The following is a 56,716-nucleotide window of genomic DNA, read 5'->3' as shown; positions in this document are numbered from 1 at the left end:
TGATCGCGGCGGCGTCGGCCGGCGGGGCCAGGCGCACTCCCGCCAGCAGATCCGCGCCGAGCTTCCGCATGGTCCGTGTCGTCCTCATGGCAGTCCCCCCTCGGCAGCCTCTTCGCGGCCCCGCACCGTGCGGGCCGGGCCTTCCCCGCGTGCGCCCGGGATCCCGAGCCGGCCCTCGCGGGCCAGCAGGTCGTCCAGGTGGTCGCGCAGCGACTGCCGGCCCGCGGCGGAGAGCCGGCCGGCCCGCACGGCGATGCCCCGGACGTCGTGCGCCCGCAGGGCCCCCAGCATCGGGCCGGCCGCGTCCCCGCCGGCGGTCAGCAGCCCGTACTCGATCTCGGTGAGCGCGGCCGCCAGCGCCTCGGTGTCGTCCGCGAGGAGGAAGCCGCTGTCCACCCCGTAGAACCGCTGGATACCGGCGGCCGCGGCCAGGCTCGGCAGCCCCTCGCCGCGGGCGAGGCGGGTCAGCGACTGCCCCGACGCGTCGAAGGAGCGGGCGATCGCGTCGAGCGAGTGCGGCTGGCCGTCGGACCGCAGGCGGGTCCGCCGCAGGTGGGCGAAGCGCTGGTGGACCTGCTCCGGCAGCGGGAGCCGCGGCGGCCTGCCGTCGAGGGTCTGCGCGACGGCGTGCGGCGGCATGCCCGTCAGGTGGGAGAGGAGGTCCAGGTCGTCCGCTGCGCCGCCCGGCCCGACGAGGCCCACGGCCGACCCCGGGGGAGCGGCGGCGGTGGCGGCACCGGGGCAGGTGGACGACGCCACGGCCGCGACGGCCCGCTCCACCGCGCTCCGGCTGTCGGCGAGGAGAAAGCCCGCGTACACCCCGAAGAAGCGCTGCACCCCCGCCGCATGCCGTAATCGGGGCAGCCCGGTTCCGGCGTTCAGCGGGCCCAGAGACGCGCCGGGGGCGTCGAAGTCCTCGGCGATCGCGGCGAGCGGCCACTCCCGGCCCTGCCTGTCCCGCCGGGTGGCCCGCAGCCACCGGAACCGCCGGTGCACCCGCACGCACAGCGGCACCGCCGGCGCGGCACCCGCCAACACTGCCGGGATCACAGCCGGTTCGACCCCGCTCAGATGCCCGAGCCGCTCCACGTCGAGCACCTCGGCCGGATCCGCCCCCCGCTGCTCCGCCAGCACCGCGACGCGCTCCCAGGTCGCGGCGAGGTCGGGTCGGACAGCGGCATCCACCGTGTGGTTCTCCCTGCGTCGACAGGACGTTCGAGGGTCGATCGGTTGCAAGCAGCGTAGCCCGCGGGCCGCAAGAGGGGGATAAGAACCCAACGTTTCCTGCGCTCCACGTCAAAGAACGTTGGCCCCCGGCACCACCCCCCCCCCGGCCGCCCATGACTCGGGAGGTAATCGACCCCGCACCCGCCCGGCGGCACAGTGGGGGCATCGGACGGCGCGGGACGCGGGATGCGGCCGGGCCAGCCCGGTGCAGCGTCGGACGCCCCCGACGCCGGTCCGTTCCGCCCCACATCCCGCCGCCCCCTCGGAGGTTGATCCGCCGTGTCCGCAACCCTGGTCGCCGGAGTCGCCCGTACCGCGGTGCCGCAGACCGCCCTGCGCCGCTTCCTCGCCCTCGACGCCGCCGTAACCGGCGCCAACGGCCTCGCCTACGCCGCCTTCAGCGTCCCCCTCGGCCGGCTGCTCGGCGTGGGCGCGGACACGCTGTTCGGCCTCGGCCTCTTCCTCACCGCCTACGCCGCCGGCGTCGCCTGGCCGGCATCGCGGCGCCGGCCCCCGGCCGGGCCCGTCGTCCTCGTCATCGAGGCCAACTGCGCCTGGGCGGCGCTCAGCCTCGTCTCCCTGTTCCTGTGGGACGCCCCCACCGCCGCCGGGCTGGTGTGGGTCCCGGCGCAGGCGCTGACCGTCGCCGGCTTCGCCCTCCTCCAGCACCTGGCGCTGCGGGCCTGCGCCGCGTCAGAACGCCAGTGAACGCAGGTAGTCCGCCGTCGCCGGGTCGGCCGGGAGCATCGTCTCGATGGCCAGCTCGGCGACCGTCACGTCCATCGGCGTGTTGAACGTCGCGATCGACGACACGAAGGACAGCACCCGCCCCCCGTGCTCGATCACCAGCGGCAACGCGATGTTCGGGACCGGCACGCCGCCCCCCGCCGGCCCGGCGGCCCGCCCCTCCGGCACGGGATAGGCCGCGACCTCCTCGTACAGGGCCCGCAGCACCGGCGAGCGGGACAGCGCGATCTGCCGCTCCATCTGCGCCAGCAGGTGGCCCCGCCACTCCGGCAGGTTGCGGATCCGCGGCGCCAGCCCCTGCGGGTGCAGCGTGATCCGCATGGCGTTCAGCGGCGGCGCCAGGAGGTGCTCCGGCAGCCCCTCCAGCAGCATCAGCACGCCCCGGTTCGCCGCGACCACGCCGTACACCGCGTCCACGACGAGCGCCGGATACGGCTCGTACCCGGTCAGCAGCCGCTCCAGCCCCTCGCGCAGCGTCCCCATCGCCGGGTCCTCCAGCGGGGTCCGCGCGTACTGCGGCGCGTAACCTGCCGCCAGCAGCAGCGCGTTCCGCTCGCGGACGGGCACGTCGAGGCGGTCGGCGAGCCGGAGCACCATCTCCCGGCTGGGCGCGGACCGGCCCGTCTCGATGAAGCTGATGTGCCGCGCCGAAGAGTCCGCCCGGCCGGCGAGCTCCAGCTGGCTGATGCCGCGCAGCCGCCGCCAGGTGCGCAGCAGCTCCCCGACGGTACCGCCGCCCGCACGTGTCATGGTCGCCATGCACACGACGCTACCCCAGCGGCCCGGCGGGCGGCCCGGCCGAGGCGGCTCGCGCACCGGGGCGGCGCGGAGCCTTCCCTCCCGGCCGCCTTGTGGGAACCTTGACCCCACGTCAGGAGTTCGTCCCGGCAGGGGAAGGAGCACGCCGATGGCAGCAGAACCGCTTTCGCAGAAGGAGATCGAGGACCGGCTGCGGGAACTGCCCGGCTGGGCCTTCGAGGGCGACCGCCTCCACCGCACCTACCGGCTCGGCTCGCACGTCGCGGCGAGCGCCCTCGTCGTGCACATCGCCGCCGTGCAGGACGAACTCGACCACCACTCGGACCTCACCCTCGGCTACAACACCGTCCGCCTCTCGGTGAACACGCACAGCGCGGGCGACGCGGTCACCGAGTCCGACTTCGCGCTCGCCGAGCGCGTCGAGGCCCTGGCCCCGGCCCACGGCGCGCACTGACAGCCGGACCGCCGCCGCCCGGCCGGGCCCTCACGGGGACCCGGCACGCCCCGGAGGCTCGACCGGCTCCATACGCCACCACTGCGCTGGCGAGTCCGTGTCCTCGCCCTGCCGGGCGCGTCCCTCCCCGTCCGCCTCAAGCGACAGCCCGCTGATGCACGCCACGAGCGACACCACCCCCGGATCGTCGAGGTGCTCCTCGACGATCCACTCCTGCGCGCCGAACGCGTTCGGCCGCCACACCTGCACCCGCGCGCCGCTCTCCGTCGACGCGTTCGCCACGTCCAGCCGCCTGCCGTTGTGCACGCTCACCACATGGACGATCCCGCCGCCCCTGTGCACCGGCGACAGCCGCCACTGCCCGGCCGCCGCCGGCGCGGACGGGCCCTCCGGCCCCACCCCCACCGCCGTCCCGCCCTCCAGCCGCAGCAGCATCCCGCTCGCCACGTTGCGCACCCGGTACACCCCGTCCGGAACGGACAAGCGAGCCCCCCCTGCTCAGATGTCGAAGACCGCCGGATCAGGCCCGATGCGCCCGGCCCGCGGCCCACTGCCGAGCGCCTCCAGCCGCGCCATGTCCGCGGCGTCCAGCTCGAAGCCGAACACGTCCAGGTTCTCCCTGATCCGCGACGGCGTCACCGACTTCGGGATCGCGACGTTCCCCAGCTGGAGGTGCCAGCGCAACACTACCTGCGCGGGGGTGCGCCCGTACCGGCCGGCGATCTCCGTGACCTCGGGCAGCTCCAGCAGCTCCCCGCCCTGCCCCAGCGGCGACCACGCCTCCGTGGCGATGCCCAGCCGCCCGTGCAGGGCCCGCAGCTCCGCCTGCGGGAACAGCGGATGCAGCTCGACCTGGTTCACCGCCGGCACCAGCGCGCTGCGCTCGCCGAGCCGCTCCAGGTCCTCCGGCCGGAAGTTCGACACCCCGACGGCCCGGGCCCGCCCGCCCGCCGCGATCTCCTCGAACGCCTCCCAGATGTACAGGAAGTCGTCGCGCATCGGGCGCGGCCAGTGGATCAGGTACAGGTCGACGTGGTCGAGGCCCAGCCGGTCCAGCGACCTCTCGAACGCCTCCAGCACCTCCGCCCGCCGCCAGGTCCGCTGCCGGCCGTTCCACAGCTTCGTCGTGACGAACACCTCCTCACGCGGCACCCCGGCCGCCGCCAGCCCCTTCCCGGTGCCCGCCTCGTTGTCGTACGCCGCCGCCGTGTCGATGCTGCGGTAGCCGGCCTCCAGCGCCGTCCGCACGGCGCGCTCGGCCTCCTCGTCGGGGACCTGCCAGACGCCGTAGCCCAGCCGGGGCATGGGCACGCCGTTGTTGAGGGTGATCGCGGGGATGTCGTTCACGCTGCCGTTCCTCGGGGTGGCGGGGCCGCGCCGGGAGCCGTACGGGCACGCCCCGGCCCGGGGGCGCCCGTACGGCCGCCCGCCCCGACGTATTCCCGCCGCCGCGCCCGACCGTCCCGGCACCACCCGTACGGCCCAGCACGGGCCGCGGTGCCGCCCCCGTTCACGGCCGGTACAGGGCCGCGACCTCCTGCGCGTACGCCGTCTCGATCGCCCGCCGCCGCAGTTTCAGCGACGGCGTCAGCAGCCCCCGCTCCTCCGTGAACTGCTCGGGCAGCACCCGGAACGCCCGGATCGCCTCGGCCTGCGACACCAGCGTGTTCGCCGCGACCACGGCCCGCCGCACCTCCGCCGCCAGGTCCGCGTCGTGCACCAGCTCGGCCGCCCGCAGCTGCGGCCGCCTCCGCATCGACAGCCAGTGCGCCACCCCGTCGTCGTCCAGGGTGATCAGCGCGGCCACGTACGGCCGGTCGTTGCCGACCAGCACGCACTGCGCGACCAGCGGATGCGAGCGCACCCGCTCCTCCAGAGCGGCCGGCGCGACGCTCTTGCCGTTGGAGGTCACCAGGATCTCCTTCTTCCGCCCGGTGATCACCAGGTAGCCGTCCTCGTCGAGCCGCCCGATGTCCCCGGTCGCCAGCCAGCCGCCGCGCAGCACCGCCCCCGTGGCCCGGGCGTCGCCCAGGTAGCCGGAGAACACGTGCCGCCCGTGCAGCCACACCTCCCCGTCGTCGGCGATGTGCACCGCCCCGCCCGGGATCGGCCGGCCCACCGTGCCGTACTTCGTCGCGCCCGGCTGGTTGGCGGTGGCCGCCGCGCACGACTCGGTCAGCCCGTACCCCTCGAACACGGTGATCCCGGCGCCCTCGAAGAACAGCCCGAGCCGCCGCGACATCGCCGACCCGCCCGACATCGCGTACCGCACCCGTCCGCCCACCGCGGCGCGGACCCGCCCGTACACCAGCCGCTCGTAGAGCCGGTGCTCCACGCGCAGCGCCGCCGACGGCCCCGGCCCCGCCCCGAACGCCTGCCGCTCGCCCGCCTCCGCATACCGCACGGCCGCCTCGACGGCCCGGTCGAAGACACCGGCCCGCCCCTCCGCCTCCGCCGCGCGGCGGGCCGCAGCGAACACCTTCTCGAACACGTACGGCACACCCAGCAGGAACGTCGGCCGGAACGCCGCCAGCTCCGGCACCAGCTCCGCCGCCGCGAGCACCGGCTGGTGCCCGAGCTTGACCCGCGCCCGGACGGCCGCCACCTCCACCACCCGCCCGAAGACGTGCGCGAGCGGCAGGAACAGCAGCGTGGACGGCACCTCCCCGGGCCCCTCCCGGAACACCGGCTCCCACCGCCTGGCCAGCGTGTCCGCCTCGAACATGAAGTTCGCGTGGGTCAGCACGCACCCCTTGGGGCGCCCGGTCGTCCCCGAGGTGTAGATGACGGTGGCGACGGCGTCGGGCGTCACCGCGGCCCGCCGCCCGTGCACGACGTCCTCCGGTACGCCCCGCCCGTCGGCGAGGAGCCCGGCGAGGGCCCCGGCGTCGAGCTGCCACAGCCGCCGCAGCAGCGGCAGCCCCCCGACGACCGACCCTACGGTCATGGCCTGGTCCTCGTCCTCGACGACGCAGGCGGTGCACCCGGAGTCGGACAGGATCCAGTGCACCTGCTCGGCGGACGAACTGGGGTACACGGGCACAGGCTGGGCGCCGACCGCCCACAGCGCGAAGTCGAACAGCGTCCACTCGTACCGGGTCCGGGACATCACCGCCACCCGGTCCCCGAACCGCACCCCCTGCGCGACCAGCCCGCGCGCCAGCGCCAGCACCTCGGCGGCGAACTCCCCGGCCGTCACGTCCCGCCAGACCCCGCCCCGCTTGCGGCCCATGACCACCCGGCCCGGCTCCTCCCGGGCGTGCCGGAACACGCAGTCGGCAAGCCCCCCGACGGCCGCCTCCACCACCACGGGCGGGACCACAACCTCCCGCACACCCGCTCCTTCCCCCGCACCCCGCCCCCGCCGCCCCCGATGGGCGTCCCCGCACGTGCAGCAGGGGCGGGGCGACGACGAAGCGGCGGAAAGCATGCCCACGGCCCCGGCCCTGAACCCACCCCACGTGGCGGGAACACGCCGCAGGCGAAGTCCCACCCCGCATACGCCGGCGCCGACCGGCCCCGCCGGGATGCGGACGTCAGGCCAGCCAGTGCGCCGCGGCCTTCTCTGTCTCCTCGACGCCTGGCGGCGGGCCGCCGCCCCAGTGGGGGACGGCGGCGAGCAGCTTGGCCTGAAGCTCCCGGGCGAGGATCCGGCGCTCACGCCCGTCCGCGGCCCCGGCGATCCTCCGCCCCCACCGGACCGTGTCCACGACGGCCGACTTCACCTGCTGGTGGGCGAGGTAGAAAGCCAACGAGGCCTGCCATGCGGCGCAGCATTCGACGGGCGCGGCGCGCTCCCACGCCGCGACGACACGGCTCCGGTCCGATGCCGTGTAGGACATCTTGTGCAGGTGGTCGGCGAGGTCGTAAACGGGGTCGCCCCACAGGGCCAGCTCCCAGTCGAGCACGGCCAGTCGCCCCTGGTCGGTCACGATGACGTTCTTGCGGTGCAGGTCGGCGTGGAGCAGCCGGAAGGGGCGGCTGTGGAGGTCCCCGCCCGCCCTGTCGGCGAGCCGTCCGCACGGGTCGGCCGGCACACCCAGCGCCGTGTAGAGCCCCTCCTCGGCGGCGCCCGCGCGGGCCCGGATGGAGCGGACGAGGCCGAGCAGACGCCCCGCGAACGCCTCGGTGTCGCCGTCGGCCGGCCAGTCGGCCGGTATGGGCGGCAGCACCGCGGACGGCACCCGAAGTACCTCCCCGAAGAACTGCCCGATACCGCCGAGCACCGCCTCCGGGACGGGGTTCCCGTCGGGAGCGAGCTCGTCGAGCCGACGGCCCTGGATGAACTCGTGAACCTGGAAGGCGGGGTGGGCCTGGGCGTGCAGCAGCCGCGGCGCCGTGGACACATGGGGGCGGATGGCCGCGAGCAGATCCGGTTCGGACCACAGCCGCGGGTCCATCTGCTCCGCGCCCCTGCCGGGAATCCGCACGAGGACAGGGCCCTCGGCCGTATCGACCCGCACGTTGCGGTTGTAGTAGCCGGACAGCGCACCCGGGTCGGCACAAGCCTCGCGGTACAACCCCATGGTGTCCATGGCTAGTTCCCCACCCACGCTGCGAGGGCCCGAGTCACGAGCCCGGGAGTGATGTCCGGTGGCAGCCCCCACACCTCCCGCGCCGCGTTCACCTTGCAGGCCAGCCGCCCCATCAGGAAGTCACGTCCGGCCTGGCCGACGCCTGCGAGCTGCTTCGAGTAGCGGATCGTGTCCACGATGGCGGACTTGATCCGCTCGTGCGCCACGTACAGGTCCAGATCCGCGTCCGACCCGCGGGTGTAGGGACGGGGCAGCCGGCTGTGCCACTGCCGGAGCACCTCCGCCTGTTGAGCGGCGGGGTAGTCCATCTTGTGGAAGTGGATGCCGATCTCGTACACCGGGTCCCCCCACAGCGCCAGCTCCCAGTCCAGGAACCAGGTCGCCCCCTGAGCGACGATCATGTTCTTTCGGTGCAGGTCGGAGTGGAGCACGGCGAAGGGGCGGGAGGCCAGCCCCTCCCACCGCGGCTCGATGACGGCCAGCGGTTCGTCGGGGATGCCGAAGTCGGCGAACACCGCTCCGTACGCCTCCTTGTGCGCGTCGTAGACCTCCTGGGTGAGCCTCGTGAGGAGGCGCCCGAAGCCTGGGCCGTCACCGGACTCCGGCCAGTCGTCGGGAAGGGCGGGGGCCTGCTCGCCCGGGATGCGGGCCAACTGCTCCATCAGTCCCACGACATCCCCCAGCACGTGGTCGGGGACCGCGCTGCCCCGGGGCGAGAACCTGTCCAGCACCCGGCCCTCGATGAAACGGTGAACCTGGAAACGCGGGTTGCCGCAGGTGTGGCGAAGCTCCGGCGCGTGGCCCACGTACGGACCGATGCAGGCCAGCACCTCCTCCTCCCGCCACACGCGGACATCCATGATGTCCGCCGCCTCGATCGGGATCCGGACGTTGACCCGCCCTTCGGCGGCACGCACCCCGATGTTGCGGTTGTAGTAGCCGGCAGCAGCGTCGCCCGACCGCAGTGCCTTCCCGTAGAGGTCCATCCAGTTCATCCGGCCACCTCGAGGAAAGCAGACAGTACCGCCTCTGTTCGCCGCTGCAGCGCGGCCAGGCCTCCCGGCGGCCGAACAGCGGGGCGCGCCCGGTCCGCTGCCGCGGCGAGTTCCGGGTCGGAGACGCCGATCAGGCCGGCGGCGCGGTCGATCGCCAGGATCAGCGAGGGATACACCTGGCACTCCTCGAACTCCCGTGCCGCATGCACCAGGAGGCGCTCCGTACCCTCCCGGTCCCCCCGCCGCCAATGCAGGAAGGCCCGGAACATGGCCGCCCTGGCCCGGCCGGAGCGGTAGCCTGCTCTGTCCAGCGCCGCTTCGGCGCTGTCGAACGACGAAGCGGCCCTCTCGTACTGACCCAGTCGCGTCTGGGCCATGGCCATGGCCGTGTAGGCCTTCCCGATCTCGTGCTGGGCCCCGAGGTCCCTCTGCACGGTGAGGGCCGCAGCCGCTTCGGCCACGGCATCGCCGGGGGAGGTGAACGCCCACAGCTCGGCCCGGTTGGTCCGGACGTTGGCCAGCCCCACCACGGCCTCGGCCTGCCGGTACTCCGCCTCCGCCTCGGCCAGCAGCCGCGTCGCGCTCTCGAAGTCCATCAGGAAGCGGTGCCCCAGGTGCATCAGCCGCTTCAAGTCTCCTCGGACGACTGCGTCTCCTGCCGCGCACAGCCCGTACACCTCGTCGGCGAGCGCGAAGGCTCCCTGGAAGTCGCCCTGCCACATGCGGAGGTCCGCGACGCAGAAGCCGGCAGTCGCGCGCGCTTCGCCGCCGTGCTCGGTCCAGACCCGCTCGAAGATCGTCGCGGCGAGGCTGCTCTCCCCGGCGATCCGCCGGGCATTGGCACCCGCGAGGGCGAGCCGCGCGCCGACGAGCGTCCGAACCGGGCGGTCCAGGCCCGGGGTGAGTGCGATGGCTCCCGCGGTGTCGCCGAGTTCGAGCCTAGACTCCGCGTCCAGGCAGTCGGCGACATCGCGGAGCGCGGCATGCCGGTCGTCCCTGTCGCCGGGGCCGACCGGCACGGCCAGGTACTCGCGCAGGTCCTTGACGATGCCGTCGACCGCCTGCCGGCCGTTCAGGGCGACCGCCCTGTCGGCGTGCCGGGGGATGTCGTCCGGGGTGATGCCCCCGCCGTGCAGACCGTGGTAGACGGCCTCCCGGAGCGGCGAGATACGGGCCGTGCTGGCAGTCCGCAGATCCCCGCCCTCCATCTCACGGGCGAGTGCCTCCCAGTGGAGCCGCAGTTCCCGGTGGACCTTGCGCTGCACGGTCGGCGACAAGTGGCGCTGCAGTGCGCCGATCATCAGCTGGTGGAGCCGGTACCAGCCGTCCGGGAGCGGGTAGGCGAAGGAGTACGCGGTCAGCGACTCCCAGGTCAGCAGGTTCGCCGGCAGGTCGAAGGCCCGTCCCACGGCCTGGAACACGTTCAGGTCGAACGTCCTCGCCGTGCTGAGCAGCTCGAGAATGCGCACCTCGTCCGCCGCCACGTGCTGGAGGAACCGCTGGACGATCTCCTCCGATGTGCCCGCGTGCCCCGACCGCGTCGGGTTCTGAAGGTGGGTGTCGACGGCCAGGTGGAGGTAGAACGGGACACCCGCGCTCGCCTCCGCGATGGACCGCTGGCGGGGGATCTCGGTGATGCCCGCCTGTGCGAGCAGGTCCAGCCGCGCGGACATGGGCAGCCCGTCGAGTTCGGCGCGCCGGATCACCGTCGCCCAGTCCTCGTCGTACGCCGCCCAGCGCAGCGGCTCCCGGCTGGCCAGCACGGTCAGGCCGCCGTGGAGCTGGCCGAGCAGGTCCCGCAGCCACGCGTCGGCCACGAAGTTGCGACCGCCGGGCAGCGGGGCCGGCACGAGGGCCTCGTACGCGTCGACGTACACCACGTAGGGCCGCTCCGAGGCCGAGTTCCGCAGCTCCTCGGCGAACAGGTAGCAGACGGCGTGTCCCAGTTCGGCGTTGCTCAGATCGTCCAGTTCGTGGAGGGTCGGGTCCGCCTGGATCTGCTGCCTGCGCTGCCGGTTCTTGATCGCCCGGCCGGTCAGCCGTACGAGGCCGGCCGCCGTTCCGAACACCGGCAGGCCCATCGCGTCGTCGAGGATCTTCGAGAGGACGTCGCTCTCCTCGGCGAACGGAGTGTTCCTCCGGTTCATCTGCAATTGCGGGTGCACCCGCTGCCAGAGCACCGCGTACGCGATGTCGAAGCGGTCGAACCGCACTCCCTGCGCCCCGAACTCCATGCGGAGCACGGCGAGCGCGTCCTCCTGCTGCCGCATCGTCGGCAGCTGCAGGTCGAGGCGCGCGGTGCGGTGGCTGTCGGGGGTGCGGTTGCGGAGTTCCTGGAGGAGTCGGGACTTGCCGATGCCACCGACTCCGACCACGTTGAGGATCCGCGGACCTGCGCCGATGCCGCGTAATTCCTCTTCGTAGGCGGCGAGGAGTCCCTCGCGGTCGAAGAAGTCGCGCTGCAGGGCGGACACCCGCCTGTACTGCGGCCTGATGGGCATGGTGGCTCCCCCCGAGAATCACCGTCCGTGAACGGCGCCAGGCTATCCGTACCCGCCCGCCCGTTGCAGGAACTTCCATCGGCAGGACATGTGGATGGGATGACGACGCCGCAGTCTTCTCGAAAAACGAAGAAGACCCCTGCCGAAACAGGGGTCTTCTTGTCGGTGTCCGAGGGGGGACTTGAACCCCCACGCCCGATAAAGGGCACTAGCACCTCAAGCTAGCGCGTCTGCCATTCCGCCACCCGGACCAGGTGACCGCCCCGGTTTCCCGCGGCGACATGGACAACAATAGCAGCAGTTCGGCGTGGTTCCGACCAGGTATTCGGCGGTGGGGTGCTCGCTGACCTGCGGGCATGCCGCCGGGGCGGGGGTGTCAGGGGCAGGCGATGACCTGGCCCGCGTACGAGAGGTTGCCGCCGAAGCCGAAGAGGAGGACCGGGGCGCCCGACGGGATCTCGCCGCGCTGCACCAGCTTCGACAGCGCCATCGGGATGCTGGCCGCCGAGGTGTTCCCCGAGTCGACGACGTCCCGGGCGACGACCGCGTTCACCGCGCCGATCTTCCGGGCCAGGGGCTCGATGATCCGCAGGTTGGCCTGGTGGAGCACCACGCCCGCCAGGTCCTCCGGGGTGATCCCCGACTTCTCGCACACCTCGCGGGCCAGCGCGGGCAGTCGGCCCGTCGTCCAGCGGTACACCGCCTGGCCCTCCTGCGCGAAGACCGGGGGAGTGCCCTCGATGCGGACCGCGTGGCCCATCTCCGGGACGGAGCCCCACAGCACCGGGCCGATGCCGGGCTCCGGGCTCGCCTCGACGACGGCGGCGCCCGCCCCGTCGCCCGTCAGGACGCAGGTGGTGCGGTCGGTCCAGTCGGTGATCGCGGTCATCTTGTCGGCGCCGATCACGAGGGCGCGCCTCGCGGATCCGGCGCGGATCGCGTGGTCCGCCGTCGCCAGGGCGTGTGTGAAGCCCGAGCAGACCACGTTGATGTCCATCAGCGCGGGAGCGCCGCTCATCCCCAGCTTGGCCGCGACCCGCGCGGCCGTGTTCGGGGAGCGGTCGATCGCCGTGGACGTGGCGACCAGGACGAGGTCGATGTCGTCCGGGACGAGGCCGGCGCCGGCGAGGGCCTTGCCCGCGGCGTGGAAGGCCAGCTCGTCCACCGGCTCGTCGTCCCCCGCTATGTGCCGGGTCGTGATGCCGACGCGCGAGCGGATCCACTCGTCGCTGGTGTCGACCATGGCCGCCAGGTCCTCATTCGTGAGCACTCCGGCAGGCTGGTAGTGCCCCAGCGCCACTACGCGTGAACCGGTCATGGGCGCTAATCCCCCTCGTACGGCAGTCAGGATCACCCAGCTTGACCGGCTACCGGTCGGTACGGGTGCGAGGGTTCCGACAGGATTACCGCCCGGGAATTTGGAGATTCCGCAGCCTCCGCCCGATCCGGGACAATGGGCCCGACAGGTGTGCGACGGAGTGCACGGACGCGGCGAGGACGGGCGGGCTGAACACCATGGGACGGGTCACCGAGCGCCGCCGCGTCGTCAGGGTCCGGGGCGGAGTCGCCGGCACCCGGCCCGACACGCTCGTCGCGGAGGAGCCGCTGGAGATCCGCCTGAACGGCAAGCCGCTCGCGATCACCATGCGCACCCCGGGCGACGACTTCGCCCTCGCCGTCGGCTTCCTCGTCAGCGAGGCAGTCGTGGGCTCCGCGGACGACGTGCGGGCCGTCACGTACTGCGAGGGCGCCGCCGAGGACGGCTCCAACACCTACAACGTCGTCAACGTGCAGCTCGCCCCGGGCGTCGCCCTGCCGGACATCACGCTCGAACGGAACGTGTACACGACGTCCTCCTGCGGCCTGTGCGGCAAGGCCAGTCTCGACGCCGTCCGCACCGCGACCCGCTTCCCGCCCGCCGCCGACCCCGTACGCCTCCCCGTCGGCCTCGTCGGCGAGCTGCCCGACCGGCTGCGCGCCGCCCAGAAGGTCTTCGACCGCACCGGCGGGCTCCATGCCGCCGGCCTGTTCTCCGCGACCGGCGAGCTGCTCGACATCCGCGAGGACGTCGGCCGGCACAACGCCGTCGACAAGATCATCGGCCGGGCCGTGCAGGCCGGGCGGCTGCCGCTTGCGGGATCGGTGCTGCTCGTTTCCGGCCGGGCCTCCTTCGAACTCGCCCAGAAGGCCGTCATGGCCGGCATCCCCGTCCTCGCGGCCGTCTCGGCGCCCTCCTCGCTGGCCGTCGACCTCGCCCAGGAGGCGGGGCTCACCCTGATCGGCTTCCTGCGCGGAGGGGACATGAACATCTACGCGGGTGAGGAGCGCATCGAGCTTCCCGCCGAGGTCGGCTAGTAGGGGGTGTTGGGAACGTCCTGTGCGGTGCCCGCGGTGCTTGCGGTGCACGGTGCGTGCTGTCGGCGTGCCGGGCGAAGGCCCTCGTACCGGGCGTACTCGGGGCTTCGGCCGGTACGGCGGGAGTGCGTGCCGGGCGCAGCGGGCGCCGTGCGGGACTGTTGCCACACCCCCTAGCGGCCCCGCCGCGCCCTGCCGCCCCTGGCTTTGGAGGCGCCGGCCCGGCCGCCGTCCGGCGCCTTCGGCTCGGGCGGCTCGATGCGGTGCAGGTCCAGCGTCGCGGGCAGCGGGGCCACGCCGGGACCGCCCGCCTCCGCCCAGGCGATGACCTCGTCCGTCGCGGTGTCGTCCAGCGCCCACCCGAACCACGCCGCGCGGGCGCCCCGCCGCCGCGCCTCGGTCGTCGGCTGGACCACGACCACGTTGGCCTGCGCGCACGGGCCCAGGCAGTCGCTGGTCCGTACGGCGATACGGCCGTCCGAGGCCGCGGCCGCCTCCTGGAGCCGCGCCAGCTGGCCGGCGTGGTCGGTTCCCGGGTTCTTGCGCGGGTCCCCACAGCAGCAGCCGCGGCAGACGACGAGGGTGCAGGGGCGTTCGGCGCGGGCGCCGAGCGGGCGTATCCAGGTCACCACCGAACGTTAACGGGCCCTGCCCGCAAGGGCGTCCGCAGCCGGGGGAGACCTCCGCCACACCCCCGGCGGCCCCTTCACGGGCGCGCACCGGCGGCCGCACCCGCGGCGGTGGCGCCGACCTCCGCCGCCTCCGGGTCCCCGGCGCGGCGGCGCGCCAGCACCGCGCACACCATCAGCTGCATCTGATGGAACAGCATCAACGGCAGCACCGCCAGGCTCGCCTGCGCCCCGAACAGCACGCTTGCCATGGGCAGCCCCGCCGCCAGGCTCTTCTTCGACCCGGCGAACTGGATCGCGATCCGGTCGGCCCGGCCGAACCCGAGCCGCTTCGCCCCGTACCAGGTCACCAGCAGCATGACCGCCAGCAGTACCGCCTCCACCCCGAGCAGCGCCCCCAGCCGCGCGACCCCCACGCGCTGCCAGATCCCCGCGGCGACGCCTGCGCTGAACGCCGCGTACACCACCAGCAGTATCGACCCGCGGTCCACGAGCCCGAGGGCCGCCCGGTGGCGGGTGGCGAAGCCGCCGATCCGCGGGCGCAGGGCCTGCCCGAGCAGGAATGGCACGAGCAGCTGCAGCGCGATCCGCACCAGCGCGTCCGCGGAGAACCCGCCCACGGCGCCGCCGACCAGCACGGCGGCCAGCAGCGGCGTGACGACCATCCCGGCGAGGCTGGAGAAGGAGCCCGCGCAGATCGCCGCGGGCACGTTCCCCCGGGCGATCGACGTGAACGCGATCGACGACTGGATGGTGGACGGCACCGCGCACAGGAACAGCAGCCCCCCGTACAGCGGCGGCGTCAGCACCCCCGGCACCAGCCCGCGGGCGGCCAGCCCCAGCACCGGGAACAACACGAAGGTGCAGGCCAGCACGGTCAGATGGAGCCGCCAGTGGCGCAGCCCGTCCAGGGCCTCCCGGGTGGACAGCCGCGCCCCGTAGAGGAAGAACAGCAGCGCGACGGCGGCCGTCGCCGCACCCTCTGCGAGCGCCGCGGCCGTACCGCGGGCGGGGAACAGGGCGGCCAGGGCGACGGTGGCCAGCAGGGCCGGTACGAACGGGTCCAGCGGCAGCCGGGCGGGCAGTCCGAGGCGGCGGGGCATGGGCGGGGGCTCACTTGCGGTAGGCGGGGCGGCCGGGGGCGCCGGCAGCTTCCCCCACATCGTGGCCGCGCGGCGCTCATCGGGAAACCCGTACACCGCACTGACTGCCATCGCGGAACGCGATGGCAGTGGGACGATGGGCGCCATGTACGACCCGTCGCACCTGCGCACCTTCCTCACGGTGGCCCAGACGCTGAGCTTCACCCAGGCGGCCGGCCGGCTGGGCGTGCGGCAGTCCACGGTGAGCCAGCACGTGCGGCGGCTCGAGGTGGCGACGGGCCGGCCGCTGTTCCTGCGGGACACGCACCGCGTGGAGCTGACCGAGGACGGCGAGGCGATGCTCGGCTTCGCGCGGACCATCCTGGAGGCGCACGAGCGGGCGGCGGCCTGGTTCACCGGCACCCGGCTGCGGGGCCGGCTGCGGTTCGGGGCGTCGGAGGACTTCGTCCTGACCCGGCTGCCGGAGATCCTGGAGGCGTTCCGGCACCAGCACCCCGAGGTCGATTTGGAGCTGTCGGTGGAGTTGTCGGGGACGCTCCACGAGCGGCTGGACGAGGGCCGCCTGGACCTGGTCCTGGCGAAGCGGCGCGGCCCGGGGGACGAGCGGGGCCGGCTGGTGTGGCGGGACCGGATGGTGTGGATCGGCGCCGAGGGGCTCCGCGTGGACCCCGAGCGGCCGGTGCCGCTGATCGTGTTCCCGCCGCCGGGGATCACCCGGGCGCGGGCGCTGGAGGTGCTGGAGCGGGACGGCCGGGCCTGGCGCATCGCCTGTACGAGCGGCAGCCTGAGCGGCCTGGTCGCCGCGGCGCGCGCCGGGCTGGGCGTGATGGCGCACGCGCGGGGGCTGGTTCCGCCGGGCCTCGTCCGCGTGCCGGGACTGCCCGACCTGGGCCCGGTGGAGTTTGCCCTGCTCCGCGGGCCGCGGGTGCCGGCGGCCGCGGAGGCCCTGGCCGCGGCGGTGCTGTCCGGCGCGGACCGGCTGACGCGGGCGGGGTGAGGGGCGCGCGGGATCACGTACGCGCCGCGGCATGCGGGTGCGCCCCGCCGGTACGCATCCGCGCGCCGGCTGCGGCCCGGACGAGCGGCCCCGACAGCCGGACCGCGGCGCCGTCCGGCTACACGGACGCCGGACGCCCGGCGGCCCGAGCGCCCGCGGCCCCGGGGCGCCCACGGCCCGGCGGGCCCGCGGCGGGGGCGTCCGCCGGGCCGGCGGACGCGCGCCCCCGCCCCGCAGCCGCGTCTCAGGTGCCCAGTACCACCAACCCGTCGCGCGTCCGCAGGCTGCCCGGGGTCAGCGGGGCGAACGTGCGGGGCAGGGCCAGGCGCGGCGGCCCTCCGTCCGGTCCGGCCTCGAACAGGTAGGCCGCCTCCGCTGCGGGGTCGCTGACCAGGTGGGGTCCGGCAGCCCCGGCCGCGGTGGCCCCGACCAGCGGTGTGCGGAAGAGGCTGCGCAGGTGCCGCAGCGTTTCCGCTGTGACCCGGGTGGGCTGCGGCGCCGCGGCGCGCTCCGGGCCGGGGCCGCCCCGCCCGCCGCCGCAGGCCCGCCCGGGGTGCGCCGTACGCCCGCAGGCCCGGCCGGTGTCCCAGGGCGGGCCGGCCCATCCGGCCCGGCCCGGCTCCGGCACGTCCGCTGGCGGGTCCCCGCCCGCCGGGTCCGCGCCGTCGCCGCCGGCCGGCGCGTCCGGTGGGATGGCGCCGGCCAGCAGCAGGGCCAGCAGGACCGGTACGGCCTTGCGGCGCAGCGCCGCGGTGGCCTCGTGCAGGCGGTGCGCGTGCGCCGCGGGCAGCGACAGCGCGAGGCTGCCCGCGGCGGCCGCGCCGGTCGCGAGGGGCACGGCCGAGCACACCACTCCCGGCGAGTACTCGCGCAGGTCGAAGACGGGCGCCCCGGGCGCGACCGCGTCCAGCGCGGAGAACAGCACCCGGCTGTCGGTGATTGTCCGCGGGGTGAGCCGGGCCGGCCGGTGCCGGGCGACGTGGTCGCGCCGCCCGTCGGAGTCCAGTTGCGTCAGCAGGCATTTGCCGACGGCGCTGGCGTGCGCGGCCGCCGTGAAGTCCACCCACTCCCGCACCGGCGGCGCGGCCGGCCCGTCGGCCATCTGGGTGATCCTGACTTCGCCGTCGGCGTACCGGCTCAGGTAGACGGCCGCTCCGGCGCTGTCCCGCGCCAGCGACAGCGTGCGCTGCAGCTGCCCCGCCAGCCCGCCGGTGCCGGGAGCGGCGAGCCGGTCCAGGGCGGGCCCCCGCGCGTACACGCCCGCGCCCGGCCGGTACGCGTACTCCTCCTCGCAGAGCATCGCGAGCAGCGGGGCGAGCACCGGCTCCGTGAGGGCGGCCTCCCGGGCGAGCTGGGAGGCCCGTACGCCCAGCGGGTGCTTCTCCAGTACCCGTACGACGGCCAGGGCGCGCCGCGCCTCGGCGAGCGCGTCGCCCGTACCCGTACTCCCCGTGCCCGTGCCCGTGGCACCGCTCGCACCGCCGCCCGGGGCGGAGCCGCCCCGGCCCGGGACGGACCCGCCCCCGGCCGGAACCTCCGCCGGACTCGCGGCCGCGCTCCCGCCGCCCCCGCCGCCCCCGGCCGGGCCGTCCGCGCCGTCCGCCGCCGGGAGCGGCGCCCGGAACACCTCCAGCACGCCCGGCAGCCCCGGCCGCGGCAGCGGCACCGGCCCCAGGTCGGGGTCGTCGCGCTGGTCGACGTGGCGCAGCACGGCCGCCTGCGCGCACAGCCTGACCTCGCGCAGGTCCCGCCGGCCGCCGGGCCGGAAGCCGCGCCGGATGAGTTCGCGCGCCCACACCCCGGCGTCGTGGTGCTCGCCGCGCCGGGAGTGGTCGAGGAACAGACAGTACGCGGCGGGCGCCGTCCCCGACCGCCCGGAGCCGGCCGCGTACTGCCACCAGAACCGGGCCCCGTCGCGCAGCCCGGCCAGGTGCAGCAGGCAGCCGAAGACGGCTGCGCCGGCCAGGTCGGTGTGCGCCGTCCGCAGGAACGATGCCAGCTGCGCCCCGGCGTGCGGGGAGCAGACGGCCTCCAGGCAGGCGGCCTTGAGGTCGCGCCGGGCCCGCTCGGCGTCCAGCGGGCGGTCCTTGCCGGGGTCGCTCCAGCCGTACGCATGGCGCCGGGGGGGCGGGGCCGCGCCCTTGCGGCGGGCGGTGCGCAGCAGGCGGGCTTCGGCGGCGCCGAGGTCGTAGTGGGGGTAGCGGTCGCGGACGCCCGCCCGGGCCAGGAAGTCCGCCAGCGGGCGGCGGGCGGTGTCGTCGCCGTACGGCTGCCCCTGCTCGCCCCGCGTCATGATCCGGCGGAGGCGTCGAGCAGGCGGGCGAGCCGCCGGTGCGCCTGGCCGAGCTGCGAGCGGACGGTGGCCTCGTCGACGCCCATCACGGACGCGGCCTCGCGGGGGGTGCACTGGAGGCCGTAGCGCAGCAGTACGGCGTCGCGCTGGCGTTCGGCGAGGCGGGAGACGGCGGAGTAGAAGCGGATGGTGTCGGCCAGGACTTCGTACCGGTCGGCCTGGGCGTCCTTGAGGGCTGCTTCGAAGGCCGTGATGTCCATGGGCTCCGGTCCGGTGCTGCGCGCCCGCCGGCAGTCGACGAGGCGCTGTTTGAGGATCGTCCAGGCGTAGGCGTCGAGCCGGTCCATGTGGAGCATCCGCAGCCACTCGTGCATGATCGAGTCGAACGTCGCGTCCACCGCGTCCTCGGCAGCCGCGTCGGAGCCCAGCTGCAGGTACGCGAAGCGCATGTACGAGGGCCTCCGGTTGGCGTGGAACGCCCAGTACGACAAACGCGCCGTCGGGTTCCACTGGCTCATGGGCGTGGGCCGCCGCCGTCGGCTGGGCAGTCCCACGGCCCCACCGGACTCCTCTGGTCCGCCATCGCTCACCGCTCCACCTCACCTCATGCCGCGTGCGCGGCTCAGACTGGCAGTGCAGGCGTGCGCCGGGGCACGGAACGATGAACCTGGAGCATTACGTTCGGTGATGATCAGTAGCTGACGGTTTTCGACCGCACCCGGCTCCAGCGGGTACGTACGCATATGCCGGACGCCGCCCTGCCCTCCGCTTCCGGCCCGATCCACCCGGCGGCACCCCCGCCGCCGCCCCGCGGACGGCGGTCCGCCGCGCCCCCCTCCGCCTGTAGCATGACCCCATGGCGAGGGCCGTGACGCTGAGGTCACTTCCCTCGCTTTTGCATTAAGCCCACCCGAGAGAAATGCGGGCGCGTGCCCTTTCGGCGGTTCGATACGATGAACCGGATCACAATCCGTCACGGCACGTCGCAACCGCATATATGAAATGGAGCATCCGAGGATGGCTCGACACCTGATCACCAGCGCGCTTCCCTACATCAACGGGATCAAGCACCTGGGCAACATGGTCGGGTCGATGCTTCCCGCGGATGTGTACGCCCGGTACCTCCGCCAGCGCGGCCACGACGTCCTCTACATCTGCGCCACCGACGAGCACGGCACCCCCGCCGAACTCGCCGCCAAGGAGGCGGGCCTGTCCGTCGCCGAGTTCTGCGCCCAGGCCCACGACGCGCAGAAGGCCGTCTACGACGGCTTCGAGCTGTCCTTCGACTACTTCGGGCGCAGCTCCTCCGAGCAGAACCGCGAGATCACCCAGCACTTCGCCCGGCAGCTCCACGCCAACGGCTTCATCGAGGAGCGCGCCATCCGGCAGGTGTACTCCCCGGTGGACGGCCGCTTCCTCCCCGACCGCTACGTCGAGGGCACCTGCCCGCACTGCGGCTACGACAAGGCCCGCGGCGACCAGTGCGAGAACTGCACCCGCGTCCTGGACCCGACCGACCTCATCGGGCCCCGCTCGGCGATCTCCGGCTCCACCGACCTGGAGGTCCGCGAGACCAAGCACCTCTTCCTGCTGCAGTCCAAGCTCCAGCACGAGGTCGAGCAGTGGGTCGCCCAGCACGAGGAGGAGTGGCCGCAGCTGGCGTCCTCCATCGCCCGCAAGTGGCTGACCGAGGGCCTGCACGACCGCGCCATCACCCGCGACCTCGACTGGGGCGTCCCGGTCCCCGCGGACACCTGGCCGGACCTCGCCGCCGAGGGCAAGGTCTTCTACGTCTGGTTCGACGCGCCCGTCGAGTACATCGGCTCCACCAAGGAGTGGGCTGACCTCGACCCGGCCGCCCGCGACTGGAAGTCGTGGTGGTACGAGGCCGCCGACGTCCGCTACACCCAGTTCATGGCCAAGGACAACGTCCCGTTCCACACGGTGATGTTCCCCGCCACCGAGCTCGGCGTCCGCGAGCCCTGGAAGATGGTCGACTACGTCAAGGCCTTCAACTGGCTGACGTACTACGGCGGCAAGTTCTCCACCTCGCAGAAGCGCGGCGTCTTCACCGACCAGGCACTGGAGATCCTCCCCGCCGACTACTGGCGCTACTTCCTGATCGCCAACGCTCCCGAGTCCGACGACTCGTCCTTCACGTGGGAGCACTTCACCGCCACGGTCAACAAGGACCTCGCGGACACCCTCGGCAACTTCGTCAACCGCGTGCTGTCCTTCTCCCGCAAGCGCTTCGGCGACGACGTCCCCGCGGGCAAGGACGCCGGCGAGGCCGAGGCCCGGCTCGGCGCCCAGATCGCCGAACTGCTGGCCGAGTACGAGGGCCACATGGACGCGCTCCAGTTCCGCAAGGCCGCGGCCGCCCTCCGCGCCCTGTGGTCGGCCGGCAACTCCTACCTGGAGGAGAAGGCCCCCTGGCTGGAGATCAAGACCGACCCGGAGGGCGCGGCCCTCACCCTGCGCACCGCGATGAACCTCATCCACCTCTACTCGGTGGTCTCCGAGCCGTTCATCCCGGCGTCGGCGCGCGCCATGCGCACCGCGTTCCGGCTGGCCGACGACAACGCCGCGTGGATCACGCCGGAGCACGCCAAGGCCCTGGACGCGGTCCCGGCCGGCACCCCGTTCACCGTTCCCCCGGTGCTCTTCGCGAAGATCACCGAGGAGGACCTGGAGGCGTACCGGGAGCGGTTCGGCGGCGTAGAGGCGGCCTGACGGCCCGGCGCGCTCGGCTCCCCACGGCCCGGAGCACCCGGCTCCCAACGGCCCGGAGCACCCGGCTCCCAACGGCCCGGCGCGCCCGGCTCCCAACGGCCCGGCGCGCCCGGCTCCCAACGGCCCGGCGCGCCCGGCTCCCAACGGCCCGGCGCGCCCGGCTCCCAACGGCCCGGAGCACCCGGCTTCCACGAGGGCGGCACCCGCACAGGGTGCCGCCCTCGGCGTCTTCCGCGCCCCTCCGCCGCACCGGGCCCGGCGGGGGCCGCGCACCCGCGGCAGTAGGGGAAACCCGACCGCGAAGCCGGGACCTGACCGTGCAGACCGGGCCGGGGCCGCGCCGCTGGAATGGGCCCATGATCCCCTGCCTCGCCGGATGCCCCGGCCCGCGCACCGCGCTCTGGCTCCTCGCGGCCGCCTGGGCGCTGTGCTTTCCGCTCTTCTCCGCCCTCGGACCCCACCGCACCTGGGGCTCGTGCGCCGCGGCCGGCTACCTCGCCGCGGCCGCGCTGACCGCCCGCAGTCCGCGGGCCGCGGTCGCCGCCGCCCTCGTGGGAGCCGTCGCCGTCCCCCTCGCCTGGCTCGTGCTGACGGGGCAGGGGCAGTCGGAGGTCATGGTCGTCGCCCGTTCCGGCCGACTGCTGCTCGACACCGGCCGCCTCTACGTGGACGGGCCCGCCACGGTCGACGCGTACACCCCCTACCTGCCGGGCATGGCCCTCTTCGGCATCCCGCACACGCTGCTGGGCCGGGCCGGTGACCCCCGCATCTGGTGCGCGGCCGCCTTCTTCGCCGCGCTGTGGGGGGCCGCCCGGCTCGCCGGATCCTCCCGCTCCGCATGGCTGCCCGTGCTGACCGCCTCCCCGGTCGTGGCCCTGCCGCTCGCCGTCAGCGGCATCGACCTGCCGCTCGCCGGGCTGTGCTGCCTCGCCCTCGCCGCGGCCGGCGCCGGACGGCCCGCCCTCACCGGGGCCGCCCTCGCCGCCGCCTGCGCCCTGAAGTGGACGGCACTGCCCGCCGTCGCCGTCGCCGCGGCCCTGCTCGCCGCCCGCGCGGGACGGCGTACGGCGGTAGGCGGTGTCCTGGCGGCGGCCGCCGGCACGGCCGCCCTGGTGCTGCCGGCCGCGCTGCTCCAGCCGCGGGAGATGTGGCGGCAGGTGTTCCTCTTCCCGACCGGCCGGGCCGAGGTGCCGACCCCGGCGAGCAGCCCGCTCCCCGGCCGCCTGCTCGCCGAACTCCTCCCCGGCGGCTGGGCCCTGGCCGCCGCCCTGCTCGTCCTGGCCGGCCTCGCCGTCGCCGCCTCGCTCGCGGTCCGCCCTCCGCGCACCGCCGCCGCGGCCGCGGACCGCCTCGCGCTCGGCCTGGCGCTGGCCTTCCTGCTGGCCCCGGCAGGCCGCTTCGGCTACCTGGCCCTGCCCGTGCTCCTCGCGGTGTGGGCCCGTACAGCGGCCCGGCCGGCGCGGGCGCCGCGCATCGCCGCCCGGTCCCGGCACCCGCTCGTGCTCACCCTCCGTACCGGACGGTGAGCGGCTCAGCCGGCGGCGGCCCGCAGATGCGCGAGGACGGCGAGGACGCGCCGGTTGCCCTCCGCCGGGTCCAGATCGAGCTTGGTGAAGATGCTGCTCGCGTGCTTGACGACGGCGGCCTCCGTCACGAACAGCCGCGCCGCCACCGCCTGGTTGGTCAGCCCCTCGGCCATCAGCGCGAGCACCTCCCGCTCGCGCGGAGTCAGCCGGGCCAGCGGATGGCCGCCGGGACGGTGGGCGAGCAGCACGCGCACCACCTCCGGGTCGATCACCGTCTGCCCCGCGGCGACCCGCTCCAGCGCGTCCAGGAACTCGTCGACCTCCCCGACCCGGTCCTTCAGGAGGTAGCCGAGCCCGCCCGCCGACCCCGGAGCCCCGCCGAACAGACGGGCGGCGTACGCGGTCGCCACGTACTGCGACAGCACCAGGACCGGCAGCGACGGGTCCGCGGACCGCAGTTCCAGCGCGGCCCGCAGCCCCTCGTCCCGGTGCTCGGGCGGCATCCGCACGTCGGTGACGACCACGTCCGGCCGCTCCGCCGCGACCGCCCGCAGCAGCCCGTCCGCGTCCCCGACCGCAGCCGCCACCTCGTGCCCGCTGCGGGTCAGGACCTCCGCGAGCCCCGCCCGCAGCAGGACGGAATCCTCGGCCAGGATCAGCCGGAGCACGGCACCTCCACACGCAGTTCCGTCGGCCCGCCCACCGGGCTCGACACCGTCAGTCTCCCCCGCAGCACCGCCAACCGGTCGGCCAGGCCCGCCAGTCCGGCTCCGGCGGCCGGATCGGCGCCACCCCGGCCGTCGTCGCACACCGACAGCGACAGCATCCCGGAGTCCACTCGGCCCCACACCCGGACGTGCGAGGCGCCGCTGTGCTTGGCGGCGTTCGCCAACGCCTCCGCCACCGTGAAGTACGCCGTCGCCTCCACCGGCCCCGGCAGCCGCGGCACCCCCTCCAACTCCACGGCCACCGGCACCGGATGCCGCAGCGCCACTTCCGCGACCGCCGCCGCCAGCCCGTGGTCGGTCAGCACCCGCGGGTGTATCCCCCGGACCAGGTCGCGCAGCTGCGCCAGCGCCTGCTTCGCCTCCTCCCGCCCGCGGCCCACCAGCTCGGCCGCGCGCGCCGCCTCCGGCACATCCCGCAGCTCCCGCTCGGCCAGCCCCAGCGTCATGCTGAGCACCACCAACTGCTGCTGCGCGCCGTCGTGCAGGTCCCGCTCGATGCGCCGCCGCTCGGCCTCGAACGCGTCCACCAGCCTGACCCGGGACCGCGTCAGCTCCACCACCCGCGGGTCCTCCGCGCGCGGCCCGAGCAGCAGCCGCGCAGTCTTCACCTGCACCACCGACAGCAGCCCGCCCGCGTACGCCGCCAACACCAGCCCCACCAGCCCCACGGCGGTACCGGCCAGCCCCTCCCAGGGGCTCGCGACCGCCCGGCCCGGGATCAACATCACCCGGTCCGGGGCGATCGCCCACACGATCACCGGAACTGCCACCAGGATCAGCGAGAACGCCAGCAGCACCAGCACCCCGAACCCGGCCGCCCCGAACACCGGCCCCAGCAGCGCCACATAGGCCAACTCCCGCCGCGTCGCCCGCTCCCGGAGACGCGTCCACAGCCAGGCCGCGGGATTGCCACCGGCGACCGGGGGATGTGGATCGGGCACGGGAACCGGCTCCACCCAGCGCAGCCGCCACCGCTCGAAACGCCCCAAAGGCACCGCGGCAACCACCACACAGACCAGCACCAGCAGCCCCACGCCGGCGACCGCGGTGACCACCCCGAGGAAGACGAGCAGCCCGAGCGCGACGAGTACCGCGTACCCCAGCACGGCGCCGCTGACCGCATGGGCCCAGCAGCGCCACGGCCACCACGACAGCAGGAAGCGCCCCGGCCGCCGCAGCGCCGCCCACACGGCCGTCGGCGGCTCGACGACGGGCGCGGGTACGGGACCGGCGTCCGGCGCGGGGTCGAAACGGGACATGACGCCCACCCTAGGCGAGGGCGTTCACCGCCCGATCGGCCGGGTGGGCGACGGACGGCAGAAGCCGACGCAGCGTCACTTCGGCCAGCCGAAAAGGCCGGTTGGACAGCCGCCCCCGAAGCCCGCCGGCTGCAAGGAACCGGCCGCTCCATCGGCTACCCGCACGCCGGCCGGTAGCCGCCCGCCCGGTAGTCCGCCGCGTACTCCCGCACGAACGCCGCCATCGCCACCACAGTGCCGCGCAATTCCGACAACACCGCGCCTTGTCCGCCAGGTCAAGCCGCTCCACCACCGGCACCCCGACGTCCCGCAGCAGCGCGGCGGCCGGGTGTGCGCCTCCTGCACCGGTTCCGGCGGATGCCCCGGGAAGGCCACGGAGGGGATCGCCGCGAGCCGTACGGGGTCCGCCCGCATCCCGCCCCTGGGGCGTCGACCGCGGCCTCCAGACCGTGCCCGCCCGCCCCGCCGTCCCCCGAACTCCGCTTCCACCGCCACCGTCCCTGCTTGCCGGCCGCTCGCCACCCCGCCGACCTGCGGCAATACGCGGCTCCGATCATCGGGCGGCCCGCCGCGCACCGCCGCGGCGTGCCGGGCCGCCCCGGTGACCCCCGAGGCCGCCGGCCGGCGGCCGGCCGCAGCGGCGCCCGGAGGGGGAGCCGTACCCCATGAGGGGATCTCGGAGCCGCAGGGCGTGTCGCGAAACGGCCGTGATCGTTTCTTCTGCCGAAACCCCACATTCCCAGCGGAACGGAGGCCGCGGTGACCGCTTGGCGGTACCTCGCCGGAGCAGGCCTTGCGGCGGCCCTCAGCCCGCTGCACGCCCACGTCGCGTACGCGTACGACGACCCGGCCGCCGCAGACGGGCCCCCCGCCCTGTCCGCCCCCGAGCAGCCCCCGGCCCCGGCGGCCCCCGCCGCCTGCCAGCCGACCCCGGCCCCGGAACCGCAACCCCCGGCCCCACCCGTCGTCCAGCCGCCCGCCCCCGCCCCCGCCGCGCCCACCGTCCACCACCCCGGGCACCTCCCCGCCCCCGCCGCACCGCCGCCACCCGCGGCGAAGGCCCAGCCCGCGCCTCCGGAGCCCCCGGCACCCGCACCCGATCCCGCGCCGCCTGCCGAGCCCCCGCCGGCCGCAGCCGGCGCCCCGCCCCCGCCCGCAGCGGTGGCCGCGCAGACGACCGCCTTCCGGGTGCGCCCGTACCGCTCACACGCGGCGGCTCCGCGCGAGGCGGGGAACCTGTCCACCGTGATGATCATGGCCGTGGTCACCACCCCGGCGGTACTGGCCGCGGCCGCACTGCGACCGCGCTCGAAGGGGCGCGGCTGACGCGCGGCGTCCGCCCCCAGCAACCGACCCGACTACCCGAACTACCCGACGGGAGAACCCCTCGTGTCCGAATGGCTGGTCCTGGCCACCGCCATGGTGCTCGTCTGCGCCCTCGTCTTCGCCTTCACCGCGCTCCGGCACCGCCGGGTCTCCCCGGACGAGGACACCAGCGAAACGCCCAACGTCATCGAGTACATGACCATGATGGTCGGCGTGGTCTACGCGATCGTCCTGGGCCTCGCCATCGCGGGCGTCTGGGAGGCGCGCGGCGCCGCCGAGGACAGCGTGCGCCGCGAGGCGCAGGCGCTCTACGAGGTCAGCCAGCGCGCCGACGTCTACCCCGCCGCCGTCCGGGACCGCATCCGCGGCGAGGTGGACGCGTACGTCGCCCACACCGTCGCCGTCGACTGGCCGAAGCTGACGGCGGGCGAGACCGCCTCCGCGGAGGGCGGCGAGCTGCTGGCGAAGCTCCGCAGCGACGTCACCCACCAGAGCCCCACGACCGAACTCCAGGCCCAGGCCTACCAGCCGCTGCTGGACCACATCGCGACCGCCGACGACGCCCGCCACTCGCGCGTCCAGAGCGACGAGTCGACCCTGCCGAACGTGGTGTGGTTCGGCCTCCTCACCGGCGGCGTCGTCACGATCGGCCTGATCTTCACCCTCCAGATCCGCCGCTCAAGCCGAGAACTCCTGCTGGCCGGGATGTTCACCGCCCTGATCGTCTTCCTGCTGTTCCTGGTCTGGAGCTTCGACGCCCCCTACGGCCGCGAGGGAATCGATTCGGCCAGCCCGTTCCAGGAACTGTTCCCCCGAGCGGCGGCGCTGGCGGCGAAGGCCTGAGGGGCGGGCGGGGGCACAAGGGCGGGGTCGGGGAGGCGGCGGGGTGGGATGGAGCGGGAGCCGGTGAGTCGGGAGCCGGAAGCGACGGCGCTTTCCGCTTCCGCGCCCGCCCCTCAGCGCGCCCCCGGCCCCGACAGGGTCGACGCCCCGCGGAGGGCCGCCACCACCGGGGAGTCGCGGAGGGCCTGCGAGATGCCGAGGAGGTCGCGGGGGCCCGTCGGGCTGTCCGCGGCGGGTTCCTCGCGGATGTCGATGGTTCTGCCGTCGGGGTCTGCCGAGTGGGCGCGTACCGCCGCCGAGACCATCGCCGCCTCGCCCACCGTGCGGGCCGTGTCCTCGTCGGCTCCGCCCGCTACCGCCAGTTCGTACGCGCGGTCCCGGTGGCGTTCGTCGAAGTACGGGCCCAGGTGGAGGAACGCGTCGTGGATGTCCGACTCGCGCTGGATCACACGCAGCTCGGGCGGTGACCACCAGGACATCTTCACGCACGGTGTTCCGCTGGGCGTGCACGGCTGGACCTCGGCCCACAGGGGGCCGAGGCGGCGGTAGGTGTCCCAGGTCTGCCAGTTGTCGGACATCCGCTGGCACACCAGGGGCAGGACGAATCCGACGGCGCTGATCAGGGCGCCGATGGAGGCGAGCGGAGGAGCGGCGTACGTGCTCAGGTCGTCGAGGTCGTGGCCAAACCAGCGGGCGACCACCGCGGAGATCTTCGTGGCGTCGTAGCTGAGGTTGAACACGTAGCCGGCCACGATGATCATCAGGCCGGTGCGCAGCCACCCGCGTACCTGGAGGGACCAGCGCAGGCACATGGCGACCATCACGACGGCCGCGACCAGGTGGGCGGTGAGGTACAGGGCGATCATGTACCGGATGTACGGGGTGTTGGCGTAGTAGGTGTCGAAGTCGCGCAGCCGCTCGACCGGGGCTTCGCCGAGCAGGAAGAGCACGACCAGGACGACGACGATGGCGCCGTAGCCGACGATCCAGCGGTGGGAGGTGCGGCGGGTCTGTTCCGGCGGTCCGCCGCGCCAGTTCACTATGAGCACCAGGCAGGAGGCGCTGAACATGGTGATGAGGCAGTAGACCAGCGGGGCCGAGAAGTTGGTGACGCCGGTCCACTCGTTGACGGCGGCGATGGTCGGGGGAGCGGCGAAGGTGAACACCGAACCGGCCAGGATCAGCAGGGCGCAGACCGAGCGCAGCAGGGGGTCGCGCCAGTTGTTGCGCAGGGCCGGCAGTTTGAAGGCGAGTGCGACCGCCAGTGCCGCTGCCGGTATGTAGTAGTCCTGGCCGTTCAACGCTCGTTCCTGTGCCCCCGATATCCGAGGGACGCCTCGATGCGGCCGGCGAGCTGGTCGCGTTGGGCGGGTGCCCGGTGGGCGGCGCCCGCGAGCCACGTGCGGCAGCGGCTGCCCAGGAGGAGGCCGAAGGTCTCCGCTTCGGTCTCCTCGCGGACGTCGGCGCGGGTGCGTGCGGCGACGCGGCGGACGGTCTCGCCGAGGTCGGCCTCGTCGGTGAGCAGGCGGGCGGCGACGGCTGCGCCGTCGACGTGGTGGCTGCAGTGGCCGGCCTTCATGTGCCACAGCTCGTGGCCGAGGATGACGAGTTGGTGGTCCGGTGCGGTGCGTTCCTCGATGACGACCAGGTCGCGGTCGGCGAGGTCGAGCCACAGGCCGCTGGCCGTGCCGGGTGGGAAGGAGGCCATCCGGAAGTCGACCCGACGGCCGCGGTGTCTGCTCATGCCCTCGCAGAGCGCGGCGTAGAGGTCCACGGGTTCCACGGGCGCGGGCAGCCGGAGGCCGGCCACCAGTTCGCCGCACAACCGGCGCTGCTCTCTGCCTATGCTCACCGTTCTCCCCGTCGGCGTGGATCCGGATCAGGACTCAAGGATCAGACCCAGACTCTCGACTGGGTCAGGATTCGTTCGGTTTGACGCTTTCGAGGAGCATGTCCAGCCATTCCGTCACCTTGTCGCGGTGCTTGTCGCTGGGCAGTTGGGCGGCGCGCCAGGCGATGCCCCGGACGCCGTGGTTCTGGAGGAGTCTTGCGAGCGGGTCGCCGGCGGACGCGGCCGGGGAGGGGACGGTCTCGCGCGTGCGGCCCGCGTAGTCCTGGAGCAGTTGCTGTTCGGTGCGCAGGAGCGCGTCGAGCAGCGCGTCGGAGTCGTGGGCGGTGAGGAAGCCCGCGTGGACGCCGAAGAAGCGCTGGATGGCGTCGCAGTGCTCCATGGTGGGGCGGCGGTCGCCGTTGATGAGCGCGCCCGCCTGCTGTCGGGACATGCCGGCGCCGTCGGCGATCTCCTGCTGGGTGTAGCGGCGGCCGTTGGGTTTCAGCCGGGTGCGCCGGAGCAGGTCCAGGCGCTGGAGGAACCGGGTCTGCAGGCAGGGCTCTCCGGCAGGTCGGCCGTCCAGCAGGCTCTTCACGACGTCGGTGGGTACGCCGGAGGCCTCGGAGAGGCGGCGCAGGTCGAAGACCTTGTTCGGGTCGCGGCCCATCTTGCCCGCGAGTTCGGCGACGCGCGTGACGGTGGCTGCCAGGGACGGGTTGGCCACCGCGACGGGAGCCGGGAAGCCGTCTGTCACCAGTGGTTCTCCTAGATCGCGGCGAGTCGGTTCGGGCACATGGTCGGCTTTTGGAATCTAGCCGTTCCGCCGCCGCAGGGCCAGAACTTGCCACAGCTGTGGCGCGAATGAGCTGTCAAGAGGCTGGAATTGCCACGATAGTTGACACTCGAATGAAGTCGGTAGCAGGATCGCCACAGGAAATTGAAGATCCAGACCGTGAGGAGGGGGAGCTCTCGGTGCCACATCTCGCAGCGGTGGGCCCGTCCGATGGCCTCGCCCGAGCCGGTGAGGAGCGCCTGGCGGGCGAGGAGTCCGCACGCGGTGCAGTGCGGTCGGAGCGACGCAAGGAGATTTTGCGCCAGCGCCGCGAGGAACTGGGCCTGAGCCAGGAAGACCTCGCCGCCCGGTTGCGGATCAGCGTGCGCGCCTACGGGAACTGGGAACGCGGCCTGGTCAAGGAATGGACGGACCGCAAGCTGCTCGCCTTGGCGGAAGCCCTGGAAATGAGCGAGCGGCAGTGCTTCTGGCTGTTCCGGGTCATGGTGGACCGCGATCCTCCGCCGACCTGGCGGGCCGCCGAGGACAACCGGCTGCCCGACGACCCCGCCCATCGTGACTACCTGGTGGACTACGCCGCCCTCATGGAGGCTGTGCCCCATCCCTCCTTCCTGGTCGACCACCGCTGGGACGTCGCGCTGACCAACTCGGCCTTCGACCGGCTCTTCCAGTCGGTACGCCCCCACCCGACCGCCCTCCCCGACGACAACTTCCTGCGCTTCGTGCTCTTCCACCCCGACGCGGCCGCGGTGCTGGAGGACCACGAACCGGCCTGGTGCGTCCCGCTCATGGCCCAGTTCGCCAACGCCCTGGAGGCCGCCCCCGAGGACGAGGGGCTGCGCAGCATCCGCCAGGAGATCGCCCGGGACCCCTTCATGGAGGCCGCCTACCGGTACGGCGTCCCCCACTGGCTGAAGACCCATGGGCCCGAAGCCGCCGAACGCGACGGCTCCGTCCGCACCGTCCGCCACTGGGACCCCCAGGCAGGCCTCGTGCGGTGCCGGATCGTGGCCGAATCCAGCCGGATGCTCGACGCCATGGGCTTCACCCGGATCACCCTGGTCCTCTCCGCCCCGCAGGGCCCCGCGGCCGGCCCGGCGCGCGGCGGCTCCGCCCCGCACCGGCAGGGCCCGAGGCTGCGCGCCGTCCCCTCGCTCGGCGACTGACCGCCGTACGCCGCCCCGCGCGGGGGACACTGGAGCCCTCACTCGTGCGCCGCCGACCGAATGCCGCGGATCGTGGCATCGGCGGCGGCACTGGCGAAGGGCGGTAGGGGCGTGCGGCTGACCATCCTCGGCGGGGGCGGATTCCGGGTTCCGCTCGTGTACGGCGCGCTGCTCGGCGACGGGGGCGAGGGCCGCGTGACGCACGTGGTGCTCCACGACGAGGACCCGGCGCGGCTCGCCGCCATGGCGCGGGTGCTCGCCGGCCAGGCCGCCGCCGCCGAGGCGGCCCCCGGCACCCCGCCGCCCGGCCCCGCCCCGGTCGTGACGGCGACCACCGACCTCCACGAGGCCCTGGCCGGCGCCGACTTCGTGTTCTCCGCGATCCGCGTCGGCGGTCTGGAGGGGCGCGCCGCGGACGAGCGGGTCGCCCTGGCCGAGGGCGTGCTGGGCCAGGAGACGGTCGGCGCGGGCGGGATCGCGTACGGGCTGCGGACGGTGCCGGTCGCCCGCGCGATCGCCCGGGCCGTGGCGCGGCGGGCCCCCGAGGCGTGGGTCATCAACTTCACCAACCCGGCCGGCCTGGTCACCGAGGCCATGGCGGAGATCCTCGGCGACCGGGTCATCGGCATCTGCGACTCCCCGGTGGGGCTCGGCCGGCGCGTCGCCCGGGTGCTCGGCGCCCGCCCCGAGGACGCCTGGGTCGACTACGTCGGCCTCAACCACCTGGGCTGGCTGCGGGGCCTGCGCGTCGGCGGCCGCGACGAGCTGCCGCGGCTGCTGGACGACGCGAAGGCGCTGGAATCCTTCGAGGAGGGCCGCCTCTTCGGCGCCGAGTGGCTGCGCGCGCTCGGCGCGATCCCGAACGAGTACCTGCACTACTACTACTTCAACCGCGAGACCGTACGGGCCTACCGGGAGGCCCGCCAGACCCGCGGCGCGTTCCTGCGCGACCAGCAGCGCGGCTTCTACGCCGAGGCCGGCCGGCCAGGCCTCGCACCCGAGGCGGCGCTGGCCGCCTGGGAGCGGACCCGGGCCGAGCGCGAGGCCACGTACATGGCGGAGAACCGCGAGGCGGCGGGCGCCGGCGGGCGCGAGGACGGCGACCTGGAGTCCGGCGGGTACGAGAAGGTCGCGCTGGCGCTGATGCGGGCCATCGCCCGCGACGAGCGGACCACGCTGATCCTCAACGTCCGCAACCGGTCGACGCTGTCCGTCCTCGACGCGGAGGCCGTCATCGAGGTGCCCTGCCTGGTCGGTGCGAACGGCGCCCACCCGGTCGCCGTCGACGCGCTGCCGCTCCACGCCACCGGCCTGGTGACCGCGGTGAAGGCCGTCGAGCGGGAGGTGCTGGCGGCGTCGGAGAGCGGCTCCCGGTCGGCCGCGGCGAAGGCATTCGCGCTGCATCCGCTGGTGGACTCGGCGGCCGTGGCCCGGCGGCTGCTCGACGCGTACCGGGCCGTCCACCCGGGACTGGGGTACCTGCGCTGAACCGCGGCGGGCCGGATCACGGCCGCGCCGCCGCTCATGCGGGCCGCTGCGGGGCGTCCGTAGCGGCGGGGGAGGCCGTCGGGTAGGAGTGCGCGGGCAGCCGCGGCACTGCCGGGACCAGCTCCGGCCGCCAGGTGCGCAGGACGAGCGTTGACGGGGCGTACAGGGCCTCCGGGATGTCGGCGGGCGCGAACCACTCCCACGTTGTGATCTTGTGCGGCTCGGTGACCCGCGGCGTTCCCTCGGCCGCCGCGGCGACCGCCGCGGCCGTCAGCCGGGTCACGCCCCCCTGCGAGTCGATGTGCACCCCGAGGATCCGGATGCCCGCCGGGTCCGCCCGCAGGGCCGTCTCCTCGGCCAGCTCCCGGGCCGCAGCCTGCTCGAAGCCCTCCCCGGGGTCGACCTTCCCGCCGGGCAGCTCCCACCGGCCGTCGTGCGCCCGGCCGAGGAGCACCCGCCCGGCCGGGTCGCGGACGACGAGCCCGACGCCGACGACGGCGTTGGGCTGCGGGGCGGCGCGCTGGGGGCGTTCGGGGCGCGTGGTCATGGGACTGTCCCTCCTGGTGGCGTGCGGGTCCGACCAGTTTGCCGGTCCGGCAAACGTGTGTGACACGGCGCCGGCTGCGGGCGCACCCTCGCCCGCAGGGTACGTCCGGCCGGCACGGGCGGCCGCGGAAGCGACGCGAGGAGGAACGCATGGGCACCGGTGGCGGTCGGGTGTACGACGTGGCGGTGGTGGGCGGCGGCGCCGCCGGGCTCGCGGGAGCGCTGACCCTGGCGAGGGCGCGGCGCACGGTGGTGGTGCTCGACGCGGGCAGTCCGCGCAACGCGTCCGCGGAGCACCTGCACGGCTACCTCGGACGCGACGGGGCCGCCCCCGCCGAGCTGTCGGCGACCGGGCGCGCCGAGGCGGCCGCGTACGGCGCCGAGATCCGGTCGGCCGCGGCGGGGACGGTGCTCGCGGCGGACCGGCTCGCGGAGGGCGGCTTCGCGCTGCGGTGCGCGGACGGGTCGGCCGTCCGGGCCGGGCGGCTGCTGCTGGCGACGGGCCTGGTCGACGAGCTGCCGGACGTGCCCGGGCTGCGGGAGCGGTGGGGGCTGGATGTGCTGCACTGCCCGTACTGCCACGGCTGGGAGGTCCGCGACCTGCCGATCGCCGTGCTGGCCGGGGGGCCGCTCGCCGTGCACCAGGCGCAGACGTGGCGGAACTGGAGCGACCGGGTGATGCTGCTGGCGCACGCCTGGCGGCCTGGGGCGCAGCAGCGGGAGCTGCTCGCGGCGCTGGACGTGCCGGTGGTGGAGGGCGAGGCCACCGGCCTGGCCGTCGGCGCCGGCGGCCTGTCCGGGGTGACCCTGGCCGGCGGCGGGAGCGTGGAGTGCCGGGCGCTGGTGGTGGCGCCGCGGTTCACGGCGCGCGCCGGGGTGGCCCGGTCGCTCGGCCTGCCGGTGACCGGCGTGGAGCGGGACGGGGTGCAGATCGGCACCTGCCTGGAGGCGGACCCGGCGACCGGGGCGACCGCCCTGCGGGGCGTCTGGGCCGCCGGGAACCTCACCAGCCCGATGGGCCAGCTGGCTGCGGCGGCCGCGGCGGGGGTGCGCGCGGCCGTCGCGATCAACGCGGACCTGATCGAGGAGGCGACGCAGCGGGCCCTCGCGGCCCACCGGTCCCGGCAGGCGCACGGGGCGCGGTAGGCGAGGAGGCGCGGGGCGGGTGGGGCGCCGGCCGGAGGATCGGCCGGACTACGGCGCCGCACGCGGCCGGGCCGGGGCCGGGGGAGGGGGAGAAGCCGCCCGGCGGGTGGGCCGGGTCGGCGTTCAGGCGGCGGGGCCGGTGCCGAGGACTTCGGCGAGGTCGTAGCCGACGACCTCGTCGAGCTGGGCGTACGTACAGCTCTCGGGGGCTCGGTCGGGGCGCCAGCGGCGGAACTGGGCCGTGTGGCGGAAGCGGTCGCCCTCCATGTGGTCGTAGGCGACCTCGCACACGCGCTCGGGGCGCAGCGGCACCCAGGAGAGGTCCTTCTTGCCGGTCCAGCGGCTCTGCGCGCCGGGCAGTCGGGCGCTCTCGTGCGCGGACTCCTCGGCCCATGCGGCCCACGGGTGGCCGGAGGCGTCCTCCATGCGCAGCGGCGCGAGTTCCTCGACGAGTTCGGCCCGGCGCTTCATGGGGAAGGCGGCGCAGACGCCGACGTGCTGGAGGGCGCCGCGGTCGTCGTGGAGGCCCAGCAGCAGCGATCCGACAACCGGACCGGTCTTGTGGAAACGGAAACCGGCGACGACGACGTCGGCCGTACGCTCGTGCTTGATTTTGAACATGAGGCGCGCATCGGGCCGGTAGGGCAGGTCGAGCGGTTTGGCGACCACTCCGTCGAGCCCGGCGCCTTCGAACTGCTCGAACCACTGCTGCGCGAGCGCGGGGTCGGTGGTGGCGGGCGCGAGGTGGACGGGGGGCCGAGTGGTGGCGAGGGCGGAGCACAGGGCGCTGCGGCGGACGGTGAGGGGGGCGTCGAGGAGGGACTCGTCGCCGAGGGCGAGCAGGTCGAAGGCGACGAAGCTGGCGGGGGTGGTGGCGGCCAGGAGGTCGACGCGGGATTTGGCGGGGTGGATCCGCTCGGTCAGCCGGTCGAAGTCCAGCCGCCCGCCGTGCACGATGACGATCTCGCCGTCGACCACGCAGCGGTCCGGCAGGTTCTCCTTCAAAGCGCTCACGAGTTCGGGGAAGTACCTGTTCAGCGGCTTGCCCGTGCGGCTGCCGAGTTCGATCTCGTCGCCGTCGCGGTGGACGATGGCGCGGAAGCCGTCCCACTTCGCCTCGTACTGCATGCCCGGCGGGATCTTCGGCACCGACTTGGCGAGCATCGGCAGCACGGGCGGCATCACGGGCAGGTCCATGCCCACGATTCTGCGGCGGTATGGCGGCCTTCGCCCGGTATGCGCGTCGGGTCGGGCCCGCCTACCGTGGCGCACATGGGTGCATCCGGAAAAGCGATCGAGCTGGAGGCGGGCGGCCGGAAGGTGCGCCTGTCCAATCCGGACAAGGTGTACTTCCCCGAGCGGGGCCTCACCAAGCTCGATGTCGCCCAGTACTACCTGGCCGTCGGGGACGGCATCACCCGCGCCCTGCGCGACCGCCCCACCACGCTGGAGCGGTATCCCGACGGGGTGGAGGGCGAGTCCTTCTTCCAGAAGCGCGCCCCGAAAACCCTGCCCGACTGGATCCCCACCGCCCACATCGCCTTCCCCAGCGGGCGCACCGCCGACGAGATCTGCCCGACCGAGCCGGCCGCCGTGCTGTGGGCCGCCAACCTCGGCTGCCTCACCTTCCACCCCTGGCCGGTACGCCGGGAGGACACCGACCGGCCCGACGAGCTGCGCATCGACCTCGACCCCCAGCCGGGCACCGACTACGGCGACGCGGTGGTCGCCGCGCACGAGCTGCGCGACATCCTGGAGGAGCTGGGCCTGCGCGGCTGGCCCAAGACCTCGGGCGGGCGCGGGCTGCACGTGTTCGTCCCGATCGAGCCGCGGTGGACCTTCACCGACGTACGGCGCTGCGCGATCGCGATCGGACGCGAACTGGAGGCCCGCATGCCGGGCCGGGTCACCACCGCCTGGTGGAAGGAGGAGCGCGGCGAGCGGATCTTCGTCGACTACAACCAGACGGCCCGCGACCGCACCATCGCCTCGGCGTACTCCGTGCGGCCCCGCCCCCACGCCCCGGTGTCGGCCCCGCTCCGCTGGGACGAGCTGGACTCCGCGGAGCCCCGGGACTTCGACATCACCACGATGCCCGACCGGTACGCCGAGCTCGGCGACCTGCACGCCGACATGGACGACCACGCCTTCACCTTGGATGCCGCGCTGGAACTCGCCGAGCGGCAGGAGCACGACGAGGGCCTCGGCGACATGCCGTACCCGCCGGACTACCCGAAGATGCCGGGCGAGCCCAAGCGCGTTCAGCCGAGCCGCGCGAGGAAGGCCGGACCTGCCGAGTCCGCCGAGTCCGCCGAGTCCGCCGAGGATGCGGGGGCGGGGTGAACCGCCGGGTGCGGGGCGGCCGGATGCCGGCGGGCGGTGGGGTGGAAGGTGCGCACCGGGCGCTCCGCTGCCGGCGGTGTTGATGGGTCGTTGATCAGACGTCCATCGCCGGGCGTGAGGATCGGCGGCATGTCGATGAACACCACCACCGCTCCCGCCGCGGCCTCCGCGGCCCCCGCCTGGTACGAGTTCGCGCTGTGCGCGCAGACGGGCGCGGACTTCTTCTTCCCCGAGCCGGGCAACTCGCTGCGGGAGGCGAAGCGGCTGTGCGCGGCGTGCGAGGTGCGGGCCGGCTGCCTGGAGTACGCCCTCGCCAACGACGAGCGCTTCGGTGTGTGGGGCGGCCTGTCCGAGGCGGAGCGCCTCGCGCTGCGCCCGCGCCGCTGACCCGGCCGGCATCCGGCCGGGCCGCGGCAGCGGCCAGTCAGCCCTTGCGGGCCGCCAGGCGGGCCGCGCGGGCGGCGAGGCGCTCGTCGAACTTGCGGGCCTCGGAGTCCAGGCCGTCCATGAAGAGGCCGAGCTCCTCCTGGGCCTGCCGGCCCTCCGGGCCGAGGCCGTCGATGCTCATGATCTTCAGGAAGCGGATGACGGGGCTCAGGACGTCGTCGTGGTGGATGCGCAGGTTGTAGACGCCGCCGATCGCCATCTGGGCGGCCATCCGCTCGAAGCCCGGCATGCCGTGTCCGGGCATCCGGAAGTTCACCACGACGTCGCGCACGGCCTGCATCGTCAGGTCGGGGGCGATGTCGAAGGCCGCGCCCAGCAGGTTCCGGTAGAAGATCATGTGCAGGTTCTCGTCCTGCGCGATGCGGGCCAGCATGCGGTCGCAGACCGGGTCGCCGGACTGGTGGCCGGTGTTGCGGTGCGAGATGCGGGTGGCCAGCTCCTGGAACGCGACGTACGCCACAGAGTGCAGCATCGAGTGGCGGTTGTCGGACTCGAAGCCCTCCGACATGTGCTGCATGCGGAACGCTTCGAGCTTGTCCGGGTCCACGGCGCGCGAGGCCAGCAGGTAGTCGCGCATCACGATGCCGTGGCGGCCCTCCTCGGCGGTCCAGCGGTGGACCCAGGTGCCCCAGGCGCCGTTCCGCCCGAACAGCGTGGCGATCTCGTGGTGGTAGCTGGGCAGGTTGTCCTCGGTCAGCAGGTTCACGACCAAGGCGATCTTGCCGATGTCCGTGACCTTGGACTGCTGCGGGTCCCAGGCCTCGCCGTCCTCGAAGAACGCCGGGAAGTTCCGGCCGTCGCTCCACGGGACGTACTCGTGGGGCATCCAGTCCTTGGTGACCTTCAGGTGGCGGTTGAGCTCCTTCTCGACCACCTCTTCCAGCGCGTACAGCAGCTTCGCGTCGGTCCACGCCGCAGAGCTGCCGAGGTGGGGAGAGGTGATCGTCACGGGTACTCCTGGGGACAAAGCGAATTACCTACGGTTCCGTAGCCTACGACGCCGTAGGTTAAGCGGACCGTGAGGGTCAGCCAAGCCCCGGTCGTTCATATGACCGGCTACGTCCCGTTATCTCTGCAGTTGATCGGGGTGTACGGGGCCGCAGACGCGTCGAATGTCACGCACGAAGGTGGCCCCCGCCCCCGCCTTGACGGCGGCACGCGGCCGCACGGGAGGGCAGGGGACGGGGGTGGGGCGGGGCGGGAGAGGGGCGCCCCGCCGGGTCAGGCGGACCAGAGGGTCTCGCGGACCTCTTCCGCCGTCGTGGGCCGCAGGTCGCCGTCGAGCAGCAGCCAGCGGGTGATGCCGACCGACTCCAGGAACGGCACGTCGTGGCTCGCGACGATCAGCGCCCCCTGGTACGACTCCAGCGCACCGGCGAGCTGGCCCGCGCTCGCCAGGTCCAGGTTGTTCGTCGGCTCGTCCAGCATCAGCAGCTGCGGAGCCGGCTCGGCCAGCAGCAGCGCCGCGAGCGCCGCCCGGAACCGCTCCCCGCCCGAGAGGGCGCCGGCCGCCCGGTCGGCGCGGGCGCCGCGGAACAGGAAGTGCGCGAGCCGCGCCCGCACCACGTTGTTCGAAGCCTGGGGCGCGAACCGGGCCACGTTCTCCACGACCGACAGCCCGTCGTCCAGCACGTCCAGCCGCTGCGGCAGGAACCGCGCGGGCACGTGGACGGCCACCTCGCCGGACTCCGGCTCCAGCAGCCCCTCGACCGTCCGCAGCAGTGTCGTCTTGCCCGAGCCGTTGCGGCCGACCAGGGCGACCCGCTCGGGCCCCCGCAGGTCCCAGTCCAGCGGCGCCCCGGCCCCGTGCGCGAGCCGCAGCCGCGACAGGTCCAGGACCCGCCGGCCCGGCGGGACCAGCGTCGCCGGCAGCTCGATGCGGATCTCGTCGTCGTCCCGGACCGCCTCCACCGCCTGGTCGAGCCGTTCCCGTGCCTGCGTGAGCCGCTCGGCATGCAGCGTGCGGTGCTTGCCGGCGGACTGCTGCGCCGCGCTCCTGCGGTTGTTCGCGACGATCTTCGGCACGCGCTTGTTCTCGTACATCTTCTGTGCGAACCGCCTGCGCCGCGCCAGCTTCACGTGCGCGTCCGACAGCTCGCGCTTCTGCCGCTGCACATCGGCCTCCGCGACCCTGACCAGCCGCTCGGCCGCCTCCTGCTCGGCCGCCAGCTGCTGCTCGTAGGCGCTGAAGTTGCCGCCGTACCAGTGGACCTCGCCCTCGTGGAGCTCGGCGATCTGGTCGACCCGCTCCAGCAGCTCCCGGTCGTGGCTCGCCAGCAGCAGCACCCCCGGCCAGGACTCGACCGCCGCGTACAGCCGGCGGCGGGCCCGCAGGTCCAGGTTGTTCGTGGGCTCGTCCAGCAGCAGCACGTCGGGGCGCGCCAGCAGCAGCGCCGCCAGCCGCAGCAACACGCTTTCACCGCCGGACAGTTCGCCGACGGTGCGGTCCAGGCCGACCGGCCCGAGGCCCAGCTGGTCGAGGGCGGCGAGGGCCCGCTCCTCGACGTCCCAGTCGTCGCCGACGGCGGCGAAGTTCGCCTCGGTCGCCTCGCCGGCCTCGATCGCGTGCAGGGCGGCCCGCACGCCGCGGATGCCGAGGGCCTCGTCGACGCGCAGCGAGGTGTCGAGGGTGATGTCCTGCGGCAGGTGGCCGACCGTGCCCGACACGGCCAACCGGCCGTCACGAGGCGCGAGTCGGCCGGTGATCAGCTTCAGCAGGGTGGACTTCCCGCTGCCGTTGCGCCCGATGAGCCCGGTGCGTCCGGGGCCGATCGTCAGGTCGAAGCCGTCGAAGACGGGCGTGCCGTCGGGCCAGTCGAAGGAGAGCGCGGAGCAGGTGATGAATGCAGAGGTGTTACCCATGGAGGCCTCCAGGTTGCGTGAGTGGTGCGAGCAACTGGGGAGACAGCCGAGGACGGGTGGGATGCGCGATGCGCCGGGTGGACCCTGTCGGTCGGTGTCTCGGACCTCAGAAGAGCAACGTCCTGCTCCGTTTCGGCGGGGATGGGAACGCCGATGACGCTACGGGCGGCCGAAGCCGCCCGCAAACGAATTACCCGGCCGCCGGCAGGCTCAGCGCGGACCCCGCATCAGCTCCGCCAGGCTGTGGTCCATGTCGAGGTAGAGGTGCTCGTGGCCCGGCGAAACCACCTCCGCGGACCTCCGCAGGAAACGCCGCAGCTCCGCCGTCTCCATCAGCACGATCGCGACACCCTCCGGGGCGTGGAACTCGATCGTCGTCCGCTCCCCGTCGTACGGGCGCACCCGCACGTCGCCCTGGCCCGACGGCCTGATCAGGCCCGACCTCAGCAGCTCGCGCGCGAACGTCCACGACACCTCGACGCCCTCCAGCGTGGCCGGAGCGGGGAAGGCCATCCGCACGGCGAACGGATCCGACCGGTCGTAGCAGAGAGTGACGGGTACGGTTTCCACCTTCGGTGCGGTGGCTACCAGACGTGCCTGCACGGCCTGCTCGATAACAGTGATCAAGGCTCGCTCCCTTGCGGCGGATCTGCAGCCGGGTCTGGGCTGGAGCCCGGCAACCCGATAGACGCCGCAATCGGCAAATCCGTGCACGGGCGATGACGTGAGCTGCGTCACCGATTGGCTGGAACGCGTCCATCCGGTCACAGTCGGTGACCGAAAGCGTTCCGTCGGCCGAAGGGGCGCCCGTCCCCGGCGCCCGCCGGGGGTGAATCGAGAACGGCCGATTCCCGCTCACTCCACAGGCCCAACGCCTGCCCGGGCGAGGGGGCGGCACGCCCTCGGGGCCCGCCGCGGGCACCCTGGACGGCGCCTCCGCGGGTGCACTAGCTTCCGGCGCCATGAGACTCCTGAGAATTGGCATGTCCGCGGCGGTTGCGGCGGCGATCGCCCTCACCGCCGCCCCCGCCCACGCGGACGCCACCGCACCCGCCGCCGGGGACAACCAGGCCTTACGCGGCGCCGGATGGGCCCTCAAGCAGACCGGCAAGGACGCCCGCTTCCGCGGCCTGGCCGCCGTCAACCGCTCCACCGCCTGGGTGGCCGGCTCCAAGGGGACCGTGCTGCGCACCCTCGACGGGGGTCGCAGCTGGCAGGACGTCTCACCGCCCACGGCCGCCGCCGAGGGCCTCGAACTGCGCGACATCGAGGCGTTCGACGCCCGCCGCGCCGTCGCCCTCTCCATCGGCGAGGGTGAGGCGTCGCGGGTGCTGCGCACCGAAGACGGCGGCCGCACCTGGACGGAAACCTTCCGGAACCCCGATCCGCGTGCCTTCTACGACTGCCTGACCTTCTTCGACTCCCGGCACGGCCTCGCCATGAGCGACCCGGTGGACGGCAGGTTCCGCATCCTGTCCACCGACGACGGCGGGCGCAGCTGGACCGTCCTGCCCGACGCGGGCATGCCACCGGCCCTGTCGGGCGAAGCCGGCTTCGCGGCGAGCGGCCAGTGCCTGGTGAGCGCCGGGCCGCGCGACGTGTGGCTCGCCACCGGCGGCGGCGCCACCGCCCGCATCCTGCACTCATCGGACCGCGGCCGCACCTGGCGGACCGCCGAGTCCGGCATCCCGGCCGGCAACCCGGCCAAGGGCGTCTTCGCCCTCGCCTTCCGCGACCGCACGACCGGCCTGGCCGTCGGCGGTGACTACCGCACCGGCGAGACCTCCCCGCAGGCCGCCGCCGTCTCCGCGGACGCCGGCCGCAGCTGGACCCCCGCCACCACCCCGCCCCCGGCCTACCGCTCGGGCGCGGCCTGGCTCCCGCACACCCGCGCCACGGCCCTCGCGGTCGGCCCGACGGGCACAGACGCCACCACAGACGGCGGCCGCACCTGGCGCCCGCTGTCCGCGGGCTCGTTCGACACGGTCGACTGCACCCCGGACGGCAGCTGCTGGGCGGCGGGGGAGAAGGGCCGGGTGGGACGCTTGGAACGCGGCTGACGGGGCGGAAGCGGGGCCGGCGGGAGGCGCGCGGTCGGGGTCGGAGGGCGACGGCCTATGGGGTGTGTCAGAGTCCTTGCTCTCCCGCCCCGGCTGCCCCTTTCGCCCCACCGGCATCAGCCGCGCCCGCTCGGCGCCGTGGCCCGGCCACACGCCCTCCCAAGCCCCGGCATCAAGGCCCTTGCGGCGGCCGGGTGGCCGCAACTGCATGAAACCACGCCCAGAGCATCATCTGGGGCGCTCCGCTGCCCAGGACGGTGGCCAGGCGCCGAACAGGCGGGGGCGTGTAGCGGTATGGGGCGGTCAGCGACGCCACCGCAGGGAGCGCCCTTTGCAGGGCGGCCCGCGCCGGAACGGCAATGGGCTGACGGGCGTCGGCTGCCGCGGCCCGGGTTCCGCCGTCGCCTACCCGGCCCCGAGTCAGCGGCTCCCGCCGCACGGCTCCCGTCGTTGCTCACCGCCCCCGAGGCGCCGGCCGCGGCCGCCCAGCCGGTGTTGTCCCCTCCCCGGCTGCCCGGCTTTCTAGCCGCGCGCCGTTTCCCGCGCTGCCGACAGGGGCGGGGACGTCTTCGTGGCGATGAACTCCGTGATGCGGTATTCGCAGAGGCCCGCGGTGGTGAAGGGGTCCTCCTCGGCGATCTTTTCGATCTCCTCGCGGGAGACGCCCGACGCCAGGATGATGCCGCCGTCGCGGGGGACCTTGCGGCCCGAGGCGAGGAAGACGCCCGAGGCGTAGTGGGCGTCCAGCCAGGCGATGTGGGCGTCGAGCTGTTCCTCGACGGCTTCGAGGGGCGCGGTGTAGGTGAGCTCCATGACAAACATGGGGTGAGGCTACTCTCGCATCACATGACCATGGTGAAGACCCCCGCCGACGAGGCCGAGGCCCGGGCGATACAGGATGAGCTGCGCACTGCCGTCGTGCTGGACGAAGCCGGGCCACCGACCGGGCGCGGGCTCGTCGCCGGAGTGGACGTCGCGTACGACGACGGGCGGGACCTGGTGGCCGCCGCGGCCGTGGTGCTCGACGCGGCGACGCTGGACGTCGTCGAGGAGCGGACCGCCGTCGGGCGCGTCAGCTTTCCGTACGTGCCCGGGCTGCTCGCCTTCCGGGAGCTGCCGACCGTCCTGGCGGCGCTCGACGCGCTGTCCGTCCCGCCGGACCTGGTCGTCTGCGACGGCTACGGGCTCGCGCACCCCAGGGGCTTCGGGCTGGCCTGCCACCTCGGGGTGGTGACGGGGCTGCCCAGCATGGGCGTGGCGAAGAACCCGTTCACCTTCACCTACGACGAGCCCGGTCCACACCGGGGCGACGCCGCCGCGCTGCTCGCGGGCGACGGCGGTGTCGTCGGGAGGGCACTGCGGACGCAGGACGGGATCAAGCCGGTGTACGTGTCCGTGGGACACAGGGTCTCGCTCGACAACGCCTGCGCACACGCCCTCGCGCTCAGCCCGCGGTTCCGCATCCCCGAGAGCACCCGCCGGGCGGACTCGCTGTGCCGGCGGGCGCTGCGCGAGGCGTCCTGACGGGTCTCCCGGCGGGGGCGAGGCGTCAGCGTGCCGAGGCGACGCGGAAGCGGATCCCGGCCTTCCGGAGGCGGTCGAGGAGGGAGTCGCCCATCGCGACGGCGGTGGTGAGCTGTCCGGCCCGCTGCGGGAGGGAGTCGTAGGCCAGGCACAGGGCGGACTCGGCCAGCATCTTCGCGGTCTCGCCGTAGCCCGGGTCGCCGCCCGAGACCTCGGTGAGAACGCGGCGGCCGCCGCCCTCGCCGACGAAGCGGACGGTGAACCAGCTGCGGGCCCGGCGTTCGGCGTCGGGGCCGCGCCCCGGCTCCCAGCGGCCCATCAGCCACTGCCGGGCGGGCGGGAGTTGTGCCAGCGCGGCGGTCGCGCCGACGGCCACGGTGCCGCCGAGGGCGAAGGGGAGGTGCTTGACCGAGGCGTAGTGGCGGTAGCGGAAGTCGGGCCCGTAGCGGTCGAGGGCGGCGGCGGACCGGGCCACGATGCGCGGGTCGAGGGAGGGCAGCGGGAGGGCCCAGGCCCCGGTCTCCCGGCTGAACCGGGGCACGCCGAGGGGGCCGCGGACGCGGCGTCCCGGCAGCCGGTGCTCGTGGAGGCGGCGTTCGCGGGCGGCGGCGAGGGTCTGCGGGGCGCGGCCCATGGCGGTGAGGGCGGAGGCGAGGGTTCCGCCGGAGAAGAGGGCGTTGGAGCGCATGAAGCCGTCCACGCGGATGGGGACGTCCCGGGGGAGCTGCGCGACGGTGAAGTACGTGCCGAGGTCGGCGGGGATGGAGTCGAAGCCGCAGGCGTGGACCAGCCGGGCGCCGGTCTCCCGGGCGGCCGCGTCGTGCAGGACGTAGGTGCGGTCGACGAACTCGGGCTCGCCGGTGAGGTCGACGTAGTCGGTGCCGGCGGCGGCGCAGGCGGCGACGATCTCGCCGCCGTAGAGGACGTACGGTCCTACGGTCGTGGCGAGGACGCGGGTGGCGGCGGCGAGTTCCCCTACGGCTGCCTGGTCGGAGGCGTCGGCCTGGATCAGCGGGACGTCCGCGGCCGCCGGGTGGAGGGCGGCGATGCGGTCGCGGAGCCGCTCCAGCTTCGCGCGGTCGCGTCCGGCCAGGGCCCACCGGCAGTCGGCGGGGGCGTGCGCGGCGAGGTACTCGGCGGTCAGGGCGCCGACGAAGCCGGTCGCACCGAAGAGGACGAGGTCGTGGGGCCGGTCCGCCTCCTTCGCCCGGCGTCCGGTGGCCTGCTCGGCCTTCCCCTGCGCCTGCGCCTGGGTCTCGCCCTGGGCCCGGTCCGAGGCCCGGTCGTGGCCGGCGGCCCGCTCCCGCCCCCCTTCGTCCCGTCCCGCCGTCGGACCGGCCTGTCGGACGTCTTCGTTCATCACGGCTCCTCCCAGCTCGTACCCGGGGCCGAGGCTAGCGTGCGCCGGGTGCGGGGCGGGCGGCGCCCCGTCCGCGGCCGGGAGGCCTCAGGCGGGGCGCCGGCCGGGGGTCAGTTGTCCTCGTACAGGCCGAAGATGTCGACCACGAGGTCGATGTCGGCGTCGCTCTGGTTCCAGATGTCGATGATCCCGTACGGGCCGGTGCCCGCCTGGACCAGGTTCGGGACCGTGTTGCCGCGGGTCCAGTTGAGGGTGGAGGAGGTCGGCGTGGGCGGCCAGACCTCGCCGCCGTTGTCGTAGTCGGCCAGCGAGTTCGGGTCCGGTGTGACGGCCAGGTGGCCGGCGCCCTTGGGGTTGGTCACCGTGGTGTTGAGGACGAAGCCCTTGGTGTGCGGGAACCCGTCGGCGAGCGGCATGTACACGTAGCTGCGGCCCTCCAGCGGACCCCAGCCCCAGGTGGCGCCGTCCCGGGTGTCGAGCAGGCGCTCCGGCTTGAGCGGCACGTAGGCGTTGGCGCTGGAGGGGCTGTAGTAGCCGACGATGTCGATGACGACGTCGGTCGGGTTCCAGCCGCCGTTGCGGATGCTGATCTCGCCGGTGGCGCCGAGCGGGACGATCACCGCGTTGGCGATGGTCTGCCCGGCGGTGAAGTTGAGGTTCGACACCGCCGGGGCGGTCCCGCTGCCGGGGAAGACGGTGAGGTGGCCGTCGCTCTTGGGGTTGGTGACGGTCACGTTCAGCGCGACGGCGGTGGCGTTGTCCAGGCCCCGGATCGGCTTGGTGAGCGTGCCGTAGCCCTTGATCTGCCCCTGGGGGACGCCGGTGCCGTTGCGGGTGTCGACGAGGCGCTGCGGATCCATCGGGGTGTAGCCGCTGGAGGAGGACTTGGTGAAGTAGCCGGTGACGTCGGCGATGAGGTCGACCGGCTGCCAGCCGCCGTTGTGGAGGTTCACGTACCCGTTCTTGCCGACGGGGACGATGACCAGGTTCGGGACGGTCTGGCCCGGGGCGAAGTTGACGTTCGAGGTGGTGGGCTTCTCCCCGCCGTCCGGGTAGGCGGTGATGTGGCCGCCGCTGGTGGCGTTGGTGACGGTGACGTTGAGGACGACGGCGGTCACCCCGGCGGGGATGTCGGCGTTGCCGCCGATCTGGAGCCGGGTCTGGCCGTAGGCGGGCACCTTCCCCTGGGGGGCGCCGGTGCCGTTGCGGGTGTCGAGGAGGCGCTTCGGGGCGTGGGGCGTGAAGTGGGAGCCCTGGGTCCAGACGGCGATCTGGTTGACGGCGGAGGCCTGCGTGACCTGGTCCGTGACGGTGACGCGGACCGTGTAGCCGCCGGGCTTTCCGTACTGGTGGGGGGTCGTCAGCGTCTGGCCTCCGGCGGACGCCTTCTCGCTGGTGGTGCCGTCGCCCCAGTCGAACGAGACGGAGACGGGGTTGGCCGTGCCCGTGGTGGCGGCGTCGACCTCGATGCCGTGCGCGCTGGTGGTGAAGGCCTTCAGGTCCACGGCTATCTCGTTCTGCGCCGCCTCGGCGGAGGCGGCCCCGGCCCGGTCCGCGGCGGGGGCCTGCCGGACCGACCGGTCGGCGGGGCTGGTGAACGCGGCAGCCTCCCGCTGCGGCGCCCCGGCAAGGTCGGGCCGGGCGATGCCGTGCGGCTCGGGCCGGCCGGTGTCCCGGTCGGCCGCGTGGGCCGAGGCGGGTACGAGCGCGACACCGGCCGCGAGGACGGCGGCGGATGCCGCGAGTCGGCGGTAGGACACCGGGTTTCCCCCCAAGGAAAAGTTGTTGAGCCTTTGAGCAAGGCTGAAGCCCGCTCAGGGTACAGAGTCGAACGGACATCGAACACCGGGGTTTTTGCAGGTCGCGGGTCCGTTTGCCGGAAGTGCCCGGTCCGGTTGTCCGGCCCGGCGGCCGCCGGGGGGCTAGCGTGGGTGGGCGGCGGACCCGGGTGCGGGCGCCGACGGCGTCGAGCGGAGGAGCCGGTGAAGGCTGCGGTGCGCAAGTGGGAGGCGGTGCGGGAGTTCGCCCTGGGGCTGCCTGAGGCGGTGGAGGAGTTCCCCTGGGGGCCCGAGGACTGCGTCGTGAAGGTCAACAAGAAGATCTTCGTCTTCCTGGGCGGCACCGACGGCCCGCAGTCGCCGGGCATCTCGGTCAAGCTCAAGGACGAGGCACTGCACGGCCACGCCATGGCCGCCCCGGGGGCGGAGCCCACCGGCTACGGACTGGGCCGGTCCGGGTGGGTGTCGGTGCCGCTCGGGGAGCCGGGGGCGCCGTCCGCGGCGGTGCTGTGCGAGTGGGTGGAGGAGAGCTACCGGACGGTCGCCCTGAAGCGGCACGTGAAGGAGCTGGACGAGCGGATCGCGTCAAACGGCTAAGCGCTTGCTCTTGTGCTGGGGGTGGCCCGTTCCTAGCATCACTGGTGTTACATCAGTTGTGTCACACACGTACGCACTCACTCGCCGCACACCAGGATGCCGGGGGCTCGATGTCAGTGACAGGTGCCGGGCAGGCACACGGCCACACCCGCGCCCCCGGGGCCGCCCCCGGAGGCGCCTCCGGGCGCCCCGGCGGCGGCCCGCTCGCGGGCCTGCGCGTCGTCGAGCTGGCGGGCATCGGCCCCGGCCCGTTCGCGGCCATGCTGCTCGCCGACCTCGGTGCGGACGTCGTCCGCGTCGACCGGCCCGGCGGCGGCGGCCTCGCCGTCGACCCCGCGTACGACACCACCAACCGCGGCAAGCGCTCCGTCCTCGTCGACCTGAAGGCCGACGGCGGCGCCGCCCTCGTGCTCGACCTGGCCGAGCGGGCCGACGTGCTCATCGAGGGCCTGCGGCCGGGGGTCGCCGAGCGGCTCGGCGTCGGTCCGGCCGAGTGCCTCGCCCGCAACCCGCGCCTGGTCTACGGGCGGATGACCGGCTGGGGCCAGGACGGCCCCCTCGCCCCCACCGCGGGGCACGACATCGCGTACATCGCCGTCACCGGAGCCCTCGGCATGATCGGACGGCCGGGGGAGCCCCCGGCCGTCCCGGCCAACCTCCTCGGCGACTACGCGGGCGGCTCCCTCTACCTCGTCATCGGCATCCTCGCGGCGCTCCGGCACGCCGCCGCCCCGGGCGGCGCCGGCCAGGTCGTCGACGCGGCCATCGTCGACGGCACCGCACACCTGACCGCCATGGTCCACGGCATGATGGCCGCCGGCGGCTGGCAGGACCGCCGCGGCGCGAACCTCCTCGACGGCGGCTGCCCCTTCTACGGCACCTACGAGACCTCCGACGGCGGCCACATGGCGGTCGGCGCGCTGGAGCAGCAGTTCTACGACACCTTCACCACCCTCCTCGGGATCGCCGACCGGGCCCCCGCCCGCAAGGACGCGGCCCGCTGGGGGGAGCTGCGCGAGGCCGTCGCCGACGCCTTCAGGTCCCGTACGAGGCGGGAGTGGACGGAGGTCTTCGAAGGCACCGACGCGTGCGTGGCGCCCGTCCTGTCGCTGCGCGAGGCGCCGCACCACCCCCACCTGGCCGCCCGCGGCACCTTCACCGACGTCGGCGGGATCGTCCAGCCCGCGCCCGCCCCCCGCTTCTCCGCGACGCCCGCCGCCGTGCGCGGCGGACCCGCCCGGCCGGGCGCCGACACCGCGTCGGTGGCCCGCGACTGGGGCGTGCCGGGCCTGGCCGGGAAGGGCGGCGCATGATGGATCCCGCCGGGTACGTCCGCGAGCGCCTCGCGGCCTTCCGCGAGGCGGGCGCCACGATGCCGAACGCCACGCCCGCCGGCCCCGGGCCGGCCCGGCTGACCGAAACCGTCCCGAGCTGTCCGTAGGGGGAAACCGATGCAACGACGCATCTTCGACGCCGACCACGAGGCGTTCCGCGACACCGTCCGCACCTTCCTCGCCAAGGAGGTGCTGCCGTACTACGAGCAGTGGGAGAAGGACGGCATCACCAGCCGCGACGCGTGGCGGGCCGCCGGCCGGCAGGGGCTGCTGGGACTCGCCGTCCCCGAGGAGTACGGCGGCGGCGGGAACACCGACTTCCGGTACGCCGCGGTCCTCGCCGAGGAGTTCACCCGGGCCGGCACCCCCGGCCTGGCCCTCGGCCTGCACAACGACATCATCGGCCCGTACCTGGTCAACCTGGGCACCGAGGAGCAGAAGCGGCGCTGGCTGCCCGGCTTCTGCTCCGGAGAGGTGATCACCGCGATCGCGATGACCGAGCCGGGCGCCGGCAGCGACCTCCAGGGCATCCGCACCACCGCCGAGGACCGCGGCGACCACTGGCTGCTGAGCGGCTCCAAGACGTTCATCTCCAACGGCATCCTCGCCGACCTCGTCATCGTCGTCGCCCGGACCAGCCCGGAGGGCGGCGCGCACGGCCTGTCGCTGCTCGTCGTCGAGCGCGGCGCGGAGGGCTTCGAGCGCGGCCGGAACCTCGACAAGATCGGCCAGAAGGCGCAGGACACCGCCGAGCTGTTCTTCCACGACGTGCGCGTCCCCAAGGAGAACCTGCTGGGCGAGCTCGGCGGCGGGTTCGTCCACCTGATGAACCACCTCGCGCAGGAGCGGCTCGCCATAGCGATGGCGGGCATCGCCGCCGCCGAGCACCTGCTGGAGATCACCACCGCGTACGTCAAGGAGCGCGAGGCGTTCGGGCGGCCGCTGTCCAAGCTCCAGCACATCCGCTTCGAGATCGCCGAGATGGCCACCGAATGCGCCGTCACCCGCACCTTCGTCGACCGCTGCATAGCCGACCACTCCGACGGGCAGCTCGACCACGTCCACGCCTCGATGGCCAAGTGGTGGGCCACCGAACTCCAGAAGCGGGTCGCCGACCGCTGCCTGCAACTCCACGGCGGATACGGCTACATGACCGAATACCGGGTCGCGCGGGCCTTCACCGACGGCCGGATCCAGACCATCTACGGCGGCACGACCGAGATCATGAAGGAGATCATCGGTCGTTCCCTGCTCGGCTAACCTCCCCTCGAAAGGCTTGACCAGTGAGCACCGAAGCGTACGTGTACGACGCGATCCGCACGCCGCGCGGCCGCGGCAAGGCCAACGGCTCCCTGCACGGCACCAAGCCGATCGACCTGGTCGTCGGCCTCATCCACGCGCTGCGCGAGCGGAACCCCGGCCTCGACCCCGCCGCCATCGACGACATCGTCCTCGGCGTCGTAGGCCCGGTCGGCGACCAGGGCTCCGACATCGCCCGCATCGCGGCCATCGCCGCGGGCCTCCCCGACACCGTCGCCGGCGTGCAGGAGAACCGCTTCTGTGCGTCCGGCCTGGAGGCCGTGAACCTGGCGGCCGCGAAGGTCCGCTCCGGCTGGGAGGACCTCGTCCTCGCGGGCGGCGTGGAGTCCATGTCCCGCGTCCCCATGGCCTCCGACGGCGGCGCCTGGTTCAACGACCCGATGACCAACTGGGACGTCAACTTCGTCCCGCAGGGCATCGGCGCCGACCTGATCGCCACCATCGAGGGCTTCTCCCGCCGGGACGTCGACGAGTACGCCGCCCTCTCCCAGGAGCGCGCCGCGACCGCCGTCAAGGAGGGCCGTTTCGCCCGCTCCCTCGTACCCGTCACCGACCGCAACGGCCTGGTCGTCCTCGACCACGACGAGTTCATCCGCCCCGGCACGACGGCCGACACCCTCGCCAAGCTCAAGCCGTCCTTCGCCGACATCGGCGAACTCGGCGGCTTCGACGCCGTCGCCCTGCAGAAGTACCACTGGATCGAGAAGATCGACCACGTCCACCACGCGGGCAACTCCTCCGGCATCGTCGACGGCGCCTCGCTCGTCGCGATCGGCTCCCGCGAGGCGGGCGAGCGGGCAGGCCTGGCGCCGCGCGCCCGCATCGTCTCCGCCGCCGTGTCCGGCTCCGAGCCCACCATCATGCTCACCGGGCCCGCCCCCGCGACCCGCAAGGCCCTCGCCAAGGCAGGCCTCACCATCGGCGACATCGACCTCATCGAGATCAACGAGGCCTTCGCCGGCGTCGTCCTGCGCTTCGTCAAGGACATGGGGACCACCCTCGACAAGGTCAACGTCAACGGCGGCGCCATCGCGCTGGGCCACCCGCTCGGCGCCACCGGCGCGATGATCCTCGGCACCCTCGTCGACGAACTGGAGCGCCAGGACAAGCGCTACGGGCTCGCCACCCTCTGCGTCGGCGGCGGCATGGGCGTGGCCACCGTCGTCGAGCGCCTCTGACACACCGTCCTGCACCCCCTGACCCCTCCGACACGGAAGTAGCGAACATGAGCGAGTCCACCACGATCCGCTGGGAGCAGGACGAGACCGGCGTCGTCACGCTGGTCCTCGACGACCCCGACCAGTCCGCCAACACCATGAACCAGGCCTTCACGGACTCGATCGCGGCCGTCGCCGACCGCGCCGAGGCCGAGAAGGACTCCATCCGCGGCATCATCTACACCTCCGCCAAGAAGACCTTCTTCGCCGGCGGGGACCTCAAGGAGATGATCCGGCTGCGCCCCGAGGACGCGCAGGCCGCCTTCGACACCGGCACCGGGATCAAGCGGTCGCTGCGCCGCATCGAGACCCTCGGCGTGCCCGTCGTCGCCGCGATCAACGGCGCCGCACTCGGCGGGGGTTACGAGATCGCCCTGGCCTCCCACCACCGCGTCGCACTCGACGCGCCCGGATCGAAGATCGGCCTGCCCGAGGTCACCCTCGGCCTGCTGCCCGCCGCAGGCGGCGTCACCCGCACCGTCCGCCTCATGGGCATCACCGACGCGCTGCTGAAGGTCCTGCTCCAGGGCACCCAGTACAGCCCGAAGCGCGCCCTCGACAGCGGCCTCGTCCACGAACTGGCGGCGACGCCCGAGGAGATGCTCGCCAAGGCGCGCGCCTTCATCGACGCCAACCCCGAGTCGAAGCAGCCGTGGGACGTGCCCGGCTACCGGATCCCCGGCGGGACGCCCGCCCACCCCAAGTTCGCCGCGAACCTGCCGGCGTTCCCCGCGAACCTCAAGAAGCAGCTGAACGGGGCCCCGTACCCGGCGCCGCGCAACATCATGGCGGCCGCCGTCGAGGGAGCCCAGGTCGACTTCGAGACGGCGCAGACCATCGAGGCCCGCTACTTCACGGAGCTGGTGACCGGCCAGACCGCGAAGAACATGATCCAGGCGTTCTTCTTCGACCTCCAGGCCGTCAACGCCGGCCGGAGCCGCCCCCGGGGCGTGGAGGCGCGCACCGTCCGCCGCGTCGCCGTCCTCGGCGCCGGGATGATGGGCGCGGGGATCGCCTATTCCTGCGCCCGCGCCGGCATCGAGGTCGTGCTGAAGGACGTCACCGCCGAGGCCGCCGCCAAGGGCAAGGCGTACTCGGAGAAGCTGCTCGACAAGGCCGTCGCCAAGGGCCGCACCACCGAGGCCGCGCGCGCCGAGCTGCTGGCCCGGATCACCCCGACCGCCGACACCGCCGACCTGGCGGGCTGCGACGCGGTCATCGAGGCGGTCTTCGAGGACACCTCCCTGAAGCACAAGGTGTTCCAGGAGGTCCAGGACGTCGTCGCTCCCGACGCGCTGCTGTGCTCCAACACCTCCACCCTGCCCATCACAGGGCTCGCCGAGGGCGTCGAACGGCCCGCCGACTTCATCGGCCTGCACTTCTTCTCGCCCGTCGACAAGATGCCGCTGGTCGAGATCATCAAGGGGGAGCGGACCGGCGACGAGGCCATCGCCCGCGCCTTCGACCTCGTCCGGCAGATCAACAAGACCCCCATCGTGGTCAACGACTCGCGCGGCTTCTTCACCTCGCGCGTCATCGGCCAGTTCATCAACGAGGGCGTCGCGATGGTCGGCGAGGGCGTCGAGCCCGCCTCCGTCGAGCAGGCCGCCGCCCAGGCCGGCTACCCGGCAAAGGTGCTCTCCCTCATGGACGAGCTCACCCTCACCCTCCCGCGGAAGATCCGCAACGAGACCCGCAAGGCCGTCGAAGCCGAGGGCCGCACCTGGACCCCGCACCCCGCGGACGAGGTCATCGACCGCATGGTCGACGAGTTCGCCCGCCCCGGACGCAGCGGCGGAGCCGGCTTCTACGACTACGACGAGGCGGGCAAGCGCTCCCGGATCTGGCCGGGCCTGCGCGAGCACTTCGGCCGGCCCGGCGCGGACGTGCCCTTCGAGGACATGAAGGAGCGGATGCTCTTCGCCGAGGCCCTCGACACCGTCCGCTGCCTCGACGAGGGCGTCCTCACCTCGATCGCCGACGCCAACATCGGCTCCATCATGGGCATCGGCTTCCCCGCCTGGACCGGCGGCGTCATCCAGTACATCAACGGCTACGAGGGCGGCCTGCCCGGCTTCGTCGCCCGGGCCCGCGAGCTGGCCGACCGCTACGGCGACCGCTTCACGCCGCCCGCCTCGCTGGTCGCCAAGGCCGAGCGCGGGGAGACGTACGCGGACTGACGCGGCGGGCCGACGCACGCCGGCCGGCTGAGCGCGATGTGCCATCCGACCGCCCCCGGGGACGTCCCCCCGGGGGCGGCCCGAGGCCCGCGTCAGGCGCCGTCCAGCGCGGCGAACACCCCGCGGTGCGCGGTGCCGTCGGGGGCGGTCCAGCCGGTGACGACCCCGGCCGCACCGCCGCCCTCGAGGCCGCCCGGCCGCAGGACGCGTACGATCCGCAGCACCGCCTGCCCGCCCCCGAAGCGGACCTCGGTGCCCTCCGCCGTGGTCGCGGCCCCCGCGGCCGCCGCGTCGAGCCCTTCCGCAGCACCCGGGCCGCCCTCCACGACCACCGTCGGGTCCGGAGCGCCGTCGATGCTCTGCGCCCAGGGCTGCGCCTCGCCGCGCAGCAGCGCGAGGACCTGTCCGACGGCCACCGGGTCGTGCGCGGCGTCGTACACCCAGCGGGTGCCCAGCACCCCGTGCTCGACGGTGCCGATCAGCGCCCCCTCGGCCCCCTCCAGCGGCGCACCCCGGTACGTCATCGGCACGTGGTAGGCGACCGGGTCCGGCGCGGAGGCGTCGGTGACGACCATGAACTCGATGCCGACCTCGCCCTCGGGGTCGTCCAGCCGGAACCCGCCGGCCTTGACCGGCTCCGGGCCGCCGCCCGTGGCGGCGTACCACGGCTGCGAGGGCAGCCAGGCCGCGAGCAGTTCGAGCTTGGTCGGGGTGATGGTGGTTTTGTGGATCACAGACATGATCCCGAACCTACCGGCTGCCGAAGGCAGTTGGGAGGCGCTGCCGGTCCGCCCGCGTCAGTCGCCGGAGGCGAACTGGGCCTTCAGCTCCTCGCGCAGCGACCGCTGGAACGCCGTGACCAGCGCCTGCACCACCATCGGCTGCATGTGCGCGGACAGCGCCTTCATCGACTCCACCCGCTCCGGATCGTCCTCGCCCTCGGTGAACGGCCCCCACACCTCGTCGCGGAACAGCCGTGTCAGCTCCCGCGCCGTCGCCCGCGCATGCTCCAGCAGCACCTCCCGGGCCGCCAGGACCGTCCCGTGCGAGATCGGCACGTCGAGCAGGGCGACCCCCAGCCGCAGCAGCGACAGGTCCACCCGGAACCGCTCCGGGCCGCCGCCTACCACGTTCATCGCGGCGAGCCGGCGCAGGTCCTCCTCCGGCAGCGCCCGCCCCGCCCGCCGCTCCAGCTCCTCCAGCGAGACCTCCTCCGCCGAATCCGGCGCCCACGACGAGACCAGCGCCCGGTGGATCGCCAGGTCGTGGGCGCTGAGGTCACCGGGCAGGGCGTCCAGGTAGCGCTCGATGGCCGACAGCGTCATGCCCTGGTGCTGGAGCTCCTCGATCAGCGCGAGCCGCGAGAGGTGCTCGGGCCCGTACCGGCCCACCCGACGCGGTCCGATCACGGGAGGGGGCAAAAGCCCGCGCGTGCTGTAGAACCGTACGGTGCGGACGGTGACCCCCGCCCGTGCGGCGAGCTCGTCGACGGTGAGCGTGGGCTCGGGCACCCCGGTGGTCATGGTTACTCGCCCCGCTCTCTGATCAGCACGTCCCGTTCCGGTACCGCGGTTCAACAGTATTGCTGTCGCACCAACGATGTGAAACGGCGAGGAGCTGCCCATGAGCACGATCCTGCGACTGCCCGGACGTCCCGAACAGCTCACCCTGCCCGCCCTGCTCGCCCGCAACGCCGCCGAGTACGGCGACCTCCCCGCCCTCTCGTGGCGCACGGGGGATGCCGCGTCCCCCGGCTGGACCACCCTCGGCTGGGCCGAGGTGCGGCGCAGGGTCGCCGCCCTCGCCGCCGGCTACGCCTCGCTCGGCGTCGAGCGCGGCGAACACGTCCTGATCATGATGGGCAACCGGCCCGAGCACTGGCTCACCGACCTCGCCCTGGTCCACCTCGGCGCCGTCCCCGTCACCGTGTACGGCACCTCCGCGCCCGAGCAGACCGCCTACACCGCCCGCCACAGCCGGGCCCGCCTCGCCGTCGTCGGGGGCGCCGGCGAACTGCCGCGCTGGGAACCGCTGCTGGCCGACACGTCCGTACCGCTGGAGCGGCTCGTCGTCGCCGACGCCGACGCCGCCGGGGCGCACCGCTCGTACGACGCGGTGTACGCGGCCGGGACCCGGCTGCACAGCCCCGACGCCTTCGAGAAGGCCTGGCGGGAGCTGCGCCCTGAGGACCCGCTGACCGTCGTCTACACCTCGGGCACCACCGGCGACCCCAAGGGCGTCCGGCTCACCCACCGCAACATCCTGCTCCAGTCCGTCCGCCTCGACCGGCGCGTCGAACTCCCGGAGCACGCCGAGCACATCTGCTACCTGCCCTTCGCGCACATCGCCGAGCGGATCCTCGGCATCTACCTGCCGCTGCTGCGCGCCGCGCACGTACGGCTCGTCGCCGACCCGGCGGCCGTCGCCGCCGCCGTACGGGAACTGCGGCCCGTGCAGTTCTTCGGGGTGCCCCGCGTGTGGGAGAAACTCGCCGCGGGCCTGCGGGCGGTGCTCGCCGGGCTGCCGCGCGAGCAGCGGGAGGCCATCGAGGAGGCGAACGGCCTCGCCCGGACCGCGGCCGGGCACCTGGAGCGCGGCGAGCCCGTCCAGGCCGAGGTGGGGGCCGCGTACGACCGGGCCAAGGAGCGCGTCCTGGACCCGCTGCTGCGGCTGGCCGGGCTCGACCGGCTGCTGTGGACGGCCAGCGCGACCGCGCCGATGCCGATCGACGTCGTACGGTTCTGGGCCGGCTGGGGGATCACCGTCATGGACGCGTGGGGCCTGACGGAAACCTCCGGCGTGTGCACCGTCAACAGCCACGACGCGTTCCGGCTCGGGTCGGTCGGCCGGCCCATCGAGGGCCTGGAGCTGCGCATCGCCGACGACGGGGAGATCTTCGCCCGCGGCGACACCGTCTTCGGCGGCTACCTCCGGCCCGACGGGTCGCTGGAGAGCGCCCGCGACGCGGAGGGCTGGTTCCCCACCGGGGACGTAGGCCGGATCGACCAGGACGGGTTCCTGTGGCTGACCGACCGCAAGAAGGAGCTGATCATCACCTCGACCGGCAAGAACGTCTCCCCGGCCCTGGTGGAGAACACCTTGAAGGAACACCCCCTGATCGGCCAGGCCCTGGCCCACGGCGACGGCCGCTCCTACCTCGTCGCCCTGCTCGTCCTCGACGCCGAACTCGCCCCGGCGTGGGCGTCGGCCCGCGGCATCGAGGCGCCCTCCCTCGCCGACCTCGCCCGGCATCCGCAGGTGCGCGCGGAGATCGCCGCCGCGGTCGAGACCGCCAACGCCCGCCTCAACCGCACGGAACAGATCAAGCGCTACCACCTGCTGACCACGGAATGGGGCCCGGAGACCGGCGAACTGACCCCGTCGCTGAAACTCCGCCGCCGCGTGGTCCGCGACAAGTACGCCGACACGATCGACTCCCTGTACAGGGTCGGGCCCGACACCCGGTGACCCTGTCGGCGCTCCGGTCGGCCCCGCGGCCCCGGCCTGCGTCCCGGGCGGCGGGGGCGGGGGCGGCTGGAGCGGCGGGCGGGGTCGGAGGGAGCCCACCGGTTGGGGTCGGGCGTGCGACGGCCGCGGTGCGGTTTGGCGGGAGTCGATGGGTCGGGGTCGGGGGTGTGGCTGGGGGTGTCCCCGGCAGTTGATGGTGTCCGGGGCGGGCCGGTCCCTCAAGGGCCAAGGCCGCGTAGTTAGGTG

50 protein-coding genes, 1 tRNA gene and 1 pseudogene (1 of these 52 cut by a window edge) are annotated in these 56,716 nt (G+C 74.1%); 22 read left to right on the top strand and 30 right to left on the bottom strand.

Features of this window, described 5'->3' with window-relative positions:
• Together ACZ462_RS22980 and ACZ462_RS22975 are read right to left on the bottom strand one after the other, a co-directional pair.
• Positions 1-88, bottom strand: the beginning of a protein-coding gene (locus tag ACZ462_RS22980) for a toxin-antitoxin system, toxin component (protein WP_114054990.1). 473 nt of this gene lie to the left of the window's left edge; 88 of the gene's 561 nt are visible here — the first part of the coding sequence; it begins with the start codon at positions 86-88; the stop codon falls past the left edge of the window.
• Positions 85-1,185 (bottom strand): hypothetical protein, encoded by a 1,101-nt coding sequence (locus tag ACZ462_RS22975; protein WP_467804722.1) that lies wholly within the window; start codon positions 1,183-1,185, stop codon positions 85-87. The genes ACZ462_RS22980 and ACZ462_RS22975 overlap by 4 nt, the downstream gene beginning before the upstream one ends.
• A 321-nt stretch (positions 1,186-1,506) precedes the next feature.
• Between ACZ462_RS22975 and ACZ462_RS22970 the strand changes: the two genes are divergently transcribed.
• Positions 1,507-1,935, top strand: coding sequence for a hypothetical protein (locus tag ACZ462_RS22970; RefSeq protein WP_467804723.1), 429 nt, complete (start codon positions 1,507-1,509; stop codon positions 1,933-1,935).
• Here ACZ462_RS22970 and ACZ462_RS22965 read toward each other — a convergent pair.
• Entirely contained in the window at positions 1,921-2,733 is an 813-nt protein-coding gene (locus ACZ462_RS22965) for a helix-turn-helix domain-containing protein (protein WP_467804725.1), read from the bottom strand. The genes ACZ462_RS22970 and ACZ462_RS22965 overlap by 15 nt on opposite strands.
• 148 nt (positions 2,734-2,881) lie before the next feature.
• On the opposite strand from ACZ462_RS22965, the gene ACZ462_RS22960 reads away from it, so the two are divergent.
• Positions 2,882-3,187: a 4a-hydroxytetrahydrobiopterin dehydratase gene (locus tag ACZ462_RS22960; protein ID WP_467804726.1), complete on the top strand. Its 306-nt coding sequence runs from the start codon at positions 2,882-2,884 to the stop codon at positions 3,185-3,187.
• Between the two features lie 30 nt (positions 3,188-3,217).
• On the opposite strand, the gene ACZ462_RS22955 is transcribed toward ACZ462_RS22960, so the two are convergent.
• The 8 genes from ACZ462_RS22955 to ACZ462_RS22920 form a co-directional block, all read right to left on the bottom strand.
• On the bottom strand, positions 3,218-3,670 hold the full coding sequence (locus ACZ462_RS22955; protein ID WP_467804727.1) for an RICIN domain-containing protein: 453 nt from the start codon (positions 3,668-3,670) through the stop codon (positions 3,218-3,220).
• A 15-nt stretch (positions 3,671-3,685) separates the two neighbouring features.
• Positions 3,686-4,534, bottom strand: coding sequence for an aldo/keto reductase (locus tag ACZ462_RS22950; RefSeq protein WP_467804728.1), 849 nt, complete (start codon positions 4,532-4,534; stop codon positions 3,686-3,688).
• Between the two features lie 163 nt (positions 4,535-4,697).
• Positions 4,698-6,521, bottom strand: coding sequence for an AMP-dependent synthetase/ligase (locus ACZ462_RS22945; protein WP_467804730.1), 1,824 nt, complete (start codon positions 6,519-6,521; stop codon positions 4,698-4,700).
• 202 nt (positions 6,522-6,723) lie between these two features.
• A complete protein-coding gene (locus ACZ462_RS22940) occupies positions 6,724-7,722 on the bottom strand; it encodes an aminoglycoside phosphotransferase family protein (RefSeq protein WP_467804732.1) in 999 nt (332 codons plus the stop codon).
• Positions 7,723-7,724: 2 nt separating this feature from the next.
• Positions 7,725-8,717, bottom strand: coding sequence for a phosphotransferase family protein (locus tag ACZ462_RS22935; protein ID WP_467804733.1), 993 nt, complete (start codon positions 8,715-8,717; stop codon positions 7,725-7,727).
• The gene (locus tag ACZ462_RS22930; protein ID WP_467804735.1) at positions 8,714-11,218 is read right to left on the bottom strand and encodes a hypothetical protein; all 2,505 of its coding nucleotides are present in this window, start codon (positions 11,216-11,218) and stop codon (positions 8,714-8,716) included. The genes ACZ462_RS22935 and ACZ462_RS22930 overlap by 4 nt, the downstream gene beginning before the upstream one ends.
• A 166-nt stretch (positions 11,219-11,384) precedes the next feature.
• A tRNA-Leu gene (locus ACZ462_RS22925) sits at positions 11,385-11,469 on the bottom strand.
• Between the two features lie 125 nt (positions 11,470-11,594).
• Positions 11,595-12,536, bottom strand: coding sequence for a beta-ketoacyl-ACP synthase III (locus tag ACZ462_RS22920; RefSeq protein ID WP_467804736.1), 942 nt, complete (start codon positions 12,534-12,536; stop codon positions 11,595-11,597).
• 197 nt (positions 12,537-12,733) lie between these two features.
• Between ACZ462_RS22920 and fdhD the strand changes: the two genes are divergently transcribed.
• Positions 12,734-13,573 (top strand): formate dehydrogenase accessory sulfurtransferase FdhD, encoded by an 840-nt coding sequence (fdhD, locus tag ACZ462_RS22915; RefSeq protein ID WP_467804737.1) that lies wholly within the window; start codon positions 12,734-12,736, stop codon positions 13,571-13,573.
• Positions 13,574-13,746: 173 nt separating this feature from the next.
• Here fdhD and ACZ462_RS22910 read toward each other — a convergent pair whose 3' ends face one another.
• On the bottom strand, positions 13,747-14,202 hold the full coding sequence (locus ACZ462_RS22910; RefSeq protein ID WP_467804739.1) for a (2Fe-2S) ferredoxin domain-containing protein: 456 nt from the start codon (positions 14,200-14,202) through the stop codon (positions 13,747-13,749).
• Between the two features lie 77 nt (positions 14,203-14,279).
• Positions 14,280-15,305, bottom strand: a complete 1,026-nt coding sequence (locus ACZ462_RS22905) for a bile acid:sodium symporter family protein (protein ID WP_467804740.1) — start codon at positions 15,303-15,305, stop codon at positions 14,280-14,282.
• Positions 15,306-15,450: 145 nt separating this feature from the next.
• Here ACZ462_RS22905 and ACZ462_RS22900 point away from each other — a divergent pair, with 145 nt between their 5' ends.
• Positions 15,451-16,302: a LysR substrate-binding domain-containing protein gene (locus ACZ462_RS22900; RefSeq protein WP_467804741.1), complete on the top strand. Its 852-nt coding sequence runs from the start codon at positions 15,451-15,453 to the stop codon at positions 16,300-16,302.
• Between the two features lie 703 nt (positions 16,303-17,005).
• On the opposite strand, the pseudogene ACZ462_RS22895 reads toward ACZ462_RS22900, so the two are convergent.
• Positions 17,006-17,707, bottom strand: a pseudogene (locus ACZ462_RS22895) (IclR family transcriptional regulator domain-containing protein); the annotation flags it as partial.
• An 884-nt stretch (positions 17,708-18,591) separates the two neighbouring features.
• Positions 18,592-19,113: a sigma-70 family RNA polymerase sigma factor gene (locus ACZ462_RS22890; RefSeq protein WP_467804742.1), complete on the bottom strand. Its 522-nt coding sequence runs from the start codon at positions 19,111-19,113 to the stop codon at positions 18,592-18,594.
• Between the two features lie 499 nt (positions 19,114-19,612).
• Here ACZ462_RS22890 and metG point away from each other — a divergent pair, with 499 nt between their 5' ends.
• On the top strand, positions 19,613-21,328 hold the full coding sequence (gene metG / locus ACZ462_RS22885) for a methionine--tRNA ligase (RefSeq protein WP_467804744.1): 1,716 nt from the start codon (positions 19,613-19,615) through the stop codon (positions 21,326-21,328).
• 356 nt (positions 21,329-21,684) lie between these two features.
• Entirely contained in the window at positions 21,685-22,854 is a 1,170-nt protein-coding gene (locus ACZ462_RS22880; protein ID WP_467804745.1) for a glycosyltransferase 87 family protein, read from the top strand.
• 5 nt (positions 22,855-22,859) lie between these two features.
• On the opposite strand, the gene ACZ462_RS22875 is transcribed toward ACZ462_RS22880, so the two are convergent.
• Together ACZ462_RS22875 and ACZ462_RS22870 are read right to left on the bottom strand one after the other, a co-directional pair.
• On the bottom strand, positions 22,860-23,522 hold the full coding sequence (locus tag ACZ462_RS22875) for a response regulator transcription factor (RefSeq protein WP_467804746.1): 663 nt from the start codon (positions 23,520-23,522) through the stop codon (positions 22,860-22,862).
• Positions 23,510-24,841, bottom strand: a complete 1,332-nt coding sequence (locus ACZ462_RS22870) for a sensor histidine kinase (RefSeq protein WP_467804747.1) — start codon at positions 24,839-24,841, stop codon at positions 23,510-23,512. The genes ACZ462_RS22875 and ACZ462_RS22870 overlap by 13 nt, the downstream gene beginning before the upstream one ends.
• Positions 24,842-25,600: 759 nt before the next feature.
• Between ACZ462_RS22870 and ACZ462_RS22865 the strand changes: the two genes are divergently transcribed.
• Both ACZ462_RS22865 and ACZ462_RS22860 read left to right on the top strand, forming a co-directional pair.
• On the top strand, positions 25,601-26,167 hold the full coding sequence (locus ACZ462_RS22865) for a hypothetical protein (protein WP_467804748.1): 567 nt from the start codon (positions 25,601-25,603) through the stop codon (positions 26,165-26,167).
• Positions 26,168-26,230: 63 nt separating this feature from the next.
• On the top strand, positions 26,231-27,010 hold the full coding sequence (locus ACZ462_RS22860; RefSeq protein WP_467804749.1) for a bestrophin-like domain: 780 nt from the start codon (positions 26,231-26,233) through the stop codon (positions 27,008-27,010).
• Positions 27,011-27,123: 113 nt separating this feature from the next.
• On the opposite strand, the gene ACZ462_RS22855 is transcribed toward ACZ462_RS22860, so the two are convergent.
• From ACZ462_RS22855 to ACZ462_RS22845, 3 genes are all read right to left on the bottom strand, one after another.
• Entirely contained in the window at positions 27,124-28,311 is a 1,188-nt protein-coding gene (locus tag ACZ462_RS22855) for an MAB_1171c family putative transporter (protein WP_467804750.1), read from the bottom strand.
• Positions 28,308-28,862 carry a toxin-antitoxin system, toxin component gene (locus tag ACZ462_RS22850; RefSeq protein WP_467804751.1) on the bottom strand — a complete coding sequence of 185 codons (555 nt, stop codon included), beginning with the start codon at positions 28,860-28,862 and terminating at the stop codon, positions 28,308-28,310. Before ACZ462_RS22850 ends, ACZ462_RS22855 begins: the two co-directional genes overlap by 4 nt.
• A gap of 64 nt (positions 28,863-28,926) precedes the next feature.
• Positions 28,927-29,595: a helix-turn-helix domain-containing protein gene (locus tag ACZ462_RS22845; RefSeq protein ID WP_114055005.1), complete on the bottom strand. Its 669-nt coding sequence runs from the start codon at positions 29,593-29,595 to the stop codon at positions 28,927-28,929.
• Between the two features lie 335 nt (positions 29,596-29,930).
• On the opposite strand from ACZ462_RS22845, the gene ACZ462_RS22840 reads away from it, so the two are divergent.
• Positions 29,931-30,800, top strand: a complete 870-nt coding sequence (locus ACZ462_RS22840; RefSeq protein WP_467804752.1) for a helix-turn-helix domain-containing protein — start codon at positions 29,931-29,933, stop codon at positions 30,798-30,800.
• A 111-nt stretch (positions 30,801-30,911) separates the two neighbouring features.
• On the top strand, positions 30,912-32,288 hold the full coding sequence (locus tag ACZ462_RS22835; RefSeq protein ID WP_467804754.1) for a 6-phospho-beta-glucosidase: 1,377 nt from the start codon (positions 30,912-30,914) through the stop codon (positions 32,286-32,288).
• Positions 32,289-32,322: 34 nt separating this feature from the next.
• Here ACZ462_RS22835 and ACZ462_RS22830 read toward each other — a convergent pair whose 3' ends face one another.
• Positions 32,323-32,835 (bottom strand): nucleotide triphosphate diphosphatase NUDT15, encoded by a 513-nt coding sequence (locus ACZ462_RS22830; RefSeq protein ID WP_467804755.1) that lies wholly within the window; start codon positions 32,833-32,835, stop codon positions 32,323-32,325.
• Positions 32,836-32,984: 149 nt separating this feature from the next.
• Between ACZ462_RS22830 and ACZ462_RS22825 the strand changes: the two genes are divergently transcribed.
• The gene (locus ACZ462_RS22825; protein WP_467804756.1) at positions 32,985-33,980 is read left to right on the top strand and encodes an NAD(P)/FAD-dependent oxidoreductase; all 996 of its coding nucleotides are present in this window, start codon (positions 32,985-32,987) and stop codon (positions 33,978-33,980) included.
• Positions 33,981-34,103: 123 nt separating this feature from the next.
• On the opposite strand, the gene ACZ462_RS22820 is transcribed toward ACZ462_RS22825, so the two are convergent.
• The gene (locus ACZ462_RS22820) at positions 34,104-35,177 is read right to left on the bottom strand and encodes an ATP-dependent DNA ligase (protein WP_467804757.1); all 1,074 of its coding nucleotides are present in this window, start codon (positions 35,175-35,177) and stop codon (positions 34,104-34,106) included.
• 75 nt (positions 35,178-35,252) lie between these two features.
• On the opposite strand from ACZ462_RS22820, the gene ligD reads away from it, so the two are divergent.
• Together ligD and ACZ462_RS22810 are read left to right on the top strand one after the other, a co-directional pair.
• Positions 35,253-36,323 carry a non-homologous end-joining DNA ligase gene (ligD, locus tag ACZ462_RS22815; RefSeq protein ID WP_467804759.1) on the top strand — a complete coding sequence of 357 codons (1,071 nt, stop codon included), beginning with the start codon at positions 35,253-35,255 and terminating at the stop codon, positions 36,321-36,323.
• A gap of 129 nt (positions 36,324-36,452) precedes the next feature.
• A complete protein-coding gene (locus tag ACZ462_RS22810) occupies positions 36,453-36,710 on the top strand; it encodes a WhiB family transcriptional regulator (protein ID WP_467804760.1) in 258 nt (85 codons plus the stop codon).
• 37 nt (positions 36,711-36,747) lie between these two features.
• Here the strand turns inward: ACZ462_RS22810 and ACZ462_RS22805 are convergent, their stop codons facing one another.
• The 3 genes from ACZ462_RS22805 to ssgD form a co-directional block, all read right to left on the bottom strand.
• On the bottom strand, positions 36,748-37,719 hold the full coding sequence (locus tag ACZ462_RS22805; protein WP_467804761.1) for an acyl-ACP desaturase: 972 nt from the start codon (positions 37,717-37,719) through the stop codon (positions 36,748-36,750).
• A 272-nt stretch (positions 37,720-37,991) separates the two neighbouring features.
• Complete coding sequence (locus ACZ462_RS22800; RefSeq protein WP_467804762.1) at positions 37,992-39,632, bottom strand: ABC-F family ATP-binding cassette domain-containing protein; 1,641 nt, start codon at positions 39,630-39,632, stop codon at positions 37,992-37,994.
• Between the two features lie 210 nt (positions 39,633-39,842).
• Positions 39,843-40,259, bottom strand: coding sequence for a spore wall synthesis regulator SsgD (gene ssgD, locus ACZ462_RS22795; protein ID WP_467804763.1), 417 nt, complete (start codon positions 40,257-40,259; stop codon positions 39,843-39,845).
• 356 nt (positions 40,260-40,615) lie between these two features.
• Between ssgD and ACZ462_RS22790 the strand changes: the two genes are divergently transcribed.
• A complete protein-coding gene (locus ACZ462_RS22790) occupies positions 40,616-41,692 on the top strand; it encodes a WD40/YVTN/BNR-like repeat-containing protein (RefSeq protein ID WP_467804764.1) in 1,077 nt (358 codons plus the stop codon).
• A 522-nt stretch (positions 41,693-42,214) separates the two neighbouring features.
• On the opposite strand, the gene ACZ462_RS22785 is transcribed toward ACZ462_RS22790, so the two are convergent.
• Positions 42,215-42,514 carry a YciI family protein gene (locus tag ACZ462_RS22785; protein WP_467804766.1) on the bottom strand — a complete coding sequence of 100 codons (300 nt, stop codon included), beginning with the start codon at positions 42,512-42,514 and terminating at the stop codon, positions 42,215-42,217.
• Between the two features lie 24 nt (positions 42,515-42,538).
• Between ACZ462_RS22785 and ACZ462_RS22780 the strand changes: the two genes are divergently transcribed.
• Entirely contained in the window at positions 42,539-43,216 is a 678-nt protein-coding gene (locus ACZ462_RS22780) for an endonuclease V (RefSeq protein ID WP_467804767.1), read from the top strand.
• 25 nt (positions 43,217-43,241) lie between these two features.
• Here the strand turns inward: ACZ462_RS22780 and ACZ462_RS22775 are convergent, their stop codons facing one another.
• Together ACZ462_RS22775 and ACZ462_RS22770 are read right to left on the bottom strand one after the other, a co-directional pair.
• Positions 43,242-44,576 carry a saccharopine dehydrogenase family protein gene (locus ACZ462_RS22775; RefSeq protein WP_467804769.1) on the bottom strand — a complete coding sequence of 445 codons (1,335 nt, stop codon included), beginning with the start codon at positions 44,574-44,576 and terminating at the stop codon, positions 43,242-43,244.
• 110 nt (positions 44,577-44,686) lie between these two features.
• Positions 44,687-46,336, bottom strand: coding sequence for a PKD domain-containing protein (locus ACZ462_RS22770; protein WP_467804770.1), 1,650 nt, complete (start codon positions 46,334-46,336; stop codon positions 44,687-44,689).
• A 222-nt stretch (positions 46,337-46,558) separates the two neighbouring features.
• Here ACZ462_RS22770 and ACZ462_RS22765 point away from each other — a divergent pair, with 222 nt between their 5' ends.
• From ACZ462_RS22765 to ACZ462_RS22740, 6 genes are all read left to right on the top strand, one after another.
• Positions 46,559-46,951 (top strand): MmcQ/YjbR family DNA-binding protein, encoded by a 393-nt coding sequence (locus ACZ462_RS22765; protein ID WP_467804771.1) that lies wholly within the window; start codon positions 46,559-46,561, stop codon positions 46,949-46,951.
• A gap of 110 nt (positions 46,952-47,061) precedes the next feature.
• On the top strand, positions 47,062-48,264 hold the full coding sequence (locus ACZ462_RS22760; protein ID WP_467804772.1) for a CaiB/BaiF CoA transferase family protein: 1,203 nt from the start codon (positions 47,062-47,064) through the stop codon (positions 48,262-48,264).
• On the top strand, positions 48,261-48,392 hold the full coding sequence (locus ACZ462_RS22755; protein ID WP_467804774.1) for a hypothetical protein: 132 nt from the start codon (positions 48,261-48,263) through the stop codon (positions 48,390-48,392). Before ACZ462_RS22760 ends, ACZ462_RS22755 begins: the two co-directional genes overlap by 4 nt.
• A 10-nt stretch (positions 48,393-48,402) precedes the next feature.
• Positions 48,403-49,545, top strand: coding sequence for an acyl-CoA dehydrogenase family protein (locus ACZ462_RS22750; RefSeq protein ID WP_467804776.1), 1,143 nt, complete (start codon positions 48,403-48,405; stop codon positions 49,543-49,545).
• 23 nt (positions 49,546-49,568) lie between these two features.
• Positions 49,569-50,783, top strand: a complete 1,215-nt coding sequence (locus ACZ462_RS22745) for an acetyl-CoA C-acetyltransferase (protein WP_467804777.1) — start codon at positions 49,569-49,571, stop codon at positions 50,781-50,783.
• Between the two features lie 47 nt (positions 50,784-50,830).
• Positions 50,831-53,002, top strand: coding sequence for a 3-hydroxyacyl-CoA dehydrogenase NAD-binding domain-containing protein (locus tag ACZ462_RS22740; protein WP_467804779.1), 2,172 nt, complete (start codon positions 50,831-50,833; stop codon positions 53,000-53,002).
• A gap of 92 nt (positions 53,003-53,094) precedes the next feature.
• On the opposite strand, the gene ACZ462_RS22735 is transcribed toward ACZ462_RS22740, so the two are convergent.
• Positions 53,095-53,742, bottom strand: coding sequence for a maltokinase N-terminal cap-like domain-containing protein (locus tag ACZ462_RS22735; RefSeq protein ID WP_467804780.1), 648 nt, complete (start codon positions 53,740-53,742; stop codon positions 53,095-53,097).
• A gap of 57 nt (positions 53,743-53,799) precedes the next feature.
• A complete protein-coding gene (locus tag ACZ462_RS22730) occupies positions 53,800-54,525 on the bottom strand; it encodes a MerR family transcriptional regulator (protein WP_467804781.1) in 726 nt (241 codons plus the stop codon).
• Between the two features lie 100 nt (positions 54,526-54,625).
• Between ACZ462_RS22730 and ACZ462_RS22725 the strand changes: the two genes are divergently transcribed.
• On the top strand, positions 54,626-56,470 hold the full coding sequence (locus tag ACZ462_RS22725; protein WP_467804782.1) for an AMP-dependent synthetase/ligase: 1,845 nt from the start codon (positions 54,626-54,628) through the stop codon (positions 56,468-56,470).
• The last annotated feature ends 246 nt before the right edge of the window (positions 56,471-56,716 follow it).

This window comes from Streptomyces sp. NPDC031121, from assembly GCF_055570615.1.
Note: the sequence above shows the minus strand (reverse complement) of the source record. Positions and strands in the feature narration are given on the sequence as shown.

Bases quoted from the DNA above. Each gene is read 5' to 3' on its own strand.
- ACZ462_RS22965 (WP_467804725.1), bottom strand. From the start codon at position 2,733: ATGGCGACCATGACACGTGCGGGCGGCGGTACCGTCGGGGAGCTGCTG.
- ACZ462_RS22960 (WP_467804726.1), top strand. From the start codon at position 2,882: ATGGCAGCAGAACCGCTTTCGCAGAAGGAGATCGAGGACCGGCTGCGG.
- ACZ462_RS22940 (WP_467804732.1), bottom strand. From the start codon at position 7,722: ATGGACACCATGGGGTTGTACCGCGAGGCTTGTGCCGACCCGGGTGCG.
- ACZ462_RS22935 (WP_467804733.1), bottom strand. From the start codon at position 8,717: ATGAACTGGATGGACCTCTACGGGAAGGCACTGCGGTCGGGCGACGCT.
- ACZ462_RS22930 (WP_467804735.1), bottom strand. From the start codon at position 11,218: ATGCCCATCAGGCCGCAGTACAGGCGGGTGTCCGCCCTGCAGCGCGAC.
- ACZ462_RS22920 (WP_467804736.1), bottom strand. From the start codon at position 12,536: ATGACCGGTTCACGCGTAGTGGCGCTGGGGCACTACCAGCCTGCCGGA.
- fdhD (WP_467804737.1), top strand. From the start codon at position 12,734: ATGGGACGGGTCACCGAGCGCCGCCGCGTCGTCAGGGTCCGGGGCGGA.
- ACZ462_RS22905 (WP_467804740.1), bottom strand. From the start codon at position 15,305: ATGCCCCGCCGCCTCGGACTGCCCGCCCGGCTGCCGCTGGACCCGTTC.
- ACZ462_RS22900 (WP_467804741.1), top strand. From the start codon at position 15,451: ATGTACGACCCGTCGCACCTGCGCACCTTCCTCACGGTGGCCCAGACG.
- ACZ462_RS22890 (WP_467804742.1), bottom strand. From the start codon at position 19,113: ATGAGCCAGTGGAACCCGACGGCGCGTTTGTCGTACTGGGCGTTCCAC.
- metG (WP_467804744.1), top strand. From the start codon at position 19,613: ATGGCTCGACACCTGATCACCAGCGCGCTTCCCTACATCAACGGGATC.
- ACZ462_RS22880 (WP_467804745.1), top strand. From the start codon at position 21,685: ATGATCCCCTGCCTCGCCGGATGCCCCGGCCCGCGCACCGCGCTCTGG.
- ACZ462_RS22870 (WP_467804747.1), bottom strand. From the start codon at position 24,841: ATGTCCCGTTTCGACCCCGCGCCGGACGCCGGTCCCGTACCCGCGCCC.
- ACZ462_RS22830 (WP_467804755.1), bottom strand. From the start codon at position 32,835: ATGACCACGCGCCCCGAACGCCCCCAGCGCGCCGCCCCGCAGCCCAAC.
- ACZ462_RS22825 (WP_467804756.1), top strand. From the start codon at position 32,985: ATGGGCACCGGTGGCGGTCGGGTGTACGACGTGGCGGTGGTGGGCGGC.
- ACZ462_RS22820 (WP_467804757.1), bottom strand. From the start codon at position 35,177: ATGGACCTGCCCGTGATGCCGCCCGTGCTGCCGATGCTCGCCAAGTCG.
- ligD (WP_467804759.1), top strand. From the start codon at position 35,253: ATGGGTGCATCCGGAAAAGCGATCGAGCTGGAGGCGGGCGGCCGGAAG.
- ACZ462_RS22810 (WP_467804760.1), top strand. From the start codon at position 36,453: ATGTCGATGAACACCACCACCGCTCCCGCCGCGGCCTCCGCGGCCCCC.
- ACZ462_RS22800 (WP_467804762.1), bottom strand. From the start codon at position 39,632: ATGGGTAACACCTCTGCATTCATCACCTGCTCCGCGCTCTCCTTCGAC.
- ACZ462_RS22790 (WP_467804764.1), top strand. From the start codon at position 40,616: ATGTCCGCGGCGGTTGCGGCGGCGATCGCCCTCACCGCCGCCCCCGCC.
- ACZ462_RS22785 (WP_467804766.1), bottom strand. From the start codon at position 42,514: ATGTTTGTCATGGAGCTCACCTACACCGCGCCCCTCGAAGCCGTCGAG.
- ACZ462_RS22780 (WP_467804767.1), top strand. From the start codon at position 42,539: ATGACCATGGTGAAGACCCCCGCCGACGAGGCCGAGGCCCGGGCGATA.
- ACZ462_RS22775 (WP_467804769.1), bottom strand. From the start codon at position 44,576: ATGAACGAAGACGTCCGACAGGCCGGTCCGACGGCGGGACGGGACGAA.
- ACZ462_RS22760 (WP_467804772.1), top strand. From the start codon at position 47,062: ATGTCAGTGACAGGTGCCGGGCAGGCACACGGCCACACCCGCGCCCCC.
- ACZ462_RS22755 (WP_467804774.1), top strand. From the start codon at position 48,261: ATGATGGATCCCGCCGGGTACGTCCGCGAGCGCCTCGCGGCCTTCCGC.
- ACZ462_RS22750 (WP_467804776.1), top strand. From the start codon at position 48,403: ATGCAACGACGCATCTTCGACGCCGACCACGAGGCGTTCCGCGACACC.
- ACZ462_RS22740 (WP_467804779.1), top strand. From the start codon at position 50,831: ATGAGCGAGTCCACCACGATCCGCTGGGAGCAGGACGAGACCGGCGTC.
- ACZ462_RS22735 (WP_467804780.1), bottom strand. From the start codon at position 53,742: ATGTCTGTGATCCACAAAACCACCATCACCCCGACCAAGCTCGAACTG.
- ACZ462_RS22730 (WP_467804781.1), bottom strand. From the start codon at position 54,525: ATGACCACCGGGGTGCCCGAGCCCACGCTCACCGTCGACGAGCTCGCC.
- ACZ462_RS22725 (WP_467804782.1), top strand. From the start codon at position 54,626: ATGAGCACGATCCTGCGACTGCCCGGACGTCCCGAACAGCTCACCCTG.